Genomic DNA, 56,806 nt, shown 5'->3' with positions numbered 1-56,806 from the left:
ACCCCGACGACGTGGCGGGGCTGCTGACGAGCGAGGAGGCCGAGCGGGCGAAGGCGGCCGTCGACGACCTGCGCGGGCGCGACGGCGACCGCTTCGCCGCCGCGCGAGCGGCCTTCGAGGACGACGACGGATGATCCTCGACTCCTCGTACCTGTTCGACCTGATGGCCGAGGACCCCGACGCCTTCGAGAAGGGACGCGAACTCGTCGGACGGGGGGAGATGCAGTGGCTACCGGTACCAGTGGTCGCGGAGACGTACTACGGCGTCACGACGGCCCGCAGCGATACGACCGAAGCAGAAGTCCGCAACCGGCTGCTGGGCTACCCACGGATCGACGTCGACGAGGAGGTGGCGCGCACGGCAGGCGAACTGCTCGCGGCAGCCGACGACGAAGCCGGGGCTCCGACGGGGATCGGCAGCAACGACGCATATATTGCGGCAATGGCGGAAATCCTCGACGACGCCGTCCTCACCGACAATGTGGACGACTTCGAGACGCTCGGCGTCCCGGTCGAGACGTACTGATAGTGATTACTGTGAACAGTGGGCCGCCGCCGGGGACCCGCCGGCAGCTCGCGGGCCGTTAGAACGGGAACCGATCCCGGACCGACTGATAGGCGAGTCGCCCGAGTAGCTCCGCCGGACCGCGCCTGGGCGACTCGCGGGCCACTTCGACTCGGCCCGGCGGCTCCGCCCCGCCGACGCCGATCTCCCAGCCGGTCTCGTCGGCGAACCGCTCGACGGCCACCTCCGCCCGCTCGCGGACGGCCTCGGGATCCATCGTCACGACCGCGCCGTCATCGAGCACGAACTCCCCGTCGACCAGGACGGTCTCCACGTCGGCGGGGCCGGCGTTGTTCACGACCTGCGCCGGGACGTTCCTCAGCGGCGTGAACTTCGGTTCGTCCACGTCGAGGACGACCAGGTCCGCCCGTTTCCCGGGTTCGAGACTGCCGATCTCCGCTCCAACGTTCAGCGCACTCGCACCCTCGGCCGTGAGCATCCGCACCAGCTCCATCGAGTGGAACTGACCCGTTCCGCGCTTCAGGTTCGCCGCGAGGCGGGCCTGCCTAGCCTCGCCGAACAGATCGTACGAGTCGTGCCAGTAGTGGTCGTCGATGCCGATGCCCACGTCGACCCCCGCCGAGCGCAGTTCCGGCACCGGTGTCCACTGCACGTCGGGATCGGGGTTCCAGTAGCAGAAGATCGACGGGCAATGCCCGACGCCGGCGCCCGCTTGCGCGGTCCGCCGGACGTCCTCGTCGTCGGCCATCCGGTAGTGAGCGCCGAATAGCCGGTCGTCCAGCAGGCCGACTTCCTCTAGAAGTGCCAGGGAGTCGTCGGCGCCGTTCGACCGGGCCATCACGTCGCTCTCCTCGAGTTCGAGCAGATGCGTGTGGACGAGCAGATCGGGGTGCTCCCCAGCCAGGTCGGCGGTCCGCTCCCAGAGGTCGCGGGTACATGACCAGTCGTCGTGGGGGGAGATCGTCGCGCGTATCCTGCCTCCGAATGTACCGTGGTGCTCGTCGATGAACGCGCGGGCCCGTTCGAACTGCTCGTCGACGGGCCGGTCCCAGAACAGGTCCGACAGGGCCGGCCCGAAGAAGCCGCGCAGGCCAGCCTCGCCGAACGTCTCGGCGCCCGCTGCCGGCGCCACGTCCATCGAGTTGACCGTCGTCACGCCGCCGCGCAGGAAGTTGAGCGCCGCGAGCTCGTAGCCCGCCTCCGCGAGGTAGTCGTACTCGCCGTCGGCGAACCCGGCGTAGATGGCGGTCATACTGCCCATCATCTCCAGCAGGTCCAGATCGCTGAACGCCCCGATCAACGGTGTCAGCTCCAGATGCGTGTGCGCGTTGACCAGACCGGGCATCACGAGCCGGCCGTCGCCGTCGATCACGCGGTCGGCGTCGAGGTCGGTGTCCCCCTCGCGCGAGGACCGGACCTCGGTAATCTCGCCGTCGCAGACGATCAGTGTCCCGCCGTCGTAGATCCGGTTGTCGTCGTCGACGGTGAGCAGGAGGGCGTCGTGGATCACTACGTCTGCCGCCATGCGTGGCCGGTTCGCCCGGCGGGATCTTCAGCGTGTCCGTTCAGTCCGTGGCGTCAGGCTCTGTGTTCCAGCGTCACCTCGACGGGACCGTCCGGATGAACGGTCGACCCGACTGCCACCGCGATGTCGTCGGGAACGTCGACGATCCGACACCGCTTCGCGACGGTCGCCAGCGCGAGTCGCAGTTCCATGCGCGCGAAGCGCATCCCGATGCAGTGGCGCGGGCCGCCGCCGAACGGGAAGTACGCGTACTCCGGGCGGTCGCCGGGCGGGTCGTCGACATCGTCCCACCGGCTCGGGTCGAATTCGAGCGGGTCCGCCCACCACCGCTCGTCGGTGTGGACGTGGAACTGCGGGAGCGTGAGGAACGTGTCAGCGGGGATGCGGTAGCCGTCGACGGTGACCGGTTCGTCGGTCTCCCGGAAGATGGCCGCCGCGGGCGGGTACCGCCGCAGCGTCTCCCGGAGGACCTGCTCGGTGTAGGTCAGGTCAGGCAGGTCCGCGAGGGTCGCACGGTCCCCCTCGAGGACGCCGTCGACCTCCGCGTGCAGGCGTTCGGCGATGTCCGGATTCCGGCCGAGTTCCGCGAGCGCCCACGTGAGCGCGGTCGCGGTCGTCTCGTGGCCCGCGAACAGGAAGGTGACGAGCTGGCTGCGGATCTCCGACTCGTCCAGGTCGCCGTCGCTGCCCATCTCGACGAGCAGCGACAGCAGGTCCTCGCGGTCGGAGTCGGGGTCGCGCTCGGCGAGCAACTCGTCGATCACCGCGTCGAGCCGCTCGATCCCCCGCTCGTAGCGGCGGTTCGCGGGCGTCGGGACCCACTGGGGGATCTCGGTGGCGACCGGGTTCTGGCTGGTGCGTTCGAGGATGGCCTCGGCGCCCGCTCGCACCGCGTCGCGGTACTCGTCGGCGTCGATCCCGAACAGCGTCTTCCCGAGCACCCGGAGCGTGTACGCCGAGGTCGCCTCCGACAGTTCGACGCCGTCGGCGGCTGCCCACTCGTCGGCCGCGGCGGCCGCGTAGGTCGCCATCGTCTCGGCGTAGGTCTCGACGCGCTCGCGGTAGAACAGCGGTTGCAGGCCCGTACGCTGGCGGCGCCACTGCTCGCCGTCCGAGAGGAGCAGTCCGTCGGCGAGGGCGTCGACGCCGCCCGCGAGGTCGGGTTTCCGGAAGCGGTCGAAGTCGTCGACGAGCACCTGCTCGATGCCGTCGGGGTGGAGGACCGTCGCCATGTCGTACGTGCCCATCGAGAACCGCACCACGTCGCCGTGGCTCGCCAGGTCCGCGTAGAAGTCGTAGGGGTCGCGGGCGAACGCGACCGCGCTCCCGACCAGCGGCACGCCCGAGCGCTTCGGTGCGAGCGGCGCGTCTCCCGTCGTCCGGCTCATGTCCGGTCCTCGAACCGTCGACCCCATCGGCGTTGTCGCGGGGATACTCGGTGGTTTAAGTGCGCACGAGGTGTGCGGGGAAGCCGACACGTTCGGGGCGGACACCGCGTACATCCCAACGTACTTGCCGCTCACGGCGGAGGATCCGACCGATGACCGAGCGCGCCGACACCGGTCCCGATCAGGGACAGAGTCGCATCTCCGAGCGGGCACGGGCGGTCGAACCCCAGGGGATCCGCGAGATGTTCGACCTGGCCGCCGAACAGGACGGCGACCTCGTCCACCTGGAGTTCGGCGAGCCGGACTTCGACACGCCCGCCCACGTCGTCGAGGCCGCTCACGAGGCGGCGACCGCCGGCCGGACGAACTACACCGCCAACGCCGGGATCGCGGATCTCAGGGGCGCCGTCGCCGACCACCTCACGGACGACGGCGGGCCGAGACCCGACCCTGGATCGGAGGTCGTCGTCACGACCGGTGGCGTCGAGGCGCTGCACCTGGCGATCCACGCGGTCGCCGATCCCGGCGACGAGGTAGTGGTGCCGACGCCGGCGTGGCCCAACCCCGTCTCGCAGGCGAAACTCGCCGACGCCAGGCCGGTCGAGGTGCCGATGCCCGCCGAGAACGGGTTCGCGCCCGACCCGGAACGGATCGTCGACGCGATCGGTCCCGACACCGCGGTCGTTCTCCTCACCTCGCCGTCGAACCCGACGGGGCGGGTGTTCCCCGAGTCGGCGGTCGAGCGCGTCGTCAGGGCGGCCGGCGACCACGACGCCTTCGTCCTCGCCGACGAGGTGTACCGCCAGCTGACCTACGCGGAGCGGCCGCCCCGGACCGCGGCCGTTGCCGACCGCATCGACCGCGAGTCGTGGGTGCTCACCGTCGGCTCCGTCTCGAAGGCCTACGCGATGACCGGCTGGCGGGTCGGCTGGCTCGCCGGCCCCCCGGATGTGGTCGGCCAGGTGACGAAGATCCGCGAGCACACCACCTCCTGTGTCAACACGCCCGCCCAGTACGCCGCCCTCGCCGCGCTGACCGGCCCGCGCGAGCCCGTCGACGAGATGCGCGAAGCCTTCGCCGAGCGGCGGGCGTACGTCCTCGACCGGACCGAGGAGATCCCGAGAGTCTCGGTCGCCCCGCCCGAGGGCGCGTTCTATGCCTTCGTCGACGTGAGTGCGCTGTCCGGGTCAGACACCGAAATCGCGGAGCGACTGCTCACCGACCACGGCGTCGTGACCGCGCCGGGCTCGGCGTTCGGCGCCGGCGGCGAGGGCCACCTCCGCCTGAGCTTCGCGAACGGGCTCGACCGGCTGGAGGCGGGCCTGGACCGCTTCGAGGCGATGGTCGAGGCCGACCGTTCGCCCCGGTGATCGCGACCGCAGTTCTCTAATTACCTTCGAGCGAACCAGTCGCTACCGCGACACCAGTCCGAGCCGAGCGCCGACCCCATCCGGCTCATCCATCCGGCAGTCGTCGCGTATACGATGAAATACACTGTATCCAGGGCCGTGGCGGGTTCGAATCTCGAGGAGTCGTCTGTGATGATCCACGTGAACACGGTCTTCTTGAGTGTGTGGCCCGATACTACGACGTGGGGACGAGCCGTTCGACACGAGTCAGCCCCGTGTCCGATCTCGTCCCATTTTGACGCGCCCCGCTCCCGAGCCGTCCCGTTTTTCGAGCGGAGCGATGGCGTTAACTTGCGAGCCCGATATCGCCCGCTATGGACCCCGAGGACAACAGGCGGGGGTGGGCCGACCGCTCGGAGAAGTACTCCCCGGAGTACTACGCCGAGATCGGCCCCAACGAGGTGAGCGAGACGATCGCCGACGCGTTCGACTACTACCTCGACGACGGGGCGGCGATCCTCGAGGTCGGCTGCGGCTCCGGCCGCCACCTCGCCCACCTCCGCGACCGCGGCTTCGAGAACCTCGCCGGGATCGACATCAACGCCGACTCCTTCGACGTGATGGCCGACCGCTACCCCCGGCTGGCGGAGACGGGCGACTTCCGGACCGGCGCGGTCGAGGACCTGCTCCCGGAGTACGACGACGGGGCCTTCGACGCCGTCTTCTCGGTCGAGACGCTCCAGCACATCCACCCCGACGACGAGTGGGTGTTCGCGGAGCTGACGCGGATCACGGCCGACCTGCTGGTCACCGCCGAGAACGAGGGCAACAGTCCCCAGCGCGGCCGCGGCGAAGCCGAGGTCAGCCGCGTCGACGACGAGTTCCCCCTCTTCCACCGCGACTGGAAGGCGGTGTTCACCGACCTCGGCTGCGCACAGTTGCTCTCCGAACCCACCAGTCGCGACACCATCCGCGTCTTCCGCGTGTCGTCGGCGACCCGCCGCTGACGAACGCGCGGTCGGGTTCGCCGGCAACTCGGCGATTGTGAAGTGAACGTGACCGCGGGGACCGTCAGGCCAGCCGGAAGGTTTCGAGGTTCTTCGGCGCGACGGTCCGCATGTTGAACTTCTCGTAGAGCGCCGACGAGAGCTGGTCGGTCGACGATTCGTCGCCGTGGACACAGAGGACCGTCTCCGGGCGGGGGTTCATCGTCTGGACGAACGTCTCCAGCCCCTGGCGGTCGGCGTGACCGGAGAAGCCGTCGACCGTCTCGACGCCCATGTTCAGGGGGACCCGGTCGGCACCGCGGCCCGACGTGTCGTTCAGCGAGATCTCGTCGCGACCCTGCTGGATCTGGCGGCCGAGCGTCCCCTCGGCCTGGTAGCCGACGAACACCAGCGTGTTGTCGGGCTCGCCGCCCAGCAGGCGCAGCCAGGACATCACGGGACCGCCGGTGATCATCCCCGAAGTGGTCAGCACGATGGCGGGCTCGTCGTCGGCGATGTCCCGGCGCATCTCGTCGCCGCCGTCGACCTGGTGGAACTGCTCGGCGAGGAACGGATTGTCGTCCTCGTAGAGGATCCGGTCGCGGAGCCGCTCGCGGAGGTGGTCCGGATAGGCGGCGTGGATCGCCGTCGCCTCGCGGATCATCCCGTCGAGGTAGACGGGCATCGTCGGGATCCGGCCCTCCCGCATCGCCTCCTCGAGCACGAGCATGAGCTCCTGCGAGCGGCCGACTGCGAACGCCGGGACCAGGATCTTGCCGCCCTTCGCGTGGGCCTCGTTGATGACCGTCTCGAGCTTGCGCTCGGAGTCCTCCTGGTCGGTCTGGTAGTCGTCGCGGCCGCCGTAGGTCGACTCCAGGATCAGGGTCTCGACCCGCGGGAAGTCGTTGACGGCGCCGTCGAGCAGGCGCGTGTCCCGGTAGTGGATGTCCCCGGAGAAGGCGACGTTGTAGAACCCCTCGCCGACGTGGAAGTGCGAGACGGCCGACCCGAGGATGTGGCCGGCGTTGTGCATCGTCAGCTTCACGTCGGGCGCGATGTCGGTGACGTTGCCGTACTCGACGGGGATGGTGTGTTTGAGCGCCTTCCGGACCATCGAGCTGTCGTACGGCGGCGTCCGCCCCTCCTTCGAGGCCACGTCGAGGTAGTCGAGCTGGAGCAGGCCCATCAGGTCGCGGGTCGGCTCGGTCGTGTAGATGGGCCCGTCGTAGCCGTACTTGAACAGGATCGGGATGAGCGCCGAGTGGTCGAGGTGGGCGTGGGTGAGCACGACCGCGTCGATGGAGTCGGGGCCCGCTGCGAGCGCCTCCGGCGCCTGGAGATAGGGAACCTCGCCCTCGGCGCCGGGCTTGTCGCCGCAGTCGATGAGCACGCGGGTCTCCGGCGTCGACAGGAGGAACGAGGCCCGGCCGACCTCGCGACAGCAGCCCAGCGTGGTGACGCGGACCCACTGCTCGTCGGCCGTCGGCTGGCGGTGGATCTGGCGGCCGACCTCCTCGAGGATGTCCCGGCGGTCGTCGCGCTCCTGCTTGAGGAAGTTGCGGACGTTCGAGACCGTCGAGGACTCGATGGGCGGCGTGCGGACCACCTCGGGCGTCCAGCCGACCGCGGCCCGGATCTCGTCGAGCGTCTCGCCGTGGCGGCCGATGACCATGCCCGGTTCCTCGGCCTCGATGAGCACCTCCCCGGTCGACCCGTCGAAGTCCAGCGACTGGACGCCGGCGTCGTCCGGGATCGTCTCGCGGATCACCCCCTCGGCCTCCCGCTCTGGCACGAGCGCCTCGGCGGTCGGCCGGACGGTGATGCGTTTCTTGAACGTGCTCGCCAGGTTCGGGACGAGCCGGTCGCGCTCGGCGAACGCCTCCACGTCGGGGGTGTAGACCACCAGGTCCGGCCCCTCGAACTGGACGCTGTCGATCGCGATGTCGTCAGGTGTCTCTTCGTCGACCCGTGCGCGAATCTCGTCGAGTGAATCGTGTGTCGTTTTCATGCGTTTCCTTCGGATCTGCGCGGACACGCCGCAAGAACCGCGGAAATCCCGACGGCTGTCGGGCTGATACCTAGACCAAGTTCGAGCGCGAGTAAGAATCTTCCCTTCCTGTCCGACGGCGGCCGACCCCGATATTTCGGCAGTGCGCCGGTGGTCGCCGCGCCAGCGAGCGCCGCCCGGCGCGGGAGCGGCTACGCCTCCGCCGGGTCGACGACCTCGTAGCTGAGGTTCTGGTCGCGGAGCTTGTCGGTGTGCGCCGAGACCAGTTCCGTCGACGCCAGCAGCAGGATGTCCAGCCCCTTCGCGGCGGCCTCCCGGACCGCGGCTGGGCTCCCGAACCGGATGTCGGGGTCGATCCCGGCCGCCTCGGCGACGGCGACGGCCTCGGCGCCCCCGACTGCCAGCAGGTCGTGGTCCCCGGCGAGTTCGACGACCCTGTCCGCGTCGACCGCCGAACTCCCGCCGTTCTGGACCTGCGGGACCGAGACGATCGTCACCGACCCGAGGTCGTAGTCGACCACGCCGTCGAAGTTCGTGATCCCCACGTCCTGGCCCGGTTCGGCGTCCGTCACCGCGACCGCGGTCGCGCTCCCGGCGTCGCCGGACATCGCCCGCAGGACGCCGTCGCGCATCGTTAGCGAGACGGTCTCGCCCTCGTCGACTTCGGTCGTGGCGATCGCCGTCTCGACCTCGACCTGCCCGATGACCTCCTCGGAGACGTGCTGGACGAAGTGGCGCAGCTCGTCGGTCTGGGAGATGAGCCAGTCGACGCCCTCCTTTGTCACCTCGTACCGGCCGCGTCCGTGTTTCTCGACGTACCCGTGCTCGACCAGGTCCTGGAGGTAGTCGCTGACCGCCTGGGCGGTGATCCCGATGGCGTCGGCGATCTCCTGCTGGTTGACCGCCGGCTGGCGCTCGGCGATCTCGACCAGGATCTGGTACCGGGTGGCGTTTCGCTTGCTCCGGAGCACCCCGAACTCCTCCGGGTCGGCCGCGTCGTTCGACATCGTCCCCACTCGGGCCCGGTAACTAAAGTAATTTTGCCCTAACTCCGCCGAGATTGGGGAAGACCGCCACTGACGACCGGTTTTTGCAACTTCACTTTTTCTAAAACAACCAAAATTGTTTTACGCCCCACGGTGGTTGTACTCGGCGATGGCACAGGTATCGCTGCCACACGACGCGAAGGCCGGCCCGACCAAGCGGGAGGTCAGGGCCGTGCTGCTCGACAGACTCGACCTCGGGCCGGCCGACCACTTCGCGGAGGTCGGTTCGTGTACCGGCGCCGTCACCGTCGAGGCGGCGCGACGCGCCGGCCGGGTCACCGCGCTCGAACGGAAGCCCGACCGGCTCGAGACCACCCGGAAGAACCTCGCCGCCAACGACGCGGCCGACGGCGTGACTCTCCGGGCGGCCGAAGCGCCCGAGGGGTTGCCCGACGACGCGGACGCCCTCTTTCTCGGCGGGAGCCGGAACTACGAGGCGGTCCTGGACCACGCGGTCGAGACCGGTGTCGACCGCGTCGTCATGAACGTCTCGCGGCTCGAAGTCGCGGGCGCAGCCACGGAGGCGTTCCGCGAGCGGGACCTGCTGGCGGAGGTCGTCCAGTTCCAGGTGAGCCACGGCTACGACCTGGCCGGCGCGACGAGTTTCGACGCGGACAACCCGGTGTACATGCTGGTCGGCGGCGTCGACGGCGAGGCGGTGGCCGCCGACGGCGGGTCGGTCGTCGACGGCGAGACGGCCGACGGGGGCGACCGATGACGCTCTACGGCGTCGGCCTCGGGCCGGGGGACGCCGACCTCGTGACCGTCCGCGGCCGCGAGGTGCTCGAATCGGCCGACGTGGTCTACTCGCCGGGGCGGCTCTCCCGGTCGGTCGCGACCGAACACGTCCCCGCCGAGCGGATCGGCGACCTCGACTTCCCGATGACCCGCGACGAGGACGAACTCCGGCGCGCCTGGAGGGCGGCGGCCGCCGAGATCGCGCCCCGCGCCCGCGGGGGCACCGCCGCCTTCGTCACGCTGGGCGACCCGAACGTCTACTCGACGTTCGGCCACCTCCGGCGGACGCTCGACGCCTTCCACCCGGAGGTGGCCGTCGAGACGGTCCCCGGGGTCAGCGCCGTCACCGCGTTCACGACGGCGCTGGGCGTCGAGGTGACGGCGGGCGCGAGCCTGGCGCTCCGGGAGGCCGCCCGCGGCGCCGCCCCGACCGGCCCGGACCGCATGGTCCTGTTCAAGGTGACCGACGCGCCGGCGACCCACGGGAAACTGGTCGACGCGGGCTACGACGTGGCCTTCGGCCGTCGCCTCTACATGGAGGAAGGCGAGACGGTCGTGACGGCGGACCCGGGCGAGGTCGACGACCGGGATTACTACACGCTCGCCTACGCGGAGAAGCGCGGCCTCGACGACGAGCCCGCGACCGCGGCGTTCGCCGACGCCGACGACTCGGCGGGCGAAGTTCGCACCGACGGCGGCGTGCCGGGCGGCGGCCTCGATCGGGACGACGCGAGCGGCGACGACCACCGGCCGGTCGAGCGGATGGAACTGGCCGAGGGCGAGTCCGGCGGCGACGGGTTCCCCGGAGAGGTGGGTCGGTGACCGACCCCCAGGCGGCCATCGACGCCGAGACGGCCCGGCGGGCCACCGAGCGCGACGCCCGCGTCGACGACCACAGCGCCGGCGACGAACAGGAGGGGATCCCGTTCATCGGCGCCGGGCCCGGCGATCCGGGGCTGCTGACGGTCACGGGCCGAGAACTCGTCGAGGAGGCGGACCTCGTGGTCCACGCGGGGTCGCTGGTCAACAGCGAACTCCTGGAGGCGTACTGCGACGACGCCGAGCAGGTCTCGTCCATCGGCAAGGACCTCGAGGAACTGGTCCCGCTGATGGCCGACGCCTACGAGGCCGGCCGCGACGTGGTGCGGCTCCACAGCGGCGACCCCGCTATCTACGGCGCGGCCGTCGAGCAGATGGACGCGCTGGAACACGAGGGCGTCCCGACCTACGTCGTCCCGGGCGTCACCTCGGCGTTCGCAGCCAGCGCGACGCTGCGGACGCAACTCACGCTCAACGGCGTGGCCAACCACGTCGCGTTCACCAGGCCCCAGGGCGAGACCCTGGACCCGGAGGACGACCACATCGGCGAGTTCGTCGGGATGGGCGACGTGACGACCTGCATCTACCTCGGCACCCACGCGGTCGAAGAGACGATGGACCGACTGCTCGACGCCGGCCACGACCCGGACACGCCCGTCGCGGTCGTCTACCACGCCTCCTGGCCCGACGAGGACGTGATCGAGGGTACCATCGCCACAATCGGCGACCGCCTCGACGAGGCCGGCTACCGCGCCTCGGCGATGGTCGTCGTCGGCGACGCCGCCCGGAAGGCCGGCTACGAGCGCTCGTATCTCTACGACGGCTGGGCGTCGAGCGATGGCGCGGACGGGAGCGGCGACGACACGACCCAGGAGGCCGACGACTGACAATGAGCACCGACACGAACGACACCGACACGACTGACGCGGACGCATCGAACGACGGGACGACCGGCTCTGACGGGTCGGGCGGGCACTGTTCGACCCCCGACTCCGACGGCGAAGTCGCCGAGGAGATCGCGGTCGTTTCCTTCGAGCGAAAGTGGGAGACTGCGGAGGCGATCGAGGCTGAACTCGGCGACCGCTACGACACTATCGACCTGATCGAGTACCACGGCGACGTGTTCGAGGAGTACTGGGGCGAGTACGACTGTTTCGTCGGGCTGATGGCCAGCGGCATCGCGATGCGCAAGACCGCGCCGCTGCTCGACGACAAGTGGGACGACCCCGCCATCGTCGTCATCGACGAGGAACTGACGTGGGCCATCCCGATCACCGGCGGCCACCACGGTGCCAACCAGGTCGCCGAGGACCTGGCGACGATGGGTGCGGTGCCGGCGATGACGACCGCCAGCGAGGCCGCCGACGAGCAGGGCGTCGAGAAGCAGGCCAAGGCGCTGGACGCCCACGTTGTCAACGGCGACTCGACCGTCGCGACCAACCTGGCCGTGCTGGACGGCGAACTGGGGCCGGTCGAACGGCTCGACGGCCCGAGGGCGGTCCTCGTCGACGACGACGTGACGGTGCTGAAGCGCAACCGGGACGCCGACGACGGCGGCGTCGTCCTCGGCACCGGCACGGTCTCGGGCGTCGACGCCGACCAGGTGGTCGACGCCTGGAAGCGCGCGCTCGCGGACCTCGACCTGACCGTCGCGGACGTGGCGTTCGTCGCGACGGGCACCCGCAAGGCGGGCGAGGACGGCCTCCACGAGGCGGCCGACCGGATCGGCGCGGGCCTCGTCGCCTTCGAGAAGGAGACGCTGGAGCGCTTCGAGGGCCCGTCGCCCTCGCGGTCGAAGGAGCTCATCGGCTGGCCGGGCATCGCCGAGGCCGCCGCCATCGCCGGCGGCCGCGACCACGAACTCGCCCGCGAGAAGGAGCGGTTCGACGACGCCGTGACCGTGGCGGTGGGGCGGTAGGATGGCCGGCGACACGGCCGCCGAGTGCGACCTCGGGACCCTCTACGTCGTCGGCATCGGCCCCGGACTGCCCCACGCGATGACCCAGCGGGCCAAGGACGTCATCGCCTCGGCCGACTGCGTCGTCGCCTCCAACCTCTACCAGGAGTTCCTGCGGCGCGACGGGACGCTCCCGCCCGAGGGCGCCGCGGTCGAGGCAGCGACCGACGGCGGCGCAACTGCGGCGGCGTCCTCGGGAAGCGAAGAGGGGACCGTCCTCGAGCGGCCGGACGGCCGCCGACAGGAACTCGTCCGGTCGTCGATGGGCCGCCAGGTCGAACTCGCCCGCGAGGCCTTCGAGCGAGTGCGGGCGGGCGAGGACGTGGCCCACGTCTCCGGCGGCGACCCGAACGTCTACGGCAAGAGCGACCTGCTGTTCACGATGGCCGAGGCGGAGGGTGCCGAGGACGTGCCCATCGAGGTGGTTCCGGGTGTCACGGCGGCGCTGGGCGGCGCCGCGAACCTCGGCGCGCCGCTCTCGAACGACTTCTGCACGATATCGCTGTCGGACAAGTGGCGCGGCTGGGACGAAATCGAGGAGAAGCTGCGCGCGGCCGCCATCTCCGGGTTCGTCGTCGTCCTCTACAACTGCTGGCGCGACTACGAGCGGGCCATCGAGGTACTGCGCGAGGAACGGGCCGACGACGTGCCGGTCGGGATCTTCAACGACGCCGGCCGCGGCGACGCCGGCCGGAACCGCGACGACGAGACACACACGATCACGACGCTGGGCGAGGCGACCGCCCACGACGACGAGGTCGGCGGGATGGGCACGTCCATCCTCGTCGGCAACGCGGAGACGGCGGTCTGGGAGAACGACCACGGGAAACACCTCGTCACGCCCCGCGGCGGGCGCGACGTGGAGGACTTCTGATGAGCACGGACGACACCACCGACACCACGACAGACGCGAGCACAGACACCGAAACGAACTGCGGCGCCGCCTCGACACCTGATTCGGAGGCCGCGACCACCGAGGACTCCGCCTCGAAGTGCGGCGGGTCGGCGTCCTCGTCGTCCGGGTCGTCCTGTGGCGCCTCGTCGAGCGGCGACGAGGAGGAGGTCGGCGCGACGGTCGAGGACTTCGACGCCGACCCCGGCCGGCTGGTCGCGGTCGGCCTCGGCCCCGGCCAGCCCGAGGGCATGACCGCCCGCGCCCGCGAGGCGCTCCTGGACGCCGAGCACATCGTCGGCTACACGACCTACGTCGACCTGTTGCCGGAGGAAGTCCGCGAGGGCGTCGACGAACTCTACGACACGCCGATGTGCGGCGAGGTCTCCCGCACGGAGGAAGCCATCGACCGCGCGCTGGCGGGCAACGACGTGGCGATCGTCGGCAGCGGCGACCCGAACGTCTACGCGCTGGCGGGACTCGCACTCGAAATTCTGGAGTCGAAGGGCGCCACGGCCTCGATGGTGGAGTTCGACGTGGTGCCGGGCGTCCCGGCGGCCCAGTCCTGCGGCGCCCGCCTGGGCGCACCCCTCGTGAACGACACCGTCAGCATCTCGCTGTCGGACCACCTCACGGACATGCCGACCATCGAATCGCGACTGCACGCCGCAGCCAAGGAGGGCTTTACCATCTCCATCTACAACCCCTGGAGCCGCAAGCGCCGCGAGAACTTCGAGAAGTGCTGCGAGATCCTCGAAGAACACCGCCCGGCAGACACGCCCGTCGGGATCGTCCACGGCGCCGGCCGCGAGGACGAGCAGGTCGAGATCGTCGAACTCGGCGAGCTCGAAGAGCTGGGCGAAACCGACCTGGTCGACATGACGACGACGATCATCGTCGGCAACGAGGAGACCTACGTCTGGGACGACCGGATGGTGACCCCGCGGGGCTACGAGTCGAAGTATGACTACTGAGTACCGCGTGCGCCTCGACCGGGTGGCCTGCGACGGCGTCTTCGCCTGTCTCGTCCGCGACGACCGGTTCGTCGAGGCGGCGGACGGCCTGGCCGACATCGACGGCGGCGCGGAGAGCGCGGAAGCGCTCCCCGAAGGCGGGTCGGCGGTGGCGACCTTCGACGACGACAGGATCGAGGAGGCTCGACAGGCCGCCGCAGCCTGTCCGGTCGACGCCATCGAAGTGACCGCGGTCGCGGAGGACGACCGATGAGTGACGCGGCCGACCCGCCGCGGCCCGACCCCGCCGAGGACCTGCTGGCGGCGACGCCGGCGACGGCGTACTTCTGGGGTCGCGTCGCCGGCGACGGCAGCGTTTCCCGCGAAGGCATCACCGTGCGCACGGGCGACGAGACGGCCGCAGACGCGCTCGGTGCCGTGGCAGGCGCGGACGGGGTCGTCGCGGACCATCGGACCCGGGCGCACGAGTCCGCACACGACGCCTCGGTCACGCGCTTCGAGGACGAGTTCGAGGTCCAGGTGTTCGGCGCGCCGGCCGAGCGGGCGGGCGCGGCGCTGGGTCTCCCCATCGACGGCCAGCCCGGCGGCTACCGCTTCGACGCGCTGGCCGAGTACCGCCCGCAACTGGTGCGGGGCCTGCTGGAGGCCTGCGGCACGGTCTGCTTCCGCGAGTCCTCGGAGTCCGTCCGCGTCTCGTTCGTCCACGAGGACGAACGCCTGCTCCGCACCGTGCGGACGCTGCTCGGCGAGGCCGACCCGGCGGTCCCGACCGACGACCTGAACGAGTCGTCGTCGGGCGGCCACTGGTTCGGGCTGGCCGACGGCGCCGATACCGCCGCCTTCGCCGACTGGGTCTATGCCGGCAGCGGCGAGTCGGGGCTGTACGCCGCCGACCGGCGGGCGAAACTCCGCCGGAGCGTCGAACGGGCGACCGGCCGGAACGTGGGTGAGCTGGGGTGACCGCCACCCAGTCCGCGCCGGCGAGCCTCGACGACGAGGCCGTCCTGCTGGTCGGCCACGGCTCCCGCCGCGAGAAGTCCAACGAGCAGGTCCGGACACTGGCGGCCGACCTGGAGGAGCGGCTGGGCGTGCCCGTCGACGCGGGCTTCCTCGAACTGGCCGAGCCGGCCATCGACGAGGCCATCACCGGGCTGGCGTCTTCGGTCTCGGCCGTGACCGTCGTCCAGCTGTCACTGTTCGCGGCGAGCCACGTCAAGACGGACGTGCCGCTGGCCGTCCAGCAGGCCCGGGCGGCCCACGAGGGGACGACCATCCACAGCGGCGCCCATCTCGGGGTCCACCCCGCCATCGTCGACCTGCTGGACGACCGCGCCGCGGCTGTGGAGGAACGGCTGGGCGTCGACCGTGCCGAGGCCGACGTGGCCGTTGTGCTCTGCGCCCGCGGCTCCAGCGACCCCGACGCCAACGCCGACGCCCACAAGCTCGCCCGCCTACTCTACGAGGGGCGCGAGTTCGACCGCGTCGAGGCGTCGTTCATCGGCGTCACCGAACCGGTACTGTCGGAGACGCTCCACGACCTCGCCAAGACCCGTCCGGACGCCGTCGTCGTCCTGCCGTACATGCTCGGCGACGGCGTCCTGACCGGGCGGATCCGCGACGGCGCCGACGAGTTCGACGACGAGTACCCCTACGTCGACGCCGCGGCGGGCGACCCGCTCGGGACCGACCCGCGGCTGCTGGACGTGCTCGGCGACCGCTGGCAGGAGGCCCGCACCGACAGCGTCGACATGTCCTGCGACACCTGCAAGTACAAGGTCGAACTCGACGGCTACGAGGAGGACCAGGGCGGCGCCCGCGCAATGTTGCGGGCGCTGACCCACCAGGCCGAACACGCCGACCGGGCGGATGTCGACGACGACCCGCACGTCCACGACGCACCGGAGAAACACGTCGCCGTCTGCACGAACCAGACCTGCGCCGCCGACGGCGCGCCCGCCGTCCTCGAACGACTGCGCCAGGCCGCCCGCGACAGCGACGAGTGCGACGCCCGCATCACGCGGTCGTCCTGTCTCGGCCGCTGCGGCGAGGGGCCGATGGTCGCCGTCTACCCCGACGGGGTCTGGTACGGCGGCGTCGACGCCGACGACGCCGAGCGGGTCGTCTCCCACCACCTCGACCGCGACCGTATCGTCTCCGGACTGGTCGACCAGACGCTCTGAACCGCCCGCGAACTACACCGCGACACGACCACACCACACATGAGCTGTTACGAGATAGAGGCGCTGCGACTCGGACTGATGAACGTCCTCGGTACGGAGGACGAACACGCCCGCGAGCACGCGGAGCAGGAACTGGAGGGCCACCTGGAAGGGCCGATCGAGGCGCTGGCGGAGGCGGAGACGCTCGCCGCCGTCGAGCGCCACCTCGACGCCGCCCTCGTCGACCTGGAGGAAGAGATCGCCGCCACGGACGAGTCGGACCCCGAGTACGACTACCTCCGGGGGCGACTGGTGGCCGTCCGCGACGCGGAGCGGGCCGTCCACCGACTGAGCGCCCAAAGCGAGAGCGTCCTCGACGGGCTGGGCGAGGCCCACGACGTGCTCCACGAGACGTTCCCCGTCGAGGCGTAGCGACTTTCAGACACAGCTGACCGACGGTTCGTCGGACCCGAACGATTAACCCCCGTCCGAACCATCCGCCTGGGTATGGCTACCGGTGAAGGGACGGAAACGAGCTCTCCGCTCGACGAGGTGATGGACGGCATTCGTCGGGAACTGGTAAGGCGAGTCGCAGCTGAAGACCGAGAGGCGAACCGGAACGTCTACGACGCCCTCGAAAACGAGTAACTCGCCCGCCCTGCAGTCGTCGACCGACTCTCTTCGTTGCGACCAGTCCGATGGAGACGAACTCCGGGACAGCCCGTCTCGCCGATGTGAGCGCTCGACCGGAGAACTGCCGTTCACACAGTCACGAGGTCACCGCCTCGCAGACGACGGCATGGTCGGAGAAGCCGTTCTCGCGGACCGCCTCGGTTCGCGACCGCATCAGTCCGCGGCGAGGGCGCCGTCGCCGTTGTCGGTTCCGACCGTCGAAGCGCCCGGGTTCTCCGACCATCGACGGAATCGAGCGTGCGAGCCCGCGAGGAGGAGCCAGAGCAACACCTGTCCGAACACGGTCACGCCCGTCATCCCGGTCGCCAGACCGGCCGGGAGAGAGTGTTCTACCGCGTTCGACGGCGCGAGTACGGTCGGAACGGCGAGGAGACAGAGCGGGAGCGTCGCGACGACGGCGGCGGTCGCCCGGCCGCGCGCCGCCCGGAGGCGGCCGTACAGCGAGCCCGCGAGCAGACACGCGAGTGCGCCGGCGGCCATCATCCCGCCGTAGAGCACCACGCGTGTCTCCGTCGGGAGCGCGTGTGCGACGCCAGGCGGTTGCGGCGGGAGAACGAGCCACGGCGCCCCCGATACCGTGACGAAGCCGGCGGCGGCCAGGAGATAGCTCTTGGTCGCGCCGGCACCCGGGACCGCGGGTTCGAGGAAGTAGAAGACCACGCCGAAGACGACCCCGCCCAGGAGGATCCCCCAGAGGACGCCGGCGACGACGCTCACGCCGTTCGTGACCGCTGTCGAGACGGCGCCGTGGTGTTCGCCGCTCGCGTGGTCGTGGCGGCCATCGAGGGCGTGGTCCCCGCCGTGTCCGAGGGCGTCGGCGAACCCGACGAGCGGGTTCGCGACGAGCGCCACGAGGACGCCGAACACCAGCCCGGCGACCGCCCCCGCTTTCACCCCCCGCTTCAGGTAGGCGGTGAACACGGTCAGTGGCAGGTCACACCCGCCGCGTGCCGGAAGTTGTGCATCGAATCGTGCAGCGTCGGCTCCTGGACGAACAGGAGCGCGAACCCGAGCGCCGCGACGAACGCGAGTCCGGCGGCCGCCTGCGTCGGCGTCAGTTCCATCCGGGCCTGTTCGACTCGTCCGTGAACGGTGTCGTTGGCGGTCGACATTCCAAACTACACTTGCACAACATCAAGTTAGATTGTAAAACTTCCGGAGGAGCGAAAGCTAGCTTTCGCGGGCGGCGTCGACGGCCGCGTCGATCCGCTCGGGGGACAGCGCGGACAGGGGCACGTGTTCGCCGTCCGTCTCGTCGGCGACCAGGTCCGTCAGGCCGGAGCGGTCGCCGTCGTCCGCGTCGACGACGACCACCCGCGAGTCGAACTCCCGCAGCCGTCCCGCGGCCTCGCGGGTCTCGCGGGTGGGGCTGTCCTCGGCGACGTTCGCCCGGCCGTCGGTGACCAGCACGACGACGCTCGCGGCCGGGTCGGCGCGGTCGAGCACGTCACAGGCGGTCCGGAGCCCGGCGGGGAGCGGCGTCCGGTCGCCGGTCGGCAGGTCCTTGAGGTGGCGGGCGGCGAGGCCGACGCTGTCCGTCGGCGGCAGGAGCACGTCCGCCTCCTCGCCCGCGAACGCGACGAACGCGACCTCGTCGCGCTCCCGGTAGGCGTCCTTCAGGAGGTCGAGGACCGTCCCCTTCGCCGCACGCATCGCCGGCCGCATGGACGCGCTCGCGTCGACGACGAACACCACCAGCGCGGCGGCGTCGCTCCGGCGGACCGACCGCCGGAGGTCGCGCGACTCGACGGACGACGCGCCGCGGGCGGACGCCGCGCGCACCGACGCCGCGGCGTCGACGTCCCCGGTCGAATCCCCCCGCGCACGCCGACTCCGTACCCGTGCCCCGTCGCCGTCGGCCCCCGACTGCGTGTGCGACCCGGAGCCGTCGCCCCCGCTCGCGCGCTCGACAGGCTCCGGCGCGGTCAGGTCGGGAGCGCGTCCCGCCCCGATACCGGCGCGTGACTTGCCGGGGACGACCGGCGTCCCCTCGGTCGCGTCGCCGGAGTCGTCGGCCGCTCGATCGTCCGCGCCGTCCCGATCCCCACCCGCTTCCGCGCCCCCGGTCGCTGCGCCTTCGCCGCTCTCAGCTCCCTCTCCCTGGTCTCGTTCCGGAGCCGACGAGTCGGGCCCCACCTCGCCGCCCCCACCGTCGTCGACGGACGAGTCAGGTTCCGACGTGTCTGACCCGTCGGTCCCGTCGCGGGGTTCGGGGTCCGCGTCCCCGCCCGAGTCACCTGTTCCGGCGTCTCCCTGGCTCTCGTCGGGCCGTTCGTCCCGGTCCCCCCGGTCGCCATCGCCCGACCGATCCTCCCGCTCGCCGTCGTCGTCGCCGTCCCCCCGGCCGCTGCCCTCGGCGCCGTCCGCCCGGTCGCCGTCGTCGAAGTGGTCGTCGACGAGGTCCTCGGGGTCGGGAGCGTCCTCGAACGGCCGCGACCGGAGCCGGTGGGGGAGTGCCAGTTCCGCCGCCCGGCGCACGTCGCTCTCGATGACCTTCGACCGCCCGTCGAGCGCGGCGAGGGTCCGGGCGGCCCGCGCCGTCGCGATGTCTCCCCGGTGACCATCGACGCCCGAGTCCCGGCAGAGCTCCGCGATCTCCCGGGTAAACTCGTTCGGCAGGACGACCTCGGGGAGCCGCTCGCGCGCCCCACGTAGCCGGTCCCGGGGTCCCCCAGTCGACCCCCCGCTGTCCGCCGAGCCCTCGCGGTCGGTCGACTCCCCGGAGTCGTCGCCCGCGGTCCGGCCCAGCGCGCGGTCGACGATGTCGACGCGCCGGTCGATCTCCTCGCAGGCGGTGACCGTCGCCCGGAGCGCGAACCGGTCGCGGAGCTGCGGCCTGAGGTCGCCCTCCTCGGGGTTCATCGTCCCCACGAGCGTGAACTCGGCCGGGTGGGCGACGCTCACGCCGTCGCGTTCGACCCTGTTGACCCCGCTGGCCGCCGCGTCGAGGAGCACGTCGACGAGGTGGTCGTCGAGGAGGTTCACCTCGTCGACGTAGAGGATACCCCGGTTCGCGCGGGCGAGCAGGCCGGGGTCGAACTCGCGGTCGCCGTCGAGCGCGTCCGCCACGGAGAGGGTCCCGACGACCCGCTCGCGGGTCGCCCCCAGCGGGAGCGTCACGAGCGGGACCGGCCGCTCGGCCGTCGGGGGGTCGGCCCGCTCGCGACAGCCCTCGCACTGCCGGGCGGGCTCGCCGGGCGGGCAGCCGTACGGACAGTCGGCCACGACCGACTGGTCCGGCAGCAGGTCCGCCAGCGCCCGCACCGCCGTCGACTTCGCCGTCCCCTTCTCCCCCTGGACGAGCAGGCCGTCCAGGTCGTCGTTCGCCGCGACGGCCAGTAAAGCCTGTTTTAGTTCCGTCTGCCCCACGATCTCCGCGAACGACAGCGACTCACCCCGGTCGGACGAAGGGTTTTTGCGTCCGCCGTATTCAATCATACTTGTATTAGCGCAACAGGGGTTTAACAACGTTATGCCAACAATCGGCCTGTACACCGCGACGGAGAACGAGCTGGGCGCCGTCCAGGGGGCGGCGGCGCGCACGGACATCGACCTCGAGGTGCGCTCGGAGAGCGACCTCGAAGACGGCACCGACGTCGACGCGTTCCTCGACGACCTCGCGGACGCGACGGCGGCGGTCTTCTGGCTGCACGGCGCCGAGGAGAGCATGCCGGGCTACGACCGCGCCGTCGACCGCCTGGCGGAGGCCGGCGTCCCGCTGGTCGTCAAGTCGACCGGCGACGCCTACGCGCGCCGGGACACGTCCGTCCCCGCGGCGGACCGCGACCGGGTCTACGAGTACCTCGACCGCGGCGGCACCAGCAACGTGGCGAACTGCGTCCGGTTCCTCGCCGACGAGTACGGCGACGGCGACCGCAGCTACGACGACCCGGTCGCGCTCCCGACGGAGGGGGTCTACCACCCCGACCACCCGGGGGCGTCCTACGAGGAGTTGCGAGAGACGCACGACCCGGACACGCCGACGGTCGCGGTCTGGTTCTACGAGTCCCACTGGACCCACGAGAACACGCGCTACGTCGACGCGCAGGTCCGCGCCGTCGAGGAGCAGGGGGCGGACGCGCTGCCGGTCTTCTGCAACCCCGCGACCGACAGCGACGAGCAGTGGGACGCCGAGCGGGTGACCGACGAGTGGCTGATCGAGGACGGCGAGCCGGTCGTCGACGCCGTGCTCTCCTCTTTTATGTTCTCGCTGTCGATGGACGAGCGCGGGCGGGCGGCCGACGACGAGGGCGACGGCGCCGAGGAGGTCTTCCTCGACCGGCTCGGCGTGCCCGTCGTCCAGACCGTGACGACGATGCGCTCGCGCGCCCGGTACGAGGCGAGCGACGCGGGCGTCGTGGGCTTCGAACTCGCGCTGTCGGTGGCGCTGCCGGAGTTCGACGGCACGGTCGTCACCCACCCGATCAGCGGCAAGGAGCGGACCGACGACGACACCGACATCGGGACGGCGCCGAAACAGCACTTTCCCATCGACGACCGGGTCGACCACGCCGCGCGGCTCGCGGTCAACTGGGCCGAACTGCGCCACACGCCCAGCGGGGACAAACGGGTCGCGGTCGTCCTGCACAACTACCCGCCCAGCGACGACGGCATCGGTACCGCGTTCGGGCTCGACTCCCCCGCGAGCACCGTGAACCTGCTCGACGAGCTGGGCGCCAGGGGGTACGACCTGGGCGGCGAGCGACCGGAGAGCGGCCAGGCGCTCGTCGAGCGGCTGACCGACCAGCTCACCCTCGACGACCGCTGGGTCGCGCCCGAGGACGTGCGCGAGCGTAGCGTCGACACCGTGTCGCCGAGCCAGTACCGCGAGTGGTTCGCGGATCTGGACGAGCGGTTCCGGTCGAACGTGGTCGAGGAGTGGGGCGACCCGCCCGACCGGCCGTTCGCGATCCCGGGCGTCGAGTTCGGGAACGTGCTCGTCACCGTCCAGCCCCCGCGCGGGTTCGGGATGGACCCCTCGAAGGTGTACCACGACGCCGACCTCCAGCCGCCCCACGACTACGTCGCCTTCTACAGGTGGCTCCGGAACGCCTTCGAGGCCGACGCGGTCGTCCACCTCGGCACGCACGGCAGCCTGGAGTGGCTGCCCGGCAAGACGGTCGGGCTGGACGGCGGGAGCGCGCCGGACCAGCTCGTCGACGATATCCCCAACGTCTACCCGTACATCATCAACAACCCCGGCGAGGGGACCCAGGCCAAGCGCCGCTCGTACGCCGCGGTCGTCGACTACCTGACGCCCGTGATGCGCGACGCCGGGACCTACGACGAGCTGGCCGAACTCGAGGAGCTGGCCGACCGGTACCGCGAGGCCGGGATGGAGACCGCCCGGACCGACAGCGGGGAGCACCTCGAACGGCTCCTCCGGGAGAAGGTCGACGAACTCGACCTCGCGGTCGAACTCGGCGTGGCGGGCGAGGTCGACGAGCGCGCCGACGTTCGCGGCCCGGACGAGGCCGGCGCGACGCTCGCCGAGGGCGGCGTCGACGGCGACGAAGTGGACGCCGACGAACTCGTCGAGCGGGTCCACGAGTACCTCACGGACGTGAAGACGACGCAGATCCGGATGGGGCTGCACACGATGAGCGAACCCCCCGAGGCCGACCGGCTCGTCGAGTACCTCGTCGCGCTCACGCGCCTGGAGAACCCGGGCGGCCCGAGCCTCCGCGAGGCGGTCGCGGGCGTCCTCGGCGTCGACTACCAGCGGATGCTCGACGAGCCGGGCGCCTACGACGAGCGGCTGGGCATGACCCTCTCGGCGGCCGCCGACGAGGTGTACGAGACGAGCCTCGCGCTCGTGGCGACGCTGGCCGACCACGACTTCGACCTGCCCGAATCGGAGCGCGAGGCCGGTCCCGGCGACGAGACCACGATGAACCTGCTCGTGGTCGATGTCGACCCGCTCGGGGACGCGCGTGCGGAGTCGGGCGCCCACGACGATCTCCGGGAGGCCCTGGCGTTCATCTGCGAGGAGGTCGCCCCGCGGGTCCGCGGCGCGGCCGACGAGATCCCGCGGACGGCGGACGCGCTGGCCGGCGAGTACGTCCCGCCCGGCGGCAGCGGTGCGCCGACGCGAGGCGGCGTCGACCTGCTGCCGACCGGCCGGAACTTCTACACGCTGGACCCGCGGAAGGTGCCCGCGAAGTCCGCGTGGGCGGTCGGCAGCGAGGTGGCCGACGGCGTCGCCGAGCGCCACCGCGAGGACGAGGGCGAGTACCCGGAGGAGATCGGCGTCGTCGCCTGGGGGACGCCGACCGTCCGGACGCGCGGCGAGACCATCGCGCAGGTGCTCGCGCTGATGGGCGTCGAACCGGAGTGGACCGACGCGGGACGGGTCGACGGCGTCGAGCCGATCCCCCTGGCGGAACTCGGCCGCCCGCGGATCGACGTGACGACGCGCGTCTCCGGCCTGTTTCGCGACGCCTTCCCGCAGGCCGCGAGCGTCGTCCACGACGCCGTCGACGCGGTCGTCGCCCTCGACGAGCCCCACGAGCGCAACTACGTGAAGAAACACGTCGAGAAGGAGGCCGAACGACTCGCCGAGGAGGGCGTCGACGACCCCGAGGCGGCCGCCAGGCACCGGGTGTTCACGACGAAGCCCGGCGGGTACGGGGCCGGGACGAACAAGGCGGTCGACGAGGGCAACTGGGACGACCGCTCGGATCTGGCGGAGGTGTACGTCCAGTGGGGCGGCTACGCGCTGGGTTCGCGCGGGACGGCCACCGAGGCCCACGACGCCTTCGAGCGGCGCCTCGGTAACGTCGAGGCGACGGTCAAGATCGAGGACACCGCCGAGCAGGACGAGTTCGACAGCTCCGACTGGTACGCGTTCCACGGCGGGTTCGTCACCGCCGTCGCGGAGACCGCGGGCGAGGAGCCGGCCGCCTACGTCGGCGACTCCAGCGACCCCGACAACGTCGCCGTCTACACCAACGAGGAGAAGGTGCGCAAGGCGATGCGGGCCCGCGTCCTCAACCCCGACTGGTTCGACTCGATGGAGGCCCACGACTACAAGGGCGCCGGCGACCTCTCGACCACCGTCGACGTGGTCCTCGGGTGGGACGCGACCACCGGCGTCGTCAGCGACGCGCTCTGGAACGAGGTGGCCGAGCAGTACGCGTTCGACGAGGACCGCCGGGAGTGGCTGCGCGACGTGAACCCGTGGGCCCTGGAGAGCATCAGCGACACGCTCCTTGAGGCGATCGACCGCGGCCTGTGGGACGCCGACGGGGCGACCGCCGACCGCCTCCGGGACATCAACCTCCGGGCCGACGGCGACATCGAGGCCCGCGCCGGGAGCGCGGCCCCTCCGGAGGTGTCGGGCGATGACGACTGACGACGGCGGCGACGGCCGTCAGCCGGCTGGTACCGGCGCCGAAGACGAGACCGAGGCCGGAGCCACCGGCGACTTCGAGGAGTACGCCGACCTCGGTGCGACGACCGAGAACGCGATGGCGATCGCCGAGACGAGCATGGAGCGGGTCCGCGAGCTCGTCCCGGACGAGACGCTGGCCGACCGTATCAGACAGAAGAGCGTCCACGCGACGGGCGACCCCGAGTTCCAGCACCTCGTGCGGTTCACCGGCGAGCGCGAGTCGGAGCCGGTCGTCGCCGGCGCGCGGGCGGTCCTCGACGAGCGGCCGATCGTCGCCGACATCACGATGGCCGCGGCCGGCATCACCGGCCGGGGGCACGACTGCACCGTCCGGAAAGCCATCGGAAACGGCGCCGACCTCGCCGAGGAGACCGGGATGACGCGGACGGCGGCGTCAGTCCTCGAACTCGACCGCCGGGGGGCCTACGACGGCGCCGTCGCCGTCGTCGGGAACGCGCCGACCGCGGCGCTGGCCCTCGCGGACTGCATCGCCGACGGCACGCGCCCCGCCGTCGTGGTCGCCACCCCGGTCGGCTTCGTCAAGGCCGCCGACAGCCGGGAGCGACTCCGGGAGGTCGCCGAGACCCACGGCGTCCCCGCGGTCACGAACGTCGGCCGCCGGGGCGGGAGCGGGCTGGCGGCCGGCCTGACGAACGAACTCGTCCACGTGGCCAGCGACGCCCGCCGCGGCGATGTCGAACTCCCCTGACAGCGTCGACCTGCGACGCTCGGTTCGTCCCGGATGGTCGCTCGACGGCTTCGGGTTCACCAAAACTTATTTGCCGGCCCCTCGCAACTCGCTAGACAATCCAAGTTGGTGTAGACCAACTGAGTTTGAACACGTGGCCGACCAATGACAACCGACGCACTCCTGCTCATCGCCCGCGAGACGAGAAACGCCCGCGAAGTGCTCGAGACACACGCCGACCGGCTCCGCCGGCGGGGCCTCGTCGACACCGTCGAGGTCACCACCTACGAGAGCGAACCGGTCCGCGAACTGCGGGGGCGGTTCGAGCGGATCGCCGCCGAGACGGTGTACGCCGTCCCGATGTGCGCCGCCCACAGCCACGACACGATCGACGGGATCCCCGCTGCGCTCGCCGCCGTCCCGGGGGAGGTCCACTACTGCGAGCCGGTCGGGGGGAGTCCGGCGGTCACCGAGGTGCTGGAAGCGCGCGGGACGGACCTGGTCCCGGCCGACGACGACGTCTCGCTCGTCCTCGTGGGGTTCGGGAGCAGTTCGAAGCCCTACCACCGGCAGACGGCCGACTACCACGCTGCCCGGCTGCGGGAACAGTCCGACTTCGGGGAGGTGGTGACCTGCTATCTCCTGCAGAACCCGACCGTCGACTGCGTCCGGTACAACACCACCGGCGACCGGACTGTGGCCGTCCCGCTGTTCCTGACGCGGACCGAGGCGACCGAACGCCGCATTCCTGCCGAACTCGAACCCGAGCGCGGCGCAGTCGAGTACGCCGACCCGCTCGGCGTCCACCCGCGAGTTACCGACGCCGTGCAGGCGGAAGTCGAGAAGCAGCGCGCCCTCGCCGCCGACGGGACCGCTTCGCGCGCCTCCTTCGAGGCGCAGTTGACCCGGACGAAACAGCCGGTCGCGACCGACGGCGAAGGACCTCGACGGCACTGATCCGGGCCCACAGGGCGCGCCACCAGTCGAGTCCCGTGGCGATGATCCTCGGGTCGACTGGGGAGGTCGAAACAGCTCGGTAGAGACGGAGAGAGAACGGCGCCTGCTCGCCGGGCGTCCCGGTTTCGGTCCCGGTCGACGTCCCCGTGTCAGTTCCAGTCGGCGTCTCCCCCTCCTCCGGAAGCACGATCTACAAGACGGCTCCCGCCTCTCCCTCGGGCACACCCCGCCCGTTGACGAGGACGTACAGTTCGCCCTCCGCGTCCCGACCGAACATCCGGACGAACCAGCTGAATCCACCGGCGACGAGTTCCGTCATGCCCCACAGGTCGTCGCGCGGCACGTCTCCCTCGCCGATATCCGGCGGCGTCTCGGTCCCCGCCGGAGCCTTTCCGCCGGTCGACGCCTCGGTCTCGGTAGCTCCGTTGCGGCGAGTTCGTTTCCGTCCGTGTCCGGGGTCGTGAAGTCGTGAGCCCGGTCTGCGATAGCCAGGGCTCCTGACCTATCCAGGCGGCGATCTCGCCGCCCAGCCCGAAGATCTGCTGCTTGCTCGCGACGGCCAGGCTCCCGAGTCCTCCCAGGACACCCATGGACGCGCCGGCCTCCAGAACCCGACGACGCGACGGCCGCCAGACCCCGTTCGATTCTTCTGTCCGTTCGATCGACGTCGCCGATTCGTCGGGGGTCTCTGTCGGAGAACAGCGAGTCAAACGAGCGATGCAGACGCGCATCTGACGGAACCGGCAAAAGAATCTAGCGATAGATTGACCTCCTCCTCCGCCTGAAGGCGGAGGAATCCGGCCATCGGATTCGGGCGGATCACGATAGTCAGGGATCACTCTCTGAGTGGGGATAATTCACTCGTTGGTCGGTCCGAGAAAGCGCTTCTGTCGCCATATCCGCCCGTTCAGCGGCTTCTATGTGCTGGTAAGCCTGACGAACCTGCTCTTCACTGTTATCGAGGTAGCGGGCCGCAGCTGCGTAGCCAAATTCACGTACCATCACTTCGCCCATCCCCCGACGCCCGCCGTGGGGCGCGAGATAGTCGTGACGGGGGTCGTCGACGTCGATTCCGGCCTCGTCGCAAAGTCGTTTGAGTAATCGACGGGCGCCGTTTGGCTTCAGCGAGGGAGGCGATTCGAGTTCGTAGTCCGCTGCGATCACCAGATCGGGTTTCGCTCCTCGGATCTCCTCGATCTCGCCCGCCGACAAGCCCTGGTCTCGGAGACCGGTTTCGACATGTCGGGCGAGCGTCGGTCTGTGTAAGGTCGGAAAGACACGCCAGTCCTCGGGCGGCTCACAGAGCCGTTTATACCGGTCTAATGGACCGAGAACCGGATCCGGCAACGAGGCTTCGTCCCACTGCTGTTTCTTCCGATAGACGGTGACATTGTTGTTCGCGAGCGAGATGTCTTTCCATCGGATTCCATTGCGACCGCGTCGATCGTCATCCGGGTCGTTGAGAAACTCAGCGACCCGCAGACCCGTGTATGCGAGTAGATAGACGAGGGCGCGCTCACGGCAGCGTTTGATAGCCTCGAGGCGAGCGTACGCCTTTTCACGTACAGCCTCGCTATTGAGATTCTCGCGTTCATCGGTAGGGACGGAAATCTCTCCAAGTTCGTCTATCGCGTCCGCTGCTCGCTGATTTACAAATCGAGTCAGTTGGTCCCGGTCTTCAGGAGACCATGCCTGCTGGTCACCTGGTCGGCGACCTCCGTCGTCGGGTAGCGGGTCTTCGGCATCGGATTCACGGGCGTAATGACGCGGAAGATATCCCTGTGTGTGCGCCCAGCCACACCACGATGCAACGTAGGCGTAGTAGCTCAGAACGGTGCTGTTTGCGTAGCCAGACGAGCCGAGATACCGCGCGTAGTCACCGAATACCGTAGTGTCGAGGTCCGAAAATCGGACGTCACGGGTTGGGGATCCGTCGCCATCAGTCGGTACGATCCCCGTCCAGGCAGTCGAAGGGCCCGAATTTGCCGGGTCGGTGGTCTCGCCCTGACACCAGCAATGAAACCGGTGGAGTTCACGTTCTGCGTCCGAGCGGTAGTTGCCGTCTGTGTTGTCCTCACCTTTCCCCTTGTCGGCGAGGAACTTCGAGAACGTCGATGCGATCGGCGTCGATTCCTCGCGACGATTAGTCATTGGCTCCTCCGGGGGCTCCGGCCGTATTGGTTCGCCTCGCACGGTGCAGTGAGGAAACCGGCCGTCTCGGGCAATCTCGCGAACGCCGGTCGAGGTGAATAGCAGACGCGCACATTTTCGAGGTTGTGTTCGCTCAGGGGGACGGGGAGGGAGATGATAGAACTTACGCACGCTTATAGAACTAAACGTGCGTAAACTATCCAGCGAGGGGAGTCGGGCCTCGCGACGAGTCTCCTGCTTTCAGGCGCTCTATCTCTAATAGCAGACCCTGGCGTCTTTGATAAATCTCATGTCGCTATACCAAATTGGGTCCCTTGGAAGTTGAGACTACAGCGGGTTTAGCAGGGCTGTGATGCGAAGTTTCCGACGAATCAGGGACCGGGAACTGATTCAAATCCCCTCTCGTGTGCTTCTTCCTGTCGCACTAACGACCAGACCGTGGTTTTTCCGAGACTCCCGATAGCGTTCCCACTCAGAAATCTGCGCTGGCCCAGACCGAGGATCCTACTATCCGATTCCTGTCTCCTTCTTCGGTAGCGTATTATCCGCCGTCACAATCGGTGCGTGCTCATACTCACCAGTCAACTCGACTTGGACGAGCAGATCGACCGCTCGCCAGATCGAGTACAGGAGACACGCGAACGCGAAGTAGAAGAATCGAAGCCCGAAATTCTTCGATGTCGTTGCAGCCATGAACCGCATTATCGATCTGTAACCGCTCTCGATTTCTCACCTGTAGCCATACTCAGTGAGGTGACCTCTCCCTCTATTCGTCATGAACACCGAATACTGCCGATGGTCGTCGTACTCGGAGTCCGCTTTCCGACGGTAGATCAATGTTGTCTCGTGTCATTGGTTCTCCCCGAGATGGAGCTCCCGGTCGGTTTCATAGCGATCTTGGTCTCGCTGGAGCAACCGCTTGGCCTGGGCTTTTTCGCTGGTCTGCATCCGCTCGGCACGACGTAGGAGAGCCCGTGCTGGCTGATCATCTCCAAGACGTGCTGACTATCGAACTCCCGATCCATCAGCACGTTATCCACGTGAACGAGGTCCTCAGCGGAGTCGAGCAGCTCTTCGACGATTTCCTTCCGTGACTCACCCCGTCGGACTGGCCGCGCATCCAGTACGATCGGAACGGCATTGCCGACCAGCTGTACCGTCGCCGACTGGTAGGCGTACTCGTCTGGGTTCTCTTTCGTCCCGATAATCTTTCCGGCAGATGTAACTCTGTGAATTCGTAGGTCATCGGTTTCCACAGCTGGACATCAAATCCGTAAAAACGGCAGTAACTGGCTATCTACCTGATACGGGTCGAATTTTCAGATATCGATAAGTACGACAAACTTATAAAATCAAGCTGGTCGAAACTTTCTCATATGGATCTCGAATGGGAAGACGTACCTGGAATCGTGGTTATCGGCCTCTTGATCATAGCCCTGGGATTGACTGTTGCCGGCATCGAAACGATAGCGGGATTCGACGTGCTCGCCGCGGGGGAATCCGCTGTGGGCTATCTGGCTGCAGGAAACTTCAGTGTGGGAGTTCTGTCGACCGGTATTTTCTCGGTCGGAATCTTCGCAGCGGGAATTTTCTCCGTCGGGATCTTCGCCATCGGGATTTTTTCGATCGGCATATTTTCATTTGGAATCTACGCAGCTGGATTCTACGCCGTACAACGGCATATCAAAGCCTCACAGTGATCTCGAGCCATGAGGGAGACGAACCGAACAACGGTTGTGACGTGATATGAGTTCGTTTCGATCGCTCCTAACGCGGAGTCGACCGGGGAAACTCGGGTTACTGGAGGTCATCGCGATGGGCGTCGGTGGGATGGTCTCGGGCGGAATCTACGCCGTGCTCGGCGTCGCGATGGCACAGGCCGGAAACGCCGTCCCGATATCGTATCTCATCGCGGGCATTATCACGCTACTGACCGCCCACTCCTATCTCAAACTCACCTTGCACTTTGGCGAGCACGGAGGCGTCTTCTCCTTCGTTGAGCACGTCGTCGACAGTCCGACGGTGGCTGCGTACGTCGGGTGGGTACTTGTCGTCGGCTACGTCGGCGTGATGGCGATGTACGCGTTTGCGTTCGGTGCATACACGCTCACGGCCGCCCGGGCAGTCTTCGGAGTCGCGCTCCCGCAGTACCTTCGTCCGATTATGTCTATCCTGATCGTCGCTGGCTTCGTCGGACTCAACCTGACGGGCGTCCGCGAAACCGGACTCTTCGAGGACATCGCGGTGTATATCAAGATCGCCATCCTGCTCTCCCTCGCAGTCCTGGGGATCGTCTTCTACGACGGGAGCGTGACGGCTATCGACTTCTTCAGCGAGGGAATCGTCAGCCCGATCACCGGGTTTGCGATCATCTTCGTCTCCTACGAGGGGTTTCAGCTACTGGTGTACGACTACGAGGACATCGAGAACGTAGAGCGTGTGTTACCGATCGGGATGTACATCGCCATCGTCATCGCGATCCTGATCTACGTCTCGGTCTCGTTCATGGCGACGCTTCACCTGACACCCGAACAGCTCGTGGCTCACGAAGAAGTGGCACTCGCCGAAGCGGTTTCCCACATCCCTGTTCTGGGTGCCGCCGGGTTCGTCCTCGTCATCCTCTCAGCGATGAAAAGCACCTCCTCGGGCATCAACGCGACCCTATTCGGGACGGCCCGGCTCGTCCACAAGATCTCGACTGAGGGGGCGCTTCCCCGGGCCTTCTCCTTCCGAAATCGGGAGGGAATTCCCGTGTATGCGCTTCTCGTCATGGGTGGGCTCACAGCCGCGTTCGCCGCCCTGGGCTCGCTCAAGCAGATTACAGAGTTCGGCTCTGTCGCATTCCTTCTCTCGTTCGCTGTCACGAACTATACAAACTTCCAGCTCGCCGACGTGACAGGCTCGAACCGGCTCGTTCCCGCGCTCGGCCTCGTTGGAACGGGCGTCGCAATCCCTACTGTTCTCTATCACCTCTATCTCACCGACATCGAAATACTGCTCTGGATTCTCGGCATATTCATCGCGATCTTTCTGCTCGAATTCCTCTATCTGGAACGAAGTTCATTCGACCCCGATGTCGAAGATGTATGATCGGTCTAGAGATGCCTCGTCGACCGTTCCTGGCCACCAGAACGGCTCGATCGAGAGTGAGTGACACCACCTCCCGTGCAAGGGAGGCAAAGTGCAACGCGCCGATTGCGTCTACGGTGATGCACGACGGTCGAGTGTGCCCGTCTCGGAATCGAGGAATAATAGCTTTCCCAGACCGGAGCGAGGCCGATGACCGTAGTTTTGCCGAACGCGCTCTCGACGTGTTCGTGGTGGTGGCCGACCCGACAGAGAGAATGGACGGGTAGCGGTGAGGGGAATGAGGGGAATCCAGTTATCTATCCTTCAGATTGGATCAATCGAGTCGAAGGAACTGACGACCTCTACTACGATACGGCCGTCCTGACCGAGGAGGTCGGCTCCAGAAACGTCGATGACGACGGGCACGTCCTCCAAGAGCCGGAGCTCGTCCGGCGGATGGTGACAGAAGTGAAGATATACTGATAGACCTGTTCGGCACCCAGTAACGAGCGAATTCTCCCTCTTCCGAGCCATTTCGTCATCTCTACTCGCTCAGTTCCCCGCCGTTTCGGCACGTGTGTGGACGGAAAGCGGTAGCTCGCAGTGGGAATCTCCCTGTTCGTTTATTAGCCAGACAAACTAATAGAATCGCTATATGGTCGAGCACACACGAACGCTCGATTTCAAAATCGCGTTCGCGATCGGGCTAGGGACGATGATCGCGGCGGGGATCTTCTCGCTCTCTGGAACAGCCGTGTTCCGGATCGGTTCGAGCGCCGTCGTCGCGTTCGTGCTTGCAGCGCTGGTCGCTGGAATCACCGCTGCAGCCTACTCCGAGTTCGCCTCGATCTACTCCGAAAACGGTGGAGGATACCTCTTTTGCTCGCGCACCTTCGAAGAGCGGGACCGCCTCAAATACGGCGTCGGGATGTCACTCTTTCTCGGCTACACTGGCACAACGGCGTTCTATCTCGCGACGATGGACGAGTGGTTCTTCCGGTTCATCCTCCCGGAGTCGCTCCAGGTCTTGCCCCACGGAACCGTTGGGATTCTCGCCGCACTCACACTCGGACTGCTGAACGCTCGTGGAACCGAAGAATCGGGGATGTTCCAGCTTATCGTCACGAGCGCGAAGGTCGGCGTCCTGTTCGCTTTTATCGGGGGAGCGATCGCGTTCGTCGGACCGACGAAGGCGACTGCGACGTTCGTATCGAGCGTCGAGGTCGAACCGATAGGCATCGTCTCGGTCGCCGCGCTGGCGTTCATCACGTTCTTCGGGTTCTCGGCTATCGCCGCGAGCGCGGGCGAGATCATCGAGCCCCGGAAGACCGTCCCCCGTGCCATCGCCGCAAGCATGGTCACCGTCACGGTCCTGTACGCGCTCGTCATCGTCGCGATGGTGAACGCGCCAGTCCCCCGCGACGTACTCGCACAGGGGGAGACGGCGATGGGGACCGTGGCGGCATCCTTCCTTGGACCGTGGGGCCAGTTGCTCATCGTCGCTGGCGCCGTCTTCTCGATGGTGAGCGCTTCGAACGCGTCGATCCTCGCCGCGAGCGGGATCGGATCGCTCATGGGCCGACAGGGGCACGCTCCCCGGCGGTTTGCCCGTATTCACCGCGACTATCGCACACCGTTTTGGAGCGTGACGACGGCAACGGCAACGATCGGTCTTCTCATCTTCGTGTTTATCACACTCTTCTCGGAGCACGGACTGCTCGGCGTCCGTCTTCTCGGCCTCGAACCGCTCACCGGATTCGCCACGTTCAATCTCCTCGTCCCCCTGGCCGTGGTCGACATCGCGCTGATCTATTCCCGCCGGAACCATCCGGATATCGAGCGAGGGTTCTCGATGCCGCTCGTTCCCGCTCTTCCCGTGGTAGGGGTTCTGGCCAATCTCGCGCTTATCTTGAACCTTCCACCCGTCGGGGTCGTCGTTGGCGCTGTATTCACTCTCGGACTCCTCGTCGCGTATCTCGTCTGGGGCGGTGCTCCCCACGTGGAAGAACTCGTCGAGAGGATCGTCCCTCCCGGCGTTCCCGCCACAACGACCAGCGGTGCTCCAGCCGGTAGTGAGGCCGAGGAAGCGGAGTCAGAACGATTTCGGATTCTCGTCGCGATTGCACGCCCAGAGCGGGCTGTGCCCTACGTACGGCTCGCGGAGATGCTGAGTCGTGGACGAGACGCCGAGCCGCTGGTGCAGGTCCTCAATGTCACTTACATCCCCGACCAGACGCCCAACGAAATGGTCCGCGAGACCGCCCAGGAACGAACCGCGCGAATCGAAGAGCGACTCTCTGAAGTCGACGTAGACGTAGAGTACACCGTCGAAGGGCATATCTGTCGAGATATCGCATTCGATATCCTCCAGACAGCCCGGGACGACCAGGCTGATCAGATTCTGATGGGCTACCCAGAGGAGCATCCGACCATCACCGAAACCGTCGAGTACAACGCCCCGTGTGGCGTGTTCTTTACAAGCAATGTGGATGCCATCGACGACCTCTCGACCATCAACATCGGTGCCGGCGGCGGCCCGCACCATCTCGCGCTGTTGCCGATCGTGAATCGGCTGGGGGAGCAGGGTTCCGAGATCCACGTCATCAGCGTCACTCCGGAGACCGGGGGGACCGCCGAACCCGTCGACGAAACCGTCTCGGCCCTCTCGGAGATCGACTCGCCCCACGTACACAACGTGACCGCCGACACGGTCGCCGAAGGGCTCGTCTCGACAACGATCGGAAACGGCGGACTTCTGGTTATTGGGGCGACCCGTGACCGCCGGCTCCGGCGCTGGATGTTCGGCAGCACGCCCGACCGAACGATCGATCTCGCCCGTTCCGCAAACGTTCCAGTGCTGATTCACGCGAGCACGAGCGGCGTCTCCGGTCGTATCGAAGAGTACCTCTTCCCCATCTATCGCTATCTCCGACGTCACCTCGGGGAGCGACGTGCGTTCCGACACATCATCGAGACGCCCAGTGAAACGGACCAGTGAGCGGCTCGCTAGGACAGTAATCCGAGAAAGGATCCGACCTTCGGATCGGATAATGATCCTGCGGTATCTAGATCGGGATCGGAAACGCAACACTCTGCATCCCACACGGCATACCCGTCAGAAGCAGAAGATTGCAACAGAGTTCGATCACTCGTCTGATCCTGCGGTCTGGAAGACCATCGAATAGATGTTGGACGTAAGCACGTTCAGACCTAGAAATACCACGAAGCCAACGGCGATCCAGCTCCAGTCAGCGGCAGTGAGCGGAACTACTGCGAAGAAGTCGTGCAACGGAGTATACAACACCGCGAGATGGACGAGGAGTGACACACCGATAGCACCAAGCAGCCAGGGATTCGACCTGAGCGTCTGGTCATACCGCGAGCGGATAACTTGAATCCGGATCAGTTCGACGACCACGATGAACGTAAACAGCAGTGACTGGGCCCGTAGCAGTGAACGAGTGGTATCGAGGGCATAAAAGAAGATACCGAGACCGGTCACTGCTAACAGCACCGCAATCGTAAGAATCGAGACCAACACACGCGTGTTGATTACGCCTTCGTCCGTCGGTCGTGGTGGCCGATGCATGAGGCCATCCGCGTGAGGATCCGCACCCAACGCGAGCGCGGGAAGCGTATCCGCGACGAGGTTGATCCAGAGGATCAGTATCGGCGTCAAGATCAATGCTTTCGATGTCCCCGAGAACTGTGCCGGGAACAACAGACTTCCGAGCAACACACCGAGAAACACCACCAGTACCTCGCCAGTGTTCGTCGAGACGAGATAGTTGACGAACTTGCGCACGTTCTCGAAGATGCCCCGTCCCTCCCGGATCGCGTCACGAATCGTCGCGAAGTTGTCGTCCCGAAGAATCATGTCGGACGCCTGTCGCGCAACGTCGGTGCCGCGCTCTCCCATCGCTACCCCGACATCCGCCTTCGTGAGGGCAGGCGCGTCGTTGACGCCGTCACCAGTCATCACGACGGTGTGTCCGCTGTCCTGGAGCACGTTCAGAAGGCGGACCTTGTGATCCGGCGTCACCCGGGCGAAGACATCGACGTCTTCGACCGTTCGCGTGAGCTGGTCGTCCGACTGTTCCGCGACCTCACTGCCCGTGAGCGCACCATCGGGATCCAGTCCGATCTGCTCGCCGACGGCCTCGGCCGTGGTGAGATTGTCACCAGTCGCCAACACAGTTCGGATGCCAGCCGAGTGGCAGTCAGCGATTGCCTCCTCGACTTCCTCTCGGGGCGGATCGATCATCCCCTGCAGGCCGAGAAACACCATCTCGTCTTCGATCTGATCGGGGTCGGCCGACGGATCGTCGATAGCCCTCGACGCGAAGCCCAGCACCCGGAGTGCATCCTCTGCGAACGACGTCGTTTGATCGAGGATTTCCTGGCGTTTGTCGTCTGTAAGTTCGTGTACCTCGCCCTTTTCGAGGATTGAGTCACATCTATCCAAGACGACTTCCGGTGCCCCTTTCATATAGGCAGTCAGCTCCCCATCGCCGACGAGTACGGTCATCCGCTTCCGGTCCGAGGAGAACTGGATTTCGCGGATTCGCTCCCCGGTTGGCTCGATTCCTGCCTCGTCCGCTAGCCGCTGGAGTGCGATCTCCGTCGGGTCACCTCGATACTCATCGTCCGTCCGGTCGACGTTGTTGCAGAGCGCCCCACATCCTAACAGGGGGGCAACTCCTGGACGCGACCGTTCATTACCGTCACCAGCGGTTTGTCGCCCTGTTGGCTCTCCGCCTCCAGATTGCACGGTCGAGTCAGACAGGTCTACGACGGAGCCCGAAGCGTAGAGCCGCGTCACTGTCATTCGATTCTCGGTGAGTGTCCCCGTCTTGTCCGTGACGATGACGTCGACCGAGCCGAGACTTTCGACGACCGGGAGCCGTCTGACGAGCGCGTTCCGGTCGACCATCTCTCGTGCGCCCAACGCCAGTGTGAACGTCACGACCGCGGGCAATCCCTCCGGCACTCCCGCAACGGCGAGCGTGATTCCAACGAGGAGGATCGCGACTGGATCCGTCGCGGTGAACAGAAATTGAACAGCGACGACCAGGACGATCAGCGCGACGACCAGTCCACCGATCTGTTTGCCGAGCTGTTCGACCTCGGACTGAAACGGCGTCCGGTGGTCGTCAGCCTCCCCGAGCTGAGTCGCTATCCCACCGACCTCGGTCTCCATGCCGGTTTCGACGACGACCGCGCTTCCGCGGCCTTTCACGACGGTCGTGTTCTTGTAGACCATGTTGTGACGCTCGGCCAGCGGCGTGTCGTCGTCGACCGTCCCGGTCGTCTTTTCGACGGGCGTGCTCTCTCCAGTGAGTGGTGACTCGTTCGTCCGCAATTCGTCAGCGTCGAGGATTCGAGCGTCGGCCGGAACCGCGTCTCCCTGTTCGAGACGAATGATATCACCCGGGACGACCTGTTCTGCATCAATGACCTTGTTTTGGCCATCGCGGACCACGGTCGCATCCGGACTTGCGAGTTCTCGAAGGGCTTCGATCGATCGAGTGGCCTGATAATCCTGAACGAACCCGAACAACCCGTTGGCACCGATGATGAGGGCGATGAACGCCGCCTCGGTGTAATTGGGGTGACCGCCGGGAATGAGCCCAACGCCGAGCGACAAGAGCGCTGCCACGACGAGGAGATAGATGAGCGGGTCGCGGAACTGCGAGAGAAGCAGATCGAGAACCGATGTCCGTTCAGCGTCGTGGATATCGTTCGTGCCGTACTCCGATACTCTGCGGTCTGCTTCGTCGGACGAAATCCCCGTTTCGGCGGTCGCTAACGCCGAGAAGATGTCCTCAGTCGGCGTCACGTGCCAGGGTTCCGAGCGAGTCGTGTCCGAATTGGAGCGGGTCATACTGTCGAAAGATTGTTGCGGGGCACCGCACGCGACTCGGTTCTATTTTGCATCTGTGTTATTCCGATCTGCCGCGTGTTACAGGTACGCGACGAGACGGGACCGATACCCGAACCGCTCCCGGAACGCACATCCCGTCTGCCGTACGCTCTGCGAACGACCTACTCTGGGTCGGGGGGTTGGACGGTCAGTACCGGAACCGGCGACGTGCGAACGAGATACTCGGTGACACTCCCCAGTACGTATCGGTCAAAGCCCGTTCGCCCGTGGGTGCTGACGACCACGAGATTAATGTCGTGGTCGTCGATGTACGTGAGGATCGCTTGGTGAATCGAGGGGCCGTATTCGACCGCTGTCGACGCTGCGTCGACGCCAGCGTCGTCTGCGAACGCCGCGGCTTCGTCCAGGAGTTCGTTAGCACTTTCCTCCAACAGTTCCATCCGAATATCCGGACGAGCATCGGCCCCCAACGTCGGGATAGCGACCACAGAGAGGAGATGCAGTGCTGCGTCTTCGGCGTCCGCGACATCGACGCCGAGAGCGAGCGCTTGATTCGCACAGTCACTCCCATCGGTGGGAACGAGGACGTCCTCATAGGGGAAAGTGACCGTGACCTCCTCGTCGGGACGTATCGTGAGCACGGGGACGTCTGCCCGACGGACGACCCGCTCGCTGGTGCTGCCGAGCAGGAACCGTTCGAGTCCGCGGCGGCCGTGCGTCGGCATCACGACGAGGTCGAGACCGTGTTTTTCGGCATAGTCGACGATCTCGCGGTACGGTTCGCCCCGGACAACGTCAGTGACGGTGTCTACCCCCCGTCTGTCAGCTTGCTCAGCTGCCTCGCGGACGATTCGGTCCCCTTCCTGTTCGAGGGCATCAACGTCGTCGCCTCGAGTCTCCAGGAGACCATTCTGCGTCGTATCTGCAACGTTGAGGATGTGTACTGTCGCGTTATGACGGGCTGCGAGATCTAATACGTGATCGAACGCGAATGCTGCCCCGTCACCCCCGTCGGTGGGGAAGAGAATCTGGTCGAACATGACTTCGATAACGGTTCGGACACACAAAAACGGGGCGCGGTATTACCACTTGATGACAAACAGGGGGTATCGTCTGTACGCTGCTCCTCCTCATACTCCGCTTTCGTCGGTTTGAACCGTTTCTCGACGAAATCAGGAGTCATTGTTCGACACCAAGTCTACCATCGAATGTTTCGGTTTTAGCAACACCTCTAATTCCTAATCTGTGAGACCGCTCTGTCTATCTTGACGCAGCGAGAGAGTCGCGCCGTTTACGGCGCGGAGGATGTCACTCACGAAGACTCGTCAGCTGATTCAGTTGACATTCGAACCGTCAACACCGGCGCATCCGAGAGCCGGACGACTTTCTCGGTGACGCTGCCGAGGAGATATCGATCCAGCCCCGTACGGCCATGCGTTCCCATAACGACGAGATCGATGTCGTGTTCATCGGCGTAATCGAGAATGGCTTGGTGGGGTGCTCCCTGTGCCACTACACCTTCGATCGTGTTCACACCAGCTGCCTCTGCTTGCTGGATCACCTCGTCGATCGCGTTCTCACCACTCTCTTCGAAGGCATCGAGCGTTCCGGAAACCGAGGAGTCGATACCGACGTTCGTATCGACGACGTAGATCGTATGGAGTGCCGCGTCGTAGGTCGTTGCGAGATCGATCGCGTGTTCGACGGCGCCTCGTGTCCCCTCACTTCCGTCCGTCGGAACCAATATCTGGTCGTACATATCGAATCCTTGTTGGCGGAGGGACAAAGACCGACTGTCGATTACAAGAAGCCGAGAACTCCCCGGTCCCCGCTCTATGGAAGATTCAGGCCCGGACCCGTGTTCCGGTCTCGCCGGCCAATGCATCCATCAGGTGCTCGGGCGAGGTGACCACGGCTCGCCCTCCGCCTTGTTCGATAAAGCGGAGACAGGCCTCTATCTTCGGTTGCATGCTTCCCTCGCCGAACTCACCCGCATCGAGATGCGCGCGCAACTCCTCGGGGGAAGGCCGACGGAGGGGGCGCTGATCGGGCATATCGTAGTTCACGTACGCGAACTCGACGTCCGTCAGGATGACGAGAGTATCGGCGCCGAGTTCCGAGGCGAGCAGTTGCGAGGCCTTGTCCTTATCGACGACTGCTTCGATACCTCCGAGCCCGTCGTCACGAACGACGGGAATGCCCCCACCACCAGCGGTGATCACGAGGTTCCCCCGCTCCACGAGGCGAGTGAGTTCCTCTCCTTCGACAAGTTCGACGGGCTCGGGAGACGGGACGACACGACGGTACGGACGGTCACCGGTCGCTACGCGCCGCGTCTCGAACGATTTCTCCGCAGCTTCCGCTTCGGTGTAGAACGGTCCGATGGGTTTCGTCGGGTTCTGGAACGCGGGGTCGTCGGCGTCAACGACCACCTGCGTCACAACGGTGATGAAGTCGGATGAGTCGGCAAGTTCGTTGTCGAGGGCCTGTTGGAGGAGATAGCCGATCTGTGCCTGGGTTTCGGCGACCAGCACGTCAAGCGGTAACTCAGGCGTCTCGCTGACGCGCTCTTGCTGTAAGAGGAGGTTGCCCACTTGCGGTCCGTTGCCGTGGGTGAGTACGACATCGTAGCCGGCCCGGATCGCGTCCGCGATCTGTCGGGCTGTTCGCGCTATCACGTCGAGCTGTTCGTCGATCGATCCGAGACCGTGCGTACCGAGTAGCGTGTTTCCGCCCAGTGCCACGACGATCGGATCCGCTCCCGTCTCGTGAGAGGTGCCGCCCATACTAATTCCACTTCCCACGCGTAGTTAGTACCATGAGTCAGACGCGGATAGTCATCATGGGCGCAGCGGGCCGGGACTTCCACGACTTCAATACCGCCTTCAGAGGGGACGAGCGCTTCGAAGTCGTCGCGTTCACGCACACCGGCACACAGAACATCGGCGAACTCGATGAGCTCCCCAACCGCCACTATCCCTCGGAATTGGCCGGTGAAGGCTATCCCGAGGGCATCCCGATCCGCGCCGAATCGGAACTCGAGACGATCATCGACGAGGAGGACGTGGATACGGTCGTGTTCTCTTATTCCGATGTCTCACACGAACACGTGATGCATCAGGCATCGCGTGTACTCGCTGCCGGTGCCGACTTCCGACTGATCGGCCCGGACCGGATGATGCTCCACGCTGAGGTCCCCGTTGTCGCCGTCGACGCGGTTCGAACCGGGTGTGGAAAGTCCCAGACGGCACGAAAGTTCGCCGATCTGCTACTCGAACGTGGGACGGACGTGGCCGTCGTCAGGGAGCCGATGCCCTACGGCGATCTCGTCGCCCAACGGGTGCAACGGTTCGAGTCGATGGACGACCTCGACGAGAGTCACGTGACCATCGAGGAGCGAGAGGAGTACGAGAGTCACATCGAACGTGGCCACGTCGTCTATGCGGGTGTCGACTACGAGGCCATTCTGGACCGCGCCCAAACCGAGGCCGAGATCATCGTCTGGGACGGCGGCAACAACGAACTCCCATTCTACGTCCCAGACATCCACGTCGTCGTGGCCGATCCCCACCGTGCTGGGTCCGAACTACGATACCATCCGGGTGAAACCAACCTCCGCCTCGCGGATTACGTCCTCATCAACAAGGAGAACACCGCCGACGTGGCCGGGATTCGCGAGGTCGAAGCAAACGTTCGGCAAACGAATCCAGACGCGGAACTCATTCACGCGAACTCGACGATTACGGCCGATAGAAACGCCATCGCTGAAAAACGCGTTCTCGTCGTCGAAGACGGACCGACGCTCACCCACGGTGACGCGTCTTCCGGTGCCGGCTTGATCGCTGCCCGGAAATACGGAGCTGCGGAGATCGTCGACCCGGCGCCCGCGGCCGTCGGTTCGCTCCAGCGCATCTTCGAAGAATACAATCACCTCGATAGGGTGGTTCCGGCAATGGGCTATAGTGATGCACAGATCCGGGATCTAGAAGCGACGATTCAGAACGCAGCACCCGATGTCGTGGTCTCGGGGACGCCCCACGACCTCGGACGGCTGATTGACACAGAGATCCCTATCGTACGGGTTCGCTACGAACTCGAGGAGAAAGATGTCACGCTCGACACGGTACTCGATCGCCACGCTCAAGCGTTGAACCTCTGAAATATATCAAACGTCGATTCATCGGAATCTATGGATACTGCTCTCGATCGAGTGCGTGCCCGCCTCGAAAACATCCGGATCTTTGCGTCTGCCCGGAGCAGGCGGCGCTTTGTCGTGCATCTGCTCGTATTCGTACTCGTGCTTGTCGTCGCGACGGTCCTCGTACAACGTCACTTTGCGTTCCTGACCAGTGCGCAGGCTTTACGCGAGTTCATTGAGGGATACGGTATCCTGGCACCCGTCGTGCTCGTCGTCCTCCAGGCGGTACAAGTCGTCGCCGCACCGATCCCGGGACAAGTCCTCGCCGTCGTCGCCGGCTATCTCTTCGGCGCGTGGTGGGGAACGGTGTACAACATGATCGGTATCACCATCGGCAGTACCGCTGCTTTCTGGCTGTCACGGCGATACGGCCGCGCCTACGTCGAAAACCTCGTCCACAAGGATGCTCTCGAACAGTTCGACGCTGTCAGCGACGACTACGGTCGACCGGCGCTCTTTTTCATCTTTCTGGTTCCAGGACTTCCCGACGATGTCATCTGCTTTGCCGGAGGGCTTACCGACATCCCGCTGTGGCAGCTCGTCGCCATCGCCGTCATCGGTCGGACGCCGGCGTTCTTCCTCGTCAACGTCGTTGGTGATCTACTCGGCACGGACCGTTTCGCTGCCGCGCTCGCGCTCGCGGTCATTCTTGCGGTGGTTTCGGTACTCGGATATCTGTATCGGGACCCGCTCATCCGATTTTTCGGAGGGAACCCGTAACGGCCGACCGGTGTCGACTCAGGCCGCGACCAGAACCGGTCTCCCTGCGTTCTGGACGACACGGTCGGTCACACTCCCGATCTGCTCCCCTTCTGCGTGGGAGTGCCCGTGGTAGCCAAGCACGATCAGGTCGGCGTCAGTCTCGTCGGCGTAATTGATGATCTCCAGGTATGGCTTCCCGTGACAACACCGAGTCGTAACCTTAATGCCGAGCTGTTCGCCTCGGTCGGCGATCTCCGAGAGTTCCTGATTGCCCCAGTCTTCAATCTCGTTGGTTTCCAGTTCCATGCTACTCAGGGCCGGTTCGGCGTATCGACCGGTATCGACTACGAAGATCGCATGGAGTTCGGCGTCGTGCTGTTCGGCCTGTTCGAGTGCGTGTGTTGCTGCGCGGTTCGCGTCGGCACTACCATCGGTCGCGACCAGAATCGTATCGTACATACTGTTTGAGACGCGGCAAGCCGCTTTGTAGTCGCTGGCAATTCCCAGATATTGATAGGGGCCTCGTTCTAGGGTTGCCGGGTCACGTAAGCAAACTACCGGTGGCTTCACCGATATTCCACTGAAGTAAATTCGTGATGTTCCGTAATTGGGAGAGTATCGACGTTGCCTCTTTCACTATCGGCGGTAGTCTACTCGAGACCGACTCATTCGCGCATTCGTGGAACAGCCGTAGAAACCCGCTACAGTCCCAACACCCCAGATCTCTCCTCGCCTCGTGTTGTAAGACGCTCCGCTCTCACAGTGGCGCGTCCCGCCACTCCACCGAGAACGCGGAGTGGTTCCTTCCGAACTCCCGGTAGACATCGAGATATACACTCCGAATGGTTGGATCCCGATACTCTCTGTCTCGGCTCTTAGCTCGTGTCGAGATGGACCGTCAAAACTGGTATATCAACGGTACGGACGACACGTTCCGTCGTACTGCCCAGGAGTGTGTGCTCGAGGCCAGTCCGGCCGTGCGTTCCCATCACCACGAGATCGACATCGGTTTCGTCGATGTATTCACGAATGATCTCGTGTGGAACGCCGAGCCGAATCGCCCCGGTCGCGGGAATATCCGTCTCCGCAGCTTGGTCCAGTACCGGCGTTGTCGGCCTCTCGCCCGATTGATCGATCAACTGGATGACCTCGTCACGGTCCATCTCCGTGCTGATAGGACTCATTCGGACATCAACTACATAGAGCGCATGTAGCGTCGCGTCGTATTTACTCGCGATGTCAACTGCATGTCGAGCAGCCGCGTTCGCCCCCTCGCTACCGTCCGTCGGCACGAGAATTGTTTCGTACATTTGTCTCGGTCTTGGCTACCGGTGGGAAATAGTCTGTTAGATATTCCCAGACAGTGACAAACCAGTGACTTTGAGCTCATGTATCTCTCCACAAGTGATATGGGTTGTTCGAACGATTCCGGTAGTGCACTGTTTGGTTTTTGATCGAACACATGGGGGATTCCCGGAGCATAGAAACTACCTGCTCTATTGAATCCGAAGACAGCGAGCGAATAGCGTCGCTCTGAAGGCGGAAGCGAAGCGGAGAGAGGAAATGTGCCTGAGAGCCTCTTCCGCTTCGTTAAGCAAGCGGCGTCGCTGGCTCCAAAGCGCTGTGCTGCCAGCCCCACGGCGGTGGTGAGTGATCCGGCTGGCAACGGATGTGCCGGCTGGAAGCATCTCACGCTGCACTTCCTGCGGGTTCACATGGACGCAACCTTCGAAGAAATCGTCGATTGGGCCAGCGAGATGGATCGCGTTCGCGCCGTCTTGCAGTTGGCTCGGTCGGAGTTCCCGGCACCCTCGACGCTGTGGCAGTCGTTCTAGCGGGTGTCAACTCGTGTCTGGCGGCAACTGCTCGACCGGTCGGCGGCCAGATGCGATCCGGGCGAGCACAGTGCCCTGGATGCCACGTTTTTCGACCGTGAAGCGACATCCAGCCACTACGTCGATCGCTCGGATCGCCACATTCGAACGCTGAAAACGACGGCCCTGGTCGATACAGAGTCGTGTGCCGTCCTCGATATCCACTGTTCGGCACACTGGCCCCACGATACACAGGTAGGCCGTCGGGTGGCGCTGCGCAACACCGACGAGATCGAGAGTCTCGCCGGTGACAAGGGCTACGACGACCATTATCACGGAGTGATCGCTACGCCTTCCGTGGATTCAATAGAGCACGTCAGTTCAGAATATGCTGCACTCTCTTCGGGTGCAAAACCAACTTACACGGAATCGGGGAGCTCACGCTTCTCGGTACGAACGCAGTCCCGACACGGAAAGTCGCCGATGCACTCCGAACACTCCCCGTCGTCCGGCGTCGGTGTCTCGCTCTCTGCAGTGTCTGCCTCGGCACCGTCTACCATCGACGGGGTGACCTGTCCGCCGTCAGCGGCGACCGACTGTGACTCGGATCTGGCCGCGATCGCATCGAGCAGCGGCCGTCGAATCGCGACTGCAACGCGATGTTTGCACGCGCCTTCGTAGTTGGTGTCGTCTAGAACTCGTTCCCGCCCGTAAATATTGCACCGATCTATGACACCGCGAGGAATGAACTGAACGGGGCATTGAGTGCCTTCATCGGGCAATCTCGATATTTCCACCGGTCTGACGGAACCCAAATAGCCGTGGATATCGCCGTGACGGGGACAGGGATACGTGTCGCGATGTCTCTCTTCGGTAAGTGTTGAGCTCGGATTCGCCCGAACGGTGGTATCTATGAGTACTCCAGAATCACGGATAGATGTCGAACAGTTTGTCTCGAACTTTCTCGAGTTCCAGTACCGCGAGGTAATGATGGTCTTCGCGACGCTTGCTGTCGTGGCAGGGTCTATCGTCTTCTTCCCCGGATTCGATAATCTCGGCAAGGGCCTACAGGCCGATATTTCGCTTACACTGTTGGCGGCGTTCATTCTCGTTGCGGTTATCGCTGGCGTCGTCAAGGGGATGGTAGGCTTCGGCTATGCACTCATCACGACGCCCATCTTCGCTTCAGTGATCGATCCGACCTTCGCAGTCGTCGTCTTGGCTATCCCCCCGTGGATGATCAATATGTTCCAGATCGGAGAGACCAACACCGGTCTCTCCTTCATCCGCGAAGAATGGGTTCTCGTCTTTTTAGCTATCGTGGGCTCGGTAATCGGAGTCGCGTTCCTCGCCGAATTTAGCACGGGGCCGATCGTTCCGTTCCTCATCGGCCTCGTCATCTTTGGCTACGTCGTCTTCCAGGTGGTCCAGGACTTCGTCACCGTCGAAGAGACGCACAATCCGCTCGGACTCAGCGTCGCGGGGTTCCTCGAGGGATTCCTTCTGGCCGTCGCGAACCTCGGCCCGCTGCTCCCGGCATATTTCCACACCTTCGAGCGGGACACCGAACGGTACATCGGTGGCCTCTCGATGGTCCTCGGTGCCATTTTCACAGTTCGAATCATCCAGATGGCGTTGTTCACGGACCTGTTGACATCCTATCGGCTGTGGCTCGGGTCAGTGATCGCGGTCGTCACCATCGTCGGCCTTCTACTCGGGACGTACCTCCGCCGTCTCGAGGTCGACGAGGGGAAGTTCAACTGGTTCGTCGTCGCGTTGCTGTTCGTCATCTCACTCAATATCTTCCGGAATACGATTCCGGCGCTCTTCCTGTGAAACAGTCGTCTCCGACCCGATCGCCATTCCGCCGTCGACGGCCTTGACGCGGAGGATGAGTCTTCGAGGTTCGCACAACCGCAGTTGCCGAACTCCTCCGACTCGTCGCCGACCGCGACGGGCCCGACGTGAGCCCATCGGAGGTACCGACGGCACGTGTGTTCCGTCACGTTCTCCTGCAACCATTCGCTGTCGGCGACCCACCACCCCTCGTCCTCGTCGGGGTCGGTCTCCGGCGACCGGAATGAGGCGAGACTCGATCCGCCTGGTTCTCGACGGTAGCCGGGTCCGTCCCATTGCCATCGCGTCTCATCACGGATCCCATCAGTCGTCAGCCGCTGTCGGGGATCGGTCCAGTGCTGTCGGCCGACGCCGCTTCCGCTGATTCGAGTCACTTCTCCGCGTCCAAGGCGGCCATGCTACCGATACCCGCGGCGGTGACAGCCTGCTGGTACTCGCGGTCCATCACGTCACCGGCCGCAAAGACGCCGTCGTCTCGACGCTGTTGATCGACGCGGCGGTGAACGCCGTTCCGATATCCATCCCATCACGACAGGAAATTTGGTGATTTCGTTATAGAGACCAGCGGTACCCGCGAGGATGGGGAGCTCACTATTCATCTGACGACCACGCAGCTAGCGTAGCAACGACGAACGCAAGTATGAACCAAATGGTTAGTCCGGCGACGCTAGCGGCAGCGTTCGCAGCAGGGGTGCCAGTTGAGACGATTCCATCGACCGCTGTCGACAGAATCAACCCCCGGAATGCCCCGGTCGGACTCAGGGCAACCACGAGCCCAAGACTGTCGGCACCGACGATCCCGTGCACGAGGCCAAGGATGACCGCTGCGTCGATCCCGATGACAACTGCAAGCGTAGCCACCGTGGCAGCAGCAACGACGGTTCGGCGGGACCGGGCGAGCGAAGAGACGGCCATCGCGAGTGCGAGCGAGACGAGTGCGTAGGCAGCAGTCAGTGCGACGAACCGCACCAGATATACCGGTGAGTCGACTGTGGCGTGGGAGGCGAACACGCCCGTCGCCGGCTCTCGAAGGAAGGGGATCGATATCCCGAGCACAACCAGCGGCGCGAGGACTGCTGCGAGCAACCCGACTGCCCGACCGAGGAAGGTCCCGAGGACGTACGTCGACCGGTCGAGCGGGAACGTCCGGATCACGTCGAGTTCCCCGCTCCGAGCGTCCGCGAGAACGCTCCAGCTACCGAACCCGAACGCGACCAGCGGTACGAGCACCTCCACTGGCGTCAACAGGTCGAGCACGAGAGGGAGGTAGCCGCTCACCCCGCTTGCGACTGGGAGTCCGACTACGATGAAGCCGTAGACGACCGCCACTGCGAGATAGGTGCGAGTTCGAACGACCGTATCGAACGCGCGTTGAGCGACGGCCACGAGCGCTTGACCGCGGTCCCGGGTGGTACGATGGGTGGCATCTTGGTCGACTATTTTCGTCGGTGGCGATCCGGCTGTCTCCTGGGAATCACCGGTCGCCGACTCCTCACTCATCGGTCCCCTCCCAGGTCCCCGCTCGGACCGTCAGATCGCCGCTTTCTCCGTGAATGTACTGATTGATCGCGTGCGTCAGTGTCTCGGAACCGGTCTCGCGACGTAGCTCGTCGGGCGGAGCCGCGACCTGGATCGCTCCGTCGTCGAGCACGAGTACGGTGTCGCCGACCCGGTCGACGGTGCCCAGTTCGTGGGTCGCCAGCAGGACCGTCCGGCCGTCGTCGGCGAGGTCGCGGACGACAGACCCCACGTGTTCGGTCATCGTCGGGTCAAGGCCACTGGAGGGTTCGTCGAGCACGAGCACCGGGGGGTCGCCGATCGTCGCCACCGCGATGCCGAACAGGCGGGTCATCCCCCCTGACAGGGCTTCGACGGAGCGGTCGGCGACCGCTTCGAGCCCGACCCGACCCAGTACCGTTTCCGGGTCCACATCGACTCCGGCGAGGTCGCCGTAGAACGTCAGTGTCTCGGCGAGCGTGAACTGCGGGCGAAACGCCGGCGTCTGGGCCAGGTAGCCGACCGCACGGTCGCCGCCGACCGGGAGGGAGATGGACCCAGCGTCGGGCGTGAGGAGGCCGACCACCACGCGCAACAGCGTCGTCTTTCCGGACCCGTTCGGGCCGACCAGACAGGTGACTGTTCCACGCTCGGCGTCGAACGACACTGACGAGAGGACGTTTACGTCGCCGAACGACCGCGCGACGTCGTCGACCACGAGGACCCCGTCGCTCTCACCAGCCTCGCTCGTTTCTCTGCCGACCGACTCACCGGCGTCGCCGCTGTCCGCCTCCTCGGCGGCTCGTTTGCTCGTTTCAGCCTCACTCGGACTCGTCTCCGTCTCGGGTCGGTCTCTTTCACTCATAGGTTCCGTTTTGCACCTCCTGGAGTCGATCCGGGTGGACCGGCTCGGCACGCGGTGCGGTGTCGATGGCACCGCCCTCGCGGAGACCCGGTACGCTTCCGGCGACCGCACGGAGCAGCCGCAGTGCCGGCGCTCGCGAGAGCGTCGGCCCTCCCGGAGCGCGACTGCCGACCACGTCGACCCGCCCCGTCGGACGGAAGGCTCTGTCGACGGCCCCGTCCCCGTCGCGGTCGAGCCCCGGAACCGGCCCCCAGTAGTTGCCGCGCCTCTCCACTGTCCAGACGTGGACGGGGCCGCCCGATACGACTGCCGGCCGCTCGTTGCCCACCACGTCGTTACCGACCACGTCGTTGGTCGGCAGCAGCGTCACCGAACGGAGTCCGATCTCGTTCCCGGCCACGGTGTTGTTCGTCACGAGGGAGCGCGTCGATCCGAGGTTGAAACCGATTCGGTTCCCGGCGACGACGTTGTCGGTGAACAGAGACGTGTCACCGACAGCGAGGATCCCCGCCCGGTTGTCGACGGCGTCGTTGCCGACGATAGCGTTGTTCTCCGGCCGCGTCATCAGGACAACGGCACCCTTCGTCTCGCGGATCGTGTTGTTCGCCACGAGCAGGTCGGACGTGTACATCTCGTGGACACCGTAGCGCCCGCCGACGAGGCGATTGTCGCGGATCACGCTGCCGTGAGCGCGATGGGTGTAGACGCCATCGCGGCCGCCCCGGATCTCGCTGTCCTCGACGACGACGCGCGAGGAGATCGGTAACACCCCCATCGATCCCTCGGCGATGGTTTCGGCACCCCGGACGCTGAGATTCCGAACAACGGATCGGTCACTACGACGGAGGGCGACGCCAGTCGACACGGTGTCGATATGGACATCGGCGACCAGCGACTCGTTGGCCCCGACGAACCCGATCCCCGTATCACTCCGGGCGTAGACTAACGGTGTCGTGACGGGACCGTCGGCGTCCTCGGGGGGCGACCGGGACCCGACCGGACCGACCCCGGTGATCGACAACGACGTGACGGCGACGCGGTCGCTGCGAACCCGAACGACACTGCCGTTGCCGCCGCCGTCGAGTATCGTCTCCCGGCCCGCCCCTCGGATCGTCACCGGCTTTTCGACGGTGAGGTTCGCTTCGAAGCGACCGGGCGGCACCTGGACCGTCGTGTTCGGTGGCGCCGCGGCGACGGCCGCCGACAGGGTCGGGACGTCCTCGCCAACGACGATGGAGACCGGCCGCTCGCGGAGCCCCTGCCGGGCGTCGACGGTCCGGTTCGCCCACGTGGATCGACTCCGGACCGACTCGCGAAGAGTCCGGGCACCCACCCGGTCAGCGGGTCCGACCGCGCCGGGGAGCGTCCGCCACGAGACGATTCGACCGCCGTACTCGTCGGCAAACGCGCGTGCCGCGCTGCGCTCGGAGAACGGAACCGCAGTTGGGCCGGCCGCGACGGCCGCGCTGCTATCGACGACGTACACAGCCTCGTCCGCTCGAACCCACCCGACGGCGGGGTCTGTCCGCAGGTCGAGATAGCCGCCGTCGACGACCGATGGACCCGCCCCGGAGAAGTCAGTCACGAAGACGGCGAGCGGGTTACCGAACTGGCGACGGGCGGTCCCGCTCTCCAGCTGCGAGACGAGTGACTCGATGCCGTAGTATCCGACAACGTACTCGTACTGGCCGTAAAACACCTGTGCCCGCGGTATCTCGTAGCCACGGGCCTCGGCCGTCGCGACGTCGACACCGGTCATTCCCATGCGAAGCGTCTCTTCAAAATTGACCGGTTGCGCCTCGCCTCCACCGGACCCGACCAGGAATCCGGCACCACACAGCAGCACGACCGCGAACACGACGGCTCCAGCGATCTGTACGTCCATGCTCAAGCGCGACCGAGCTGGGCGATCGTCTCGCGGCTCACGTCGTCGAACCCGGCGAGCGACCCTCCGTACTCGTCGGCGAACGACTCGGCGTCACTCCGCTCCGAAAAGGCGATCAGGTCCCTGCCCATCGCCCCCTTGACCTCGGAACCGACGACGAACGATACCGACTCGGCATCGACGAACGCCGCGGCATCCGGGTGGGTGGAGATGACTAGATCCGCGCCTGCCTCCCTGACGGAGTAGTCGACGGCTGAGTAGTCAGTGACGTAGAACGCCTCGGTCTCCCAGCCGCGGTCGCGGCGTTGGAAGTCGTACTGGAACGCTTCCCAGGTGCTGTCGAACCGCGCCGGGTTATCGTGGCCGGAGGGTCGGCTGTCCGCATAAAATATCTCCGCGCTCGGCCCCGGGTGATTCGGGATCACCATCCCACACACGTCACACCGATCCTCGGTCGTTAGCCCGACTGGTTCGGGCGCCTCACCGGAGTCTGAACTCCCGCAACCCGCAAGGCCCGCCAGAGTGACTGCCCCACCAACGAGCAAGGGCCGGCGGCGACATCGAGTCGCATTGGACACCCTCTCGCCGTCGGGTTCCCGGCCCTCACGTTTTCCCGGAGTGCGAATTCGCTCCGTCCACGTTCGATGGATGTGCCCGCTCATGATTCGTGTGTCCCTCGTAGCTTTGAACCGGACGTGGTTAACCCCTCATCGGTCTGTCCCGGCACGGGAATCGGCGACAGATTGATATTTCTCTATGCTTCCAATACTACGACCAGTCTATCCCTCCCGGAACGTGCCAAGCGGGTTGGGGTTCACCGACTGCCCAGGAGGGAGTGTCCTCTGAGAGGACAAAATAATCTTATAAAAACGTGTTTCTCCGTTCTATGGGCCGGTATCCCAGTCCTGCACTGAGCGGTTCTCGGGGGCACACAGGTCCGACGATCGTTCCACGATACCCTGCCGGAGCATGAAGATCGATTGCCCGCCTCATTCGCGACCGCGATTCCCATCTGTCCGATTTACTAGTTGTGTAAAATTGTACGGGAATCACAACTGACCACTATTAAATATTGTAGTAGAGTACTCGAAACCGGGAACAGCGCCAACGCTTATCAGCGGAAGTTTTCAATCTCATGTCATGGCTCCCGCCCCACTACTCGGGCCCGTCTATCACGGCTGGGTAGCGTTCCTTTCACCGGAGCTTGCGAGTCGCGCTCAGTTCGGATGGACGATATCCGTGCATATCATCTTCGCATCACTCTCTATCGGTCTTGCACCGTTCATAATTTACTTCACGTGGAAGGATGTCCGGACCGACCAGGAGCGGTTCGCTCGATTGCGGTCGTTCTGGGTGAAAGTGTTCGCGGCCGGCTTCGTCATGGGGACGGTCACCGGGATCCCGATGAGCTTCCAGTTCGGGACGAATTTCCCGCGGTTCGCGGAGGTAGCCGGCGAACTGATCGGTGGTCCACTGGCTTTCGAGGCGAAGATGGCCTTTTTCCTCGAGGCCGTGTTCCTCGGTGTATTGCTGTACGGCCGCGATCGCGTCCGGGACAGGACGTACATTCTCTCGTCAGTACTGGTCGGCTTCGGGGCGTGGCTGTCGGGCTTCTGGATCCTGGTCGTCAACGCCTGGATGCAAACCCCACGGGGCTACGAGATGGTCACCCGAAACGGGGTGGAAGTCGCCAGGCTGGTCGACCCGGTCGCCGCGTTCCTCACTCCTCGAATGCCGTGGATGTACGTCCATATGATCAACGCATCGGTGATATCGGTCGCGCTGCTCGTCGGGGGCGTCTCGGCATATATCGTCTGGAAGCGCGAAACACAGGCCTGGAATACAGCACTGAAACTGGCCGTGATGCTCCTGCTCGTTTCTGCACCGCTCCAGGCCGTCCACGGTGACGCCTACGCCCGGCACGTCGAAGACACTCAGCCGCAGAAGTTCGCAGCGATGGAGGCCCACTACGAGACCGGCCGGGCGGACCTACATCTGCTCGCGTTCCCGAAGAGTCCCGACGCGATCACCGACCCCCGTGCCGAGAACCTGTTTACCGTGAGTCTCCCCGGAGTGGGGTCGTTCCTCGCCAGTGGGGGGGATTTCGATGCGGAGGTGGTCGGCTTGAACGAGTACGAGGAGAATCCGCCAGTGGCACTCGTGTTCTGGTCGTTCCGCATGATGGTCGGGCTCGGATTCCTGTTCATCGGATTGGCGCTGTGGGGCGGATATCTCACGTATCGCGGACGCCTCTCCGACAGCGACCGCTACCTGAAGACGATGGTCGCCGCATCCCCGTTCGGATACGCCGCGATGCTCACGGGGTGGTACGTCACCGAGATCGGCCGCCAACCGTGGGTTATTCAGGACGAGCTCAGAACCAGCGAAGCCGTCTCCGCGACGCTTTCCGGGGCGGAGGCGACCCTGACGCTGACCGGATTTGTCGTCGTTTACACGGGGCTGGTACTGACTGCGCTGTACATACTGAGATGGCTGATTCAGGACGAACTCCAAGAACTCGGAATCCGAGAGCCGAGTGACGACCGCTGGCACGGTCCCCTCCCGAGGGTGAGCGACGATGACTGAGTCTATGCTCCCGGTAAACGCCTATCTCGTCGAATCACTACCGGAGGTGTGGTTCGGTGTCGTGATGTTCACGCTGGGGATGTACGTCGTCCTCGACGGCTTCGATTTCGGAATCGGAATGTTGTATGCCACCCGTGAAGACGAGCGCGACCGAGAGACGTTCCTGTCGGCGTTCGGCCCGGTCTGGGACGCCAACGAGGTGTGGCTGGTCGCCTTCGGGACGACGCTATTAGCGGCGTTTCCCCGGGTATACTCCCGGTTGCTGGCGGATCACTACCTGCTCTCGATCGGACTCGTGCTCGCGTTGCTGTTCCGGGGACTCGGTCCGGAACTTCGCGAACAGCGGGACGACGAGCGATGGAAACGCTACTGTGACTACTCCTTCGTCGGCGGTAGCTTCCTTGCGCCGTTGCTGTTCGGGACCCTCGCCGGCCGCTGGGTGTTCGACGCTGCGACGCTGTCGCTTCCGGCGCTGTTGACCGGGATCGGTTTAGTCGCGGTTTCGGTCGTCACCGGTGCAGCGTTCCTGGCGGCCAAGAGTGAGCCAGCGCTGGCGTCGGAGCTGCGTGAGTACGGAGTCGTCGCAACGGTCGCGTACCTGGCTGGGGTGGCCGTTCTGTTGGTGACCGTTGTGGTGACCGACGCCGGCGGTGCTTCCGACGCAGTTCTCTCACTTCCCGTGGCCGCGGTCGTCGCTCTCTCGGTCGCTGCAGGGCTGGGCGGGAGCGTGCTGGCCGGACGGGGCGAGTATCGCGCCTGGCTGGCGAGCGCGTTGTCGCTGCCCGCGTTGCTGAGCGTGCTGATCGCAGTTCTGCTGTATCCGACGGTCTATCCGCCGACCGGGCTGACTGTCAGGGAGGCCGTCGTCTCGCCGCTGGCACTGAATCTCGTGACCGTCCTCGGCCTCCCCGTTCTGCTCCTGGTTCTCTGGTATTTCAAGTTCCTCTACGGCGTGTTCAGCGGCCCTATCGAAGGAGGGGGATACGGGAGCTGAGCGGGACGGCGACGGGATTCGGGAGACTCACCCAACGGTTGTATCGAATTCGTGGTGACGACGGAATGGAGCGGACGGCTGGTCTCGATCCGAGCGTTATCCGTGTACGCTGGCGGCAAAATACCGAAGTCACGACGCGGTGGTGACCTGACAAAGGCGATGTGCTACGGGACCGCCCACCGAGATTCTACGGCTGTAGAGGGTTCACCGCTCGCTTTTGTATGCCGAACCCGTACTCCGGACTATCTTCGATCAGATCCTATTCCCCACGGACGGGAGTGACGGGGCAGCGGTCGCTTTCGACCACGTACTGGACCTCGCGACGTACTACGACGCGACAGTCACCATCTTCAATGTCGTCGATACGACGCAGGATAGTGTCGTCCGTATCCAGAAAGAGGTGGTTGAGGGGCTCGAACAGGAGGGCAAGCAACTGGTCCGGGAGACGGCTGACCGAGAACGAGAGAGCGGGGTGGGGACCGTCACAGAAGTAATCCGGGGAGAACCGTACCGAGAAATCGTCGACTACGCCGAGACACGGGGAACGGACCTCGTGGTCATGCCGACGCACGGACGCCGGGGCCTCGAACGGTTTCTCCTCGGCAGTGCAACCGAACGGGTTGTTCGCCGATCAGACGTTCCTGTACTTACAGTTCGACCCGACGACGATGTCACGTCCTCCCATCCGTATGAGGACGTACTCGTCCCGACCGACGGAAGCTGAGTACGGACCGTCGATTCATAGAGCTATCCTCACGTGTATCGAGGAACACGATATCGACCTCGTCGTTGTCGGCACTCACGGACGAACGGGCCTCGACCGGTATCTGCTGGGGAGCGTCACTGATTACCTCGTTCGTACGTCGCCGATCCCGGTACTGACGGTCCGAGCCCCCGGGTCAGACACATGGTGGCGCCGGTCCAGTGAGCGATTTCGACAGCGTGATGTAGTTTCTCCGCGCTCCATCAACGGAATTAGAAGTTGTATATGCTCACTTCGAGCGACGACGACGGATGTCCCCCGATGGCTTGTCACCACCTCAGCTTCGGTGCCGGACTCTAGACGCCGACAACGAGAAGCACTAGTCCACTTACCACAACGATGCCGAGAACGATGGAAACGAGCCGTCCCAGTCGATAGGTACCCAGGGTCCACGCCAATGCAGCCTTGACCAGGGTGTTGGCGATAGCCGCAATAACGATTCCCGTGGTTGCGACCTGCGTCGAAACTGTTCCCTCTGCTGCGAGCTTGCTCAGCGTGATAGTCATCGCATCGACATCTGCCAGACCGGACAGGAACGCTGTGGCGTACACGCCTGACGTGCCGACCCACTCGTGTGCGTATTCCGAGACGAGGAGTACGACAGCGAAGATCACTCCGAAGAGAAGGGCTGGCCGGAGTCGAAACGGATTCTGTAACTCGCCGGGTTCGACGGTCTCGTCGGACGTGGTCCGCCAGTACAGCGCTCCAGCAGCAACTGCACCCACGACTGTCATGGTTCCCAGCGGGAGGACTGCACGTGAGAGTAGATTCGGGTTGACGACCGCGATCTCGACGAGTGCCCGGGGAAACATCACGATAGACGCAGTGACGACCGCAAACGCACAGACGTGGTACAGCGTCTCGTTTTGCTCGGTTTTCTCCGCCATCGTCACCGTCGTCGCCGTCGAGGAGACGAACCCACCGATAATTCCCGTTAGCGCGATGCTCTGCTCCGGTTCGAGGAACTGCCCGAGCACGTAAGCGACAAACCCGAGCCCGGTGACGAAAACGACCATCAACCAGACGAAACGCGGATTGAGCCCGTAGAGCACGTCGAGTGAGCGGTCCGGAAGCGCCGGTAGTACGACGAGGACGACGAGTATGAATTTGACGGAGGCCAGGCGTTCCGCCTCGTCGATCCGGTCCGCGAATTCGTGGATCGGATCTTTCACCGACAGGAGTACCGTGATGGCACCGCCGGCGACGATCGCGATAACTGCGCCGGTGTCGGATTGCATCGCTATCGCTCCGAGTAGCACGGTGAGAAGTGCGGCCATCAGCGTCGTCAGACCGATATCACGTTCGTACCAGATTTTCCCGGCGTATGCGACTGTGAGCGGGACGGCGAGCACACCGAGGGCAATTGAAAGTCCCGTCGGGAAGAACGATCCGACGATCCCCCCGTAGAGTGCGAACAGCGGAAATGTGCGACTCCCGGCAAACGTCCCGCCCGACTCGCTTTGCTCGCGTTCTAACCCGATAAGCGCACCGAGTCCAAAGCCGACGAAAAGATGTAAGAGGACCTCGACGAGTGGATCGGTTGCCGGATCGACCATTGTCTAGAGCGTCTCGGGAGTCCGATGTCAAACTACGGGTCGAATTCCGAGCATCGTCACGAGTCGGACGTTCCGAATCGCCGTCGGAATTCGCGCTCAAACTGCCCGACCACGAGAGGTAGGAGACTCATCCCGAACACGAGCAGCCACCCCTCGAACCCGATCGGGGTCGTGCTCAGTACCAGAGAGATGCCGGGCAAGTAGACTGCGCCGAAGAGGATCACTGATGACAGCCCCAGTGCACCCCAGACGTACAGGGTTTCCGTGACTTCGTTTCTGACGAGTCCGGACGTGACATCCCGGACGGTAATGGATGCACAGGATCACTTGTTCGAAGCGTTTGAACGCCGAGTCGTCGAGGATCCGCTGTGTCGGAACTCACGGAGCAAAACCCGAAGGGGGAGTCCTGTCGCCCAGTCGATACTCGATCGCGGTTATCGTCCCGCGCCAGTATGGTACGACGCCGTCAGTCGTCTCCCATCCCACCTCGGCTGTCGTCGGTATCGTCAGCCCGCCGCGCTCCTCGTAGTCCGCGTACTCGCCGACCCACGGTGCCGTCGCGTCCTCGTCCTGGCGATACCGGTCGGCGGTGAGTCGCATGACGTGCCCCTCCCCGTCGAAGTGGAAGGTCGCCGTCGCGGTCACGTCGGCGTCTCGGACGGTTGCTCGGGCGGTCCGGTCGTCGACGCCCTCCCATGTGACGCCGGCCGCCGGCAGGAGGGCGGTCGGGAACCACGGCGTCTCTGACAGGTACCGCTGGAGTTCCGCCTCGTTCATCCGCGGGTTCGGCCCCGCATTGGCGACGGGAACGGCACCGAGGAGGGTTGCCCGGAGCAAGCCGTTGCCCTCGACGTAGGCGTCGAGGACTCGCGCATTGACGAACGGGA

49 protein-coding genes and 3 pseudogenes (1 of these 52 cut by a window edge) are annotated in these 56,806 nt (G+C 65.6%); 29 read left to right on the top strand and 23 right to left on the bottom strand.

Annotated features, from left to right (window positions below; genetic code table 11):
* Together ACMGFG_RS13340 and ACMGFG_RS13335 are read left to right on the top strand one after the other, a co-directional pair.
* Positions 1-134, top strand: the 3' portion of a protein-coding gene (locus tag ACMGFG_RS13340) for a hypothetical protein (RefSeq protein ID WP_436912351.1). 109 nt of this gene lie to the left of the window's left edge; the window shows 134 of its 243 coding nt (coding positions 110-243); its start codon lies beyond the left edge, outside the window; the stop codon is at positions 132-134.
* Positions 131-526 carry a PIN domain-containing protein gene (locus tag ACMGFG_RS13335; protein ID WP_436930820.1) on the top strand — a complete coding sequence of 132 codons (396 nt, stop codon included), beginning with the start codon at positions 131-133 and terminating at the stop codon, positions 524-526. The genes ACMGFG_RS13340 and ACMGFG_RS13335 overlap by 4 nt, the downstream gene beginning before the upstream one ends.
* Positions 527-584: 58 nt before the next feature.
* Here ACMGFG_RS13335 and ACMGFG_RS13330 read toward each other — a convergent pair whose 3' ends face one another.
* Entirely contained in the window at positions 585-2,051 is a 1,467-nt protein-coding gene (locus tag ACMGFG_RS13330) for an amidohydrolase family protein (protein ID WP_436930819.1), read from the bottom strand.
* A gap of 53 nt (positions 2,052-2,104) precedes the next feature.
* Complete coding sequence (locus ACMGFG_RS13325) at positions 2,105-3,439, bottom strand: cytochrome P450 (protein WP_436930818.1); 1,335 nt, start codon at positions 3,437-3,439, stop codon at positions 2,105-2,107.
* A 152-nt stretch (positions 3,440-3,591) separates the two neighbouring features.
* On the opposite strand from ACMGFG_RS13325, the gene ACMGFG_RS13320 reads away from it, so the two are divergent.
* The gene (locus ACMGFG_RS13320; RefSeq protein WP_436930817.1) at positions 3,592-4,809 is read left to right on the top strand and encodes a pyridoxal phosphate-dependent aminotransferase; all 1,218 of its coding nucleotides are present in this window, start codon (positions 3,592-3,594) and stop codon (positions 4,807-4,809) included.
* Between the two features lie 353 nt (positions 4,810-5,162).
* Positions 5,163-5,795, top strand: coding sequence for a class I SAM-dependent methyltransferase (locus ACMGFG_RS13315; RefSeq protein WP_436930816.1), 633 nt, complete (start codon positions 5,163-5,165; stop codon positions 5,793-5,795).
* A gap of 64 nt (positions 5,796-5,859) precedes the next feature.
* On the opposite strand, the gene ACMGFG_RS13310 is transcribed toward ACMGFG_RS13315, so the two are convergent.
* On the bottom strand, positions 5,860-7,782 hold the full coding sequence (locus ACMGFG_RS13310; RefSeq protein WP_436930815.1) for a beta-CASP ribonuclease aCPSF1: 1,923 nt from the start codon (positions 7,780-7,782) through the stop codon (positions 5,860-5,862).
* A gap of 191 nt (positions 7,783-7,973) precedes the next feature.
* Positions 7,974-8,789 (bottom strand): DUF7839 domain-containing protein, encoded by an 816-nt coding sequence (locus ACMGFG_RS13305; protein WP_436930814.1) that lies wholly within the window; start codon positions 8,787-8,789, stop codon positions 7,974-7,976.
* A gap of 148 nt (positions 8,790-8,937) precedes the next feature.
* Here ACMGFG_RS13305 and cbiT point away from each other — a divergent pair, with 148 nt between their 5' ends.
* The 11 genes from cbiT (at position 8,938) to ACMGFG_RS13250 (ending at position 17,015) form a co-directional block, all read left to right on the top strand.
* Positions 8,938-9,546, top strand: coding sequence for a precorrin-6Y C5,15-methyltransferase (decarboxylating) subunit CbiT (cbiT, locus tag ACMGFG_RS13300; RefSeq protein WP_436930813.1), 609 nt, complete (start codon positions 8,938-8,940; stop codon positions 9,544-9,546).
* A complete protein-coding gene (locus ACMGFG_RS13295; RefSeq protein ID WP_436930812.1) occupies positions 9,543-10,388 on the top strand; it encodes a cobalt-factor II C(20)-methyltransferase in 846 nt (281 codons plus the stop codon). The genes cbiT and ACMGFG_RS13295 overlap by 4 nt, the downstream gene beginning before the upstream one ends.
* Positions 10,385-11,272, top strand: coding sequence for a cobalt-precorrin-4/precorrin-4 C(11)-methyltransferase (locus tag ACMGFG_RS13290; RefSeq protein ID WP_436930811.1), 888 nt, complete (start codon positions 10,385-10,387; stop codon positions 11,270-11,272). The genes ACMGFG_RS13295 and ACMGFG_RS13290 overlap by 4 nt, the downstream gene beginning before the upstream one ends.
* 2 nt (positions 11,273-11,274) lie before the next feature.
* Positions 11,275-12,303 carry a cobalt-precorrin 5A hydrolase gene (gene cbiG / locus ACMGFG_RS13285; RefSeq protein ID WP_436930810.1) on the top strand — a complete coding sequence of 343 codons (1,029 nt, stop codon included), beginning with the start codon at positions 11,275-11,277 and terminating at the stop codon, positions 12,301-12,303.
* 1 nt (position 12,304) lies between these two features.
* On the top strand, positions 12,305-13,216 hold the full coding sequence (locus ACMGFG_RS13280; protein WP_436930809.1) for a precorrin-3B C(17)-methyltransferase: 912 nt from the start codon (positions 12,305-12,307) through the stop codon (positions 13,214-13,216).
* Positions 13,216-14,208: a precorrin-3B C(17)-methyltransferase gene (gene cobJ, locus ACMGFG_RS13275; RefSeq protein WP_436930808.1), complete on the top strand. Its 993-nt coding sequence runs from the start codon at positions 13,216-13,218 to the stop codon at positions 14,206-14,208. Before ACMGFG_RS13280 ends, cobJ begins: the two co-directional genes overlap by 1 nt.
* Positions 14,198-14,461, top strand: a complete 264-nt coding sequence (locus ACMGFG_RS13270) for a ferredoxin (RefSeq protein ID WP_436930807.1) — start codon at positions 14,198-14,200, stop codon at positions 14,459-14,461. The genes cobJ and ACMGFG_RS13270 overlap by 11 nt, the downstream gene beginning before the upstream one ends.
* Positions 14,458-15,168, top strand: coding sequence for a cobalamin biosynthesis protein (locus ACMGFG_RS13265; protein ID WP_436930806.1), 711 nt, complete (start codon positions 14,458-14,460; stop codon positions 15,166-15,168). The genes ACMGFG_RS13270 and ACMGFG_RS13265 overlap by 4 nt, the downstream gene beginning before the upstream one ends.
* Positions 15,165-16,388: a CbiX/SirB N-terminal domain-containing protein gene (locus ACMGFG_RS13260; protein WP_436930805.1), complete on the top strand. Its 1,224-nt coding sequence runs from the start codon at positions 15,165-15,167 to the stop codon at positions 16,386-16,388. The genes ACMGFG_RS13265 and ACMGFG_RS13260 overlap by 4 nt, the downstream gene beginning before the upstream one ends.
* Before the next feature lie 39 nt (positions 16,389-16,427).
* A complete protein-coding gene (locus ACMGFG_RS13255) occupies positions 16,428-16,799 on the top strand; it encodes a DUF3209 family protein (protein WP_436930804.1) in 372 nt (123 codons plus the stop codon).
* Between the two features lie 75 nt (positions 16,800-16,874).
* A complete protein-coding gene (locus ACMGFG_RS13250; protein WP_436930803.1) occupies positions 16,875-17,015 on the top strand; it encodes a hypothetical protein in 141 nt (46 codons plus the stop codon).
* A 198-nt stretch (positions 17,016-17,213) separates the two neighbouring features.
* Here the strand turns inward: ACMGFG_RS13250 and ACMGFG_RS13245 are convergent, their stop codons facing one another.
* From ACMGFG_RS13245 to ACMGFG_RS13235, 3 genes are read right to left on the bottom strand one after another with little or no spacing between them, the layout of a single operon-like run.
* Positions 17,214-17,981: a CbtA family protein gene (locus ACMGFG_RS13245; RefSeq protein ID WP_436930802.1), complete on the bottom strand. Its 768-nt coding sequence runs from the start codon at positions 17,979-17,981 to the stop codon at positions 17,214-17,216.
* 2 nt (positions 17,982-17,983) lie between these two features.
* On the bottom strand, positions 17,984-18,172 hold the full coding sequence (locus tag ACMGFG_RS13240; RefSeq protein ID WP_436930801.1) for a CbtB domain-containing protein: 189 nt from the start codon (positions 18,170-18,172) through the stop codon (positions 17,984-17,986).
* A gap of 58 nt (positions 18,173-18,230) precedes the next feature.
* Complete coding sequence (locus ACMGFG_RS13235) at positions 18,231-20,498, bottom strand: VWA domain-containing protein (protein ID WP_436930800.1); 2,268 nt, start codon at positions 20,496-20,498, stop codon at positions 18,231-18,233.
* A gap of 34 nt (positions 20,499-20,532) precedes the next feature.
* Here ACMGFG_RS13235 and cobN point away from each other — a divergent pair, with 34 nt between their 5' ends.
* The 3 genes from cobN (at position 20,533) to ACMGFG_RS13220 (ending at position 26,098) form a co-directional block, all read left to right on the top strand.
* Positions 20,533-24,414 carry a cobaltochelatase subunit CobN gene (gene cobN, locus ACMGFG_RS13230; RefSeq protein ID WP_436930799.1) on the top strand — a complete coding sequence of 1,294 codons (3,882 nt, stop codon included), beginning with the start codon at positions 20,533-20,535 and terminating at the stop codon, positions 24,412-24,414.
* The gene (locus tag ACMGFG_RS13225) at positions 24,404-25,162 is read left to right on the top strand and encodes a precorrin-8X methylmutase (protein ID WP_436930798.1); all 759 of its coding nucleotides are present in this window, start codon (positions 24,404-24,406) and stop codon (positions 25,160-25,162) included. Before cobN ends, ACMGFG_RS13225 begins: the two co-directional genes overlap by 11 nt.
* A gap of 144 nt (positions 25,163-25,306) precedes the next feature.
* A complete protein-coding gene (locus ACMGFG_RS13220) occupies positions 25,307-26,098 on the top strand; it encodes a CbiX/SirB N-terminal domain-containing protein (RefSeq protein WP_436930797.1) in 792 nt (263 codons plus the stop codon).
* A 190-nt stretch (positions 26,099-26,288) separates the two neighbouring features.
* On the opposite strand, the gene ACMGFG_RS13215 is transcribed toward ACMGFG_RS13220, so the two are convergent.
* From ACMGFG_RS13215 to ACMGFG_RS13205, 3 genes and pseudogenes are all read right to left on the bottom strand, one after another.
* Complete coding sequence (locus ACMGFG_RS13215; protein ID WP_436930796.1) at positions 26,289-26,441, bottom strand: hypothetical protein; 153 nt, start codon at positions 26,439-26,441, stop codon at positions 26,289-26,291.
* A gap of 485 nt (positions 26,442-26,926) precedes the next feature.
* Positions 26,927-28,249, bottom strand: a complete 1,323-nt coding sequence (locus tag ACMGFG_RS13210) for a tyrosine-type recombinase/integrase (protein WP_436930795.1) — start codon at positions 28,247-28,249, stop codon at positions 26,927-26,929.
* A 507-nt stretch (positions 28,250-28,756) separates the two neighbouring features.
* Positions 28,757-29,460, bottom strand: a pseudogene (locus tag ACMGFG_RS13205) (transposase); the annotation flags it as partial.
* Positions 29,461-29,625: 165 nt separating this feature from the next.
* On the opposite strand from ACMGFG_RS13205, the gene ACMGFG_RS13200 reads away from it, so the two are divergent.
* The 4 genes from ACMGFG_RS13200 to ACMGFG_RS13185 all read left to right on the top strand — a co-directional run bounded on the left by ACMGFG_RS13200 (position 29,626) and on the right by ACMGFG_RS13185 (position 34,316).
* Positions 29,626-29,949: a hypothetical protein gene (locus tag ACMGFG_RS13200; protein WP_436930794.1), complete on the top strand. Its 324-nt coding sequence runs from the start codon at positions 29,626-29,628 to the stop codon at positions 29,947-29,949.
* A 46-nt stretch (positions 29,950-29,995) separates the two neighbouring features.
* Positions 29,996-31,339 (top strand): APC family permease, encoded by a 1,344-nt coding sequence (locus ACMGFG_RS13195; RefSeq protein ID WP_436930793.1) that lies wholly within the window; start codon positions 29,996-29,998, stop codon positions 31,337-31,339.
* Positions 31,340-31,528: 189 nt separating this feature from the next.
* Positions 31,529-31,801: a hypothetical protein gene (locus tag ACMGFG_RS13190; protein WP_436930792.1), complete on the top strand. Its 273-nt coding sequence runs from the start codon at positions 31,529-31,531 to the stop codon at positions 31,799-31,801.
* Positions 31,802-31,973: 172 nt separating this feature from the next.
* A complete protein-coding gene (locus tag ACMGFG_RS13185; RefSeq protein ID WP_436930791.1) occupies positions 31,974-34,316 on the top strand; it encodes an amino acid permease in 2,343 nt (780 codons plus the stop codon).
* A gap of 147 nt (positions 34,317-34,463) precedes the next feature.
* Here the strand turns inward: ACMGFG_RS13185 and ACMGFG_RS13180 are convergent, their stop codons facing one another.
* The 4 genes from ACMGFG_RS13180 to arcC all read right to left on the bottom strand — a co-directional run bounded on the left by ACMGFG_RS13180 (position 34,464) and on the right by arcC (position 39,988).
* The gene (locus ACMGFG_RS13180; protein ID WP_436930790.1) at positions 34,464-37,202 is read right to left on the bottom strand and encodes a cation-translocating P-type ATPase; all 2,739 of its coding nucleotides are present in this window, start codon (positions 37,200-37,202) and stop codon (positions 34,464-34,466) included.
* A gap of 161 nt (positions 37,203-37,363) precedes the next feature.
* Entirely contained in the window at positions 37,364-38,242 is an 879-nt protein-coding gene (locus tag ACMGFG_RS13175; RefSeq protein ID WP_436930789.1) for a universal stress protein, read from the bottom strand.
* A gap of 272 nt (positions 38,243-38,514) precedes the next feature.
* Complete coding sequence (locus ACMGFG_RS13170) at positions 38,515-38,961, bottom strand: universal stress protein (RefSeq protein ID WP_436930788.1); 447 nt, start codon at positions 38,959-38,961, stop codon at positions 38,515-38,517.
* Positions 38,962-39,046: 85 nt separating this feature from the next.
* Positions 39,047-39,988 (bottom strand): carbamate kinase, encoded by a 942-nt coding sequence (gene arcC / locus ACMGFG_RS13165; protein ID WP_436930787.1) that lies wholly within the window; start codon positions 39,986-39,988, stop codon positions 39,047-39,049.
* A gap of 32 nt (positions 39,989-40,020) precedes the next feature.
* Here arcC and ACMGFG_RS13160 point away from each other — a divergent pair, with 32 nt between their 5' ends.
* Together ACMGFG_RS13160 and ACMGFG_RS13155 are read left to right on the top strand one after the other, a co-directional pair.
* On the top strand, positions 40,021-41,361 hold the full coding sequence (locus ACMGFG_RS13160; RefSeq protein WP_436930786.1) for a cyclic 2,3-diphosphoglycerate synthase: 1,341 nt from the start codon (positions 40,021-40,023) through the stop codon (positions 41,359-41,361).
* A 30-nt stretch (positions 41,362-41,391) separates the two neighbouring features.
* Positions 41,392-42,120, top strand: coding sequence for a TVP38/TMEM64 family protein (locus ACMGFG_RS13155; RefSeq protein WP_436930785.1), 729 nt, complete (start codon positions 41,392-41,394; stop codon positions 42,118-42,120).
* Positions 42,121-42,138: 18 nt separating this feature from the next.
* Here ACMGFG_RS13155 and ACMGFG_RS13150 read toward each other — a convergent pair whose 3' ends face one another.
* Together ACMGFG_RS13150 and ACMGFG_RS13145 are read right to left on the bottom strand one after the other, a co-directional pair.
* On the bottom strand, positions 42,139-42,561 hold the full coding sequence (locus tag ACMGFG_RS13150; protein ID WP_436930784.1) for a universal stress protein: 423 nt from the start codon (positions 42,559-42,561) through the stop codon (positions 42,139-42,141).
* 416 nt (positions 42,562-42,977) lie between these two features.
* Entirely contained in the window at positions 42,978-43,412 is a 435-nt protein-coding gene (locus ACMGFG_RS13145; protein ID WP_436930783.1) for a universal stress protein, read from the bottom strand.
* A gap of 255 nt (positions 43,413-43,667) precedes the next feature.
* Between ACMGFG_RS13145 and ACMGFG_RS13140 the strand changes: the two are divergent.
* Together ACMGFG_RS13140 and ACMGFG_RS13135 are read left to right on the top strand one after the other, a co-directional pair.
* A pseudogene (locus ACMGFG_RS13140) lies at positions 43,668-44,243 on the top strand (transposase); the annotation flags it as partial.
* A gap of 585 nt (positions 44,244-44,828) precedes the next feature.
* Entirely contained in the window at positions 44,829-45,752 is a 924-nt protein-coding gene (locus ACMGFG_RS13135) for a sulfite exporter TauE/SafE family protein (protein WP_436930782.1), read from the top strand.
* A gap of 612 nt (positions 45,753-46,364) precedes the next feature.
* Here ACMGFG_RS13135 and ACMGFG_RS13130 read toward each other — a convergent pair.
* From ACMGFG_RS13130 to ACMGFG_RS13115, 4 genes are all read right to left on the bottom strand, one after another.
* Positions 46,365-47,273, bottom strand: a complete 909-nt coding sequence (locus tag ACMGFG_RS13130) for an ABC transporter permease (RefSeq protein WP_436930781.1) — start codon at positions 47,271-47,273, stop codon at positions 46,365-46,367.
* Entirely contained in the window at positions 47,266-48,135 is an 870-nt protein-coding gene (locus ACMGFG_RS13125; protein ID WP_436930780.1) for an ABC transporter ATP-binding protein, read from the bottom strand. Before ACMGFG_RS13125 ends, ACMGFG_RS13130 begins: the two co-directional genes overlap by 8 nt.
* Positions 48,128-49,894: a NosD domain-containing protein gene (locus ACMGFG_RS13120; RefSeq protein WP_436930779.1), complete on the bottom strand. Its 1,767-nt coding sequence runs from the start codon at positions 49,892-49,894 to the stop codon at positions 48,128-48,130. Before ACMGFG_RS13120 ends, ACMGFG_RS13125 begins: the two co-directional genes overlap by 8 nt.
* 128 nt (positions 49,895-50,022) lie before the next feature.
* Positions 50,023-50,682: a nitrous oxide reductase accessory protein NosL gene (locus tag ACMGFG_RS13115; RefSeq protein WP_436930778.1), complete on the bottom strand. Its 660-nt coding sequence runs from the start codon at positions 50,680-50,682 to the stop codon at positions 50,023-50,025.
* Positions 50,683-51,160: 478 nt separating this feature from the next.
* Here ACMGFG_RS13115 and ACMGFG_RS13110 point away from each other — a divergent pair, with 478 nt between their 5' ends.
* From ACMGFG_RS13110 to ACMGFG_RS13100, 3 genes and pseudogenes are all read left to right on the top strand, one after another.
* Positions 51,161-52,606: a cytochrome ubiquinol oxidase subunit I gene (locus tag ACMGFG_RS13110; RefSeq protein WP_436930777.1), complete on the top strand. Its 1,446-nt coding sequence runs from the start codon at positions 51,161-51,163 to the stop codon at positions 52,604-52,606.
* A complete protein-coding gene (locus ACMGFG_RS13105) occupies positions 52,599-53,600 on the top strand; it encodes a cytochrome d ubiquinol oxidase subunit II (protein WP_436930776.1) in 1,002 nt (333 codons plus the stop codon). Before ACMGFG_RS13110 ends, ACMGFG_RS13105 begins: the two co-directional genes overlap by 8 nt.
* A gap of 244 nt (positions 53,601-53,844) precedes the next feature.
* A pseudogene (locus tag ACMGFG_RS13100) lies at positions 53,845-54,508 on the top strand (universal stress protein); the annotation flags it as partial.
* Between the two features lie 151 nt (positions 54,509-54,659).
* On the opposite strand, the gene ACMGFG_RS13095 reads toward ACMGFG_RS13100, so the two are convergent.
* The 3 genes from ACMGFG_RS13095 to ACMGFG_RS13085 form a co-directional block, all read right to left on the bottom strand.
* Entirely contained in the window at positions 54,660-55,919 is a 1,260-nt protein-coding gene (locus ACMGFG_RS13095) for an MgtC/SapB family protein (protein ID WP_436930775.1), read from the bottom strand.
* Between the two features lie 56 nt (positions 55,920-55,975).
* A complete protein-coding gene (locus ACMGFG_RS13090; protein ID WP_436930943.1) occupies positions 55,976-56,230 on the bottom strand; it encodes a cation transporting ATPase C-terminal domain-containing protein in 255 nt (84 codons plus the stop codon).
* A 67-nt stretch (positions 56,231-56,297) separates the two neighbouring features.
* Positions 56,298-56,806: DUF6920 family protein (locus ACMGFG_RS13085; protein WP_436930774.1), on the bottom strand; the 509-nt coding region annotated here is incomplete at its 5' end.

The organism is Halosimplex halobium (assembly GCF_051414055.1).
Taxonomy (GTDB): Archaea; Halobacteriota; Halobacteria; order Halobacteriales; family Haloarculaceae; genus Halosimplex; species Halosimplex halobium.
Note: the sequence above shows the minus strand (reverse complement) of the source record. Positions and strands in the feature narration are given on the sequence as shown.

Excerpts from the sequence above, each read along its gene's own strand:
- ACMGFG_RS13335 (WP_436930820.1), top strand. The coding sequence starts at position 131 with ATGATCCTCGACTCCTCGTACCTGTTCGACCTGATGGCCGAGGACCCC.
- ACMGFG_RS13330 (WP_436930819.1), bottom strand. The coding sequence starts at position 2,051 with ATGGCGGCAGACGTAGTGATCCACGACGCCCTCCTGCTCACCGTCGAC.
- ACMGFG_RS13325 (WP_436930818.1), bottom strand. The coding sequence starts at position 3,439 with ATGAGCCGGACGACGGGAGACGCGCCGCTCGCACCGAAGCGCTCGGGC.
- ACMGFG_RS13320 (WP_436930817.1), top strand. The coding sequence starts at position 3,592 with ATGACCGAGCGCGCCGACACCGGTCCCGATCAGGGACAGAGTCGCATC.
- ACMGFG_RS13315 (WP_436930816.1), top strand. The coding sequence starts at position 5,163 with ATGGACCCCGAGGACAACAGGCGGGGGTGGGCCGACCGCTCGGAGAAG.
- ACMGFG_RS13310 (WP_436930815.1), bottom strand. The coding sequence starts at position 7,782 with ATGAAAACGACACACGATTCACTCGACGAGATTCGCGCACGGGTCGAC.
- ACMGFG_RS13305 (WP_436930814.1), bottom strand. The coding sequence starts at position 8,789 with ATGTCGAACGACGCGGCCGACCCGGAGGAGTTCGGGGTGCTCCGGAGC.
- cbiT (WP_436930813.1), top strand. The coding sequence starts at position 8,938 with ATGGCACAGGTATCGCTGCCACACGACGCGAAGGCCGGCCCGACCAAG.
- ACMGFG_RS13295 (WP_436930812.1), top strand. The coding sequence starts at position 9,543 with ATGACGCTCTACGGCGTCGGCCTCGGGCCGGGGGACGCCGACCTCGTG.
- cbiG (WP_436930810.1), top strand. The coding sequence starts at position 11,275 with ATGAGCACCGACACGAACGACACCGACACGACTGACGCGGACGCATCG.
- ACMGFG_RS13280 (WP_436930809.1), top strand. The coding sequence starts at position 12,305 with ATGGCCGGCGACACGGCCGCCGAGTGCGACCTCGGGACCCTCTACGTC.
- cobJ (WP_436930808.1), top strand. The coding sequence starts at position 13,216 with ATGAGCACGGACGACACCACCGACACCACGACAGACGCGAGCACAGAC.
- ACMGFG_RS13270 (WP_436930807.1), top strand. The coding sequence starts at position 14,198 with ATGACTACTGAGTACCGCGTGCGCCTCGACCGGGTGGCCTGCGACGGC.
- ACMGFG_RS13265 (WP_436930806.1), top strand. The coding sequence starts at position 14,458 with ATGAGTGACGCGGCCGACCCGCCGCGGCCCGACCCCGCCGAGGACCTG.
- ACMGFG_RS13255 (WP_436930804.1), top strand. The coding sequence starts at position 16,428 with ATGAGCTGTTACGAGATAGAGGCGCTGCGACTCGGACTGATGAACGTC.
- ACMGFG_RS13250 (WP_436930803.1), top strand. The coding sequence starts at position 16,875 with ATGGCTACCGGTGAAGGGACGGAAACGAGCTCTCCGCTCGACGAGGTG.
- ACMGFG_RS13240 (WP_436930801.1), bottom strand. The coding sequence starts at position 18,172 with ATGTCGACCGCCAACGACACCGTTCACGGACGAGTCGAACAGGCCCGG.
- ACMGFG_RS13235 (WP_436930800.1), bottom strand. The coding sequence starts at position 20,498 with ATGATTGAATACGGCGGACGCAAAAACCCTTCGTCCGACCGGGGTGAG.
- cobN (WP_436930799.1), top strand. The coding sequence starts at position 20,533 with ATGCCAACAATCGGCCTGTACACCGCGACGGAGAACGAGCTGGGCGCC.
- ACMGFG_RS13225 (WP_436930798.1), top strand. The coding sequence starts at position 24,404 with ATGACGACTGACGACGGCGGCGACGGCCGTCAGCCGGCTGGTACCGGC.
- ACMGFG_RS13220 (WP_436930797.1), top strand. The coding sequence starts at position 25,307 with ATGACAACCGACGCACTCCTGCTCATCGCCCGCGAGACGAGAAACGCC.
- ACMGFG_RS13210 (WP_436930795.1), bottom strand. The coding sequence starts at position 28,249 with ATGACTAATCGTCGCGAGGAATCGACGCCGATCGCATCGACGTTCTCG.
- ACMGFG_RS13200 (WP_436930794.1), top strand. The coding sequence starts at position 29,626 with ATGGATCTCGAATGGGAAGACGTACCTGGAATCGTGGTTATCGGCCTC.
- ACMGFG_RS13195 (WP_436930793.1), top strand. The coding sequence starts at position 29,996 with ATGAGTTCGTTTCGATCGCTCCTAACGCGGAGTCGACCGGGGAAACTC.
- ACMGFG_RS13190 (WP_436930792.1), top strand. The coding sequence starts at position 31,529 with ATGACCGTAGTTTTGCCGAACGCGCTCTCGACGTGTTCGTGGTGGTGG.
- ACMGFG_RS13185 (WP_436930791.1), top strand. The coding sequence starts at position 31,974 with ATGGTCGAGCACACACGAACGCTCGATTTCAAAATCGCGTTCGCGATC.
- ACMGFG_RS13180 (WP_436930790.1), bottom strand. The coding sequence starts at position 37,202 with ATGACCCGCTCCAATTCGGACACGACTCGCTCGGAACCCTGGCACGTG.
- ACMGFG_RS13175 (WP_436930789.1), bottom strand. The coding sequence starts at position 38,242 with ATGTTCGACCAGATTCTCTTCCCCACCGACGGGGGTGACGGGGCAGCA.
- ACMGFG_RS13170 (WP_436930788.1), bottom strand. The coding sequence starts at position 38,961 with ATGTACGACCAGATATTGGTTCCGACGGACGGAAGTGAGGGGACACGA.
- arcC (WP_436930787.1), bottom strand. The coding sequence starts at position 39,988 with ATGGGCGGCACCTCTCACGAGACGGGAGCGGATCCGATCGTCGTGGCA.
- ACMGFG_RS13160 (WP_436930786.1), top strand. The coding sequence starts at position 40,021 with ATGAGTCAGACGCGGATAGTCATCATGGGCGCAGCGGGCCGGGACTTC.
- ACMGFG_RS13155 (WP_436930785.1), top strand. The coding sequence starts at position 41,392 with ATGGATACTGCTCTCGATCGAGTGCGTGCCCGCCTCGAAAACATCCGG.
- ACMGFG_RS13150 (WP_436930784.1), bottom strand. The coding sequence starts at position 42,561 with ATGTACGATACGATTCTGGTCGCGACCGATGGTAGTGCCGACGCGAAC.
- ACMGFG_RS13145 (WP_436930783.1), bottom strand. The coding sequence starts at position 43,412 with ATGTACGAAACAATTCTCGTGCCGACGGACGGTAGCGAGGGGGCGAAC.
- ACMGFG_RS13135 (WP_436930782.1), top strand. The coding sequence starts at position 44,829 with ATGAGTACTCCAGAATCACGGATAGATGTCGAACAGTTTGTCTCGAAC.
- ACMGFG_RS13130 (WP_436930781.1), bottom strand. The coding sequence starts at position 47,273 with ATGAGTGAGGAGTCGGCGACCGGTGATTCCCAGGAGACAGCCGGATCG.
- ACMGFG_RS13125 (WP_436930780.1), bottom strand. The coding sequence starts at position 48,135 with ATGAGTGAAAGAGACCGACCCGAGACGGAGACGAGTCCGAGTGAGGCT.
- ACMGFG_RS13120 (WP_436930779.1), bottom strand. The coding sequence starts at position 49,894 with ATGACCGGTGTCGACGTCGCGACGGCCGAGGCCCGTGGCTACGAGATA.
- ACMGFG_RS13115 (WP_436930778.1), bottom strand. The coding sequence starts at position 50,682 with ATGAGCGGGCACATCCATCGAACGTGGACGGAGCGAATTCGCACTCCG.
- ACMGFG_RS13110 (WP_436930777.1), top strand. The coding sequence starts at position 51,161 with ATGGCTCCCGCCCCACTACTCGGGCCCGTCTATCACGGCTGGGTAGCG.
- ACMGFG_RS13105 (WP_436930776.1), top strand. The coding sequence starts at position 52,599 with ATGACTGAGTCTATGCTCCCGGTAAACGCCTATCTCGTCGAATCACTA.
- ACMGFG_RS13095 (WP_436930775.1), bottom strand. The coding sequence starts at position 55,919 with ATGGTCGATCCGGCAACCGATCCACTCGTCGAGGTCCTCTTACATCTT.